Annotated in this window: 59 protein-coding genes (2 of these 59 running past the window's edge); 18 read left to right on the plus strand and 41 right to left on the minus strand. The window is 64.3% G+C overall.

Annotated elements, in window-relative coordinates; genetic code table 11:
* The 6 genes from trpB to purC all read right to left on the minus strand — a co-directional run.
* Window positions 1-186 carry the beginning of a tryptophan synthase subunit beta gene (gene trpB, locus BMI90_RS08035; RefSeq protein WP_078527956.1) on the minus strand. It extends 1047 nt beyond the left edge of the window, so 186 of the gene's 1233 nt are visible here — the first part of the coding sequence; the start codon lies at window positions 184-186; the stop codon falls past the left edge of the window.
* 224 nt (window positions 187-410) lie between these two features.
* On the minus strand, window positions 411-1742 hold the full coding sequence (locus BMI90_RS08040) for a sigma-54 dependent transcriptional regulator (RefSeq protein ID WP_078527958.1): 1332 nt from the start codon (window positions 1740-1742) through the stop codon (window positions 411-413).
* A 3-nt stretch (window positions 1743-1745) separates the two neighbouring features.
* Window positions 1746-3461 carry an ATP-binding protein gene (locus BMI90_RS08045; protein WP_245794992.1) on the minus strand — a complete coding sequence of 572 codons (1716 nt, stop codon included), beginning with the start codon at window positions 3459-3461 and terminating at the stop codon, window positions 1746-1748.
* A 144-nt stretch (window positions 3462-3605) separates the two neighbouring features.
* Window positions 3606-4274 carry a phosphoribosylformylglycinamidine synthase subunit PurQ gene (purQ, locus tag BMI90_RS08050; RefSeq protein WP_078527962.1) on the minus strand — a complete coding sequence of 223 codons (669 nt, stop codon included), beginning with the start codon at window positions 4272-4274 and terminating at the stop codon, window positions 3606-3608.
* Between the two features lie 90 nt (window positions 4275-4364).
* Window positions 4365-4604: a phosphoribosylformylglycinamidine synthase subunit PurS gene (purS, locus tag BMI90_RS08055; RefSeq protein WP_038073125.1), complete on the minus strand. Its 240-nt coding sequence runs from the start codon at window positions 4602-4604 to the stop codon at window positions 4365-4367.
* A 14-nt stretch (window positions 4605-4618) separates the two neighbouring features.
* A complete protein-coding gene (gene purC / locus BMI90_RS08060; protein WP_078527964.1) occupies window positions 4619-5380 on the minus strand; it encodes a phosphoribosylaminoimidazolesuccinocarboxamide synthase in 762 nt (253 codons plus the stop codon).
* A 275-nt stretch (window positions 5381-5655) separates the two neighbouring features.
* Here purC and BMI90_RS08065 point away from each other — a divergent pair, with 275 nt between their 5' ends.
* On the plus strand, window positions 5656-5973 hold the full coding sequence (locus BMI90_RS08065) for a DUF1476 domain-containing protein (RefSeq protein WP_078527966.1): 318 nt from the start codon (window positions 5656-5658) through the stop codon (window positions 5971-5973).
* Between the two features lie 212 nt (window positions 5974-6185).
* Window positions 6186-7196, plus strand: coding sequence for a betaine--homocysteine S-methyltransferase (gene bmt, locus BMI90_RS08070; RefSeq protein ID WP_078528156.1), 1011 nt, complete (start codon window positions 6186-6188; stop codon window positions 7194-7196).
* Window positions 7197-7324: 128 nt separating this feature from the next.
* On the opposite strand, the gene BMI90_RS08075 is transcribed toward bmt, so the two are convergent.
* Complete coding sequence (locus BMI90_RS08075; protein ID WP_078527968.1) at window positions 7325-8419, minus strand: PA0069 family radical SAM protein; 1095 nt, start codon at window positions 8417-8419, stop codon at window positions 7325-7327.
* 158 nt (window positions 8420-8577) lie between these two features.
* Between BMI90_RS08075 and BMI90_RS08080 the strand changes: the two genes are divergently transcribed.
* The 4 genes from BMI90_RS08080 to BMI90_RS08090 all read left to right on the plus strand — a co-directional run bounded on the left by BMI90_RS08080 (window position 8578) and on the right by BMI90_RS08090 (window position 11829).
* Window positions 8578-9279: a B12-binding domain-containing protein gene (locus BMI90_RS08080; protein ID WP_078527970.1), complete on the plus strand. Its 702-nt coding sequence runs from the start codon at window positions 8578-8580 to the stop codon at window positions 9277-9279.
* Between the two features lie 121 nt (window positions 9280-9400).
* Window positions 9401-9559 carry a hypothetical protein gene (locus BMI90_RS18735; protein WP_168172740.1) on the plus strand — a complete coding sequence of 53 codons (159 nt, stop codon included), beginning with the start codon at window positions 9401-9403 and terminating at the stop codon, window positions 9557-9559.
* Window positions 9556-10218 carry a DUF1638 domain-containing protein gene (locus BMI90_RS08085; RefSeq protein WP_078527972.1) on the plus strand — a complete coding sequence of 221 codons (663 nt, stop codon included), beginning with the start codon at window positions 9556-9558 and terminating at the stop codon, window positions 10216-10218. Before BMI90_RS18735 ends, BMI90_RS08085 begins: the two co-directional genes overlap by 4 nt.
* 135 nt (window positions 10219-10353) lie before the next feature.
* Window positions 10354-11829, plus strand: coding sequence for a SulP family inorganic anion transporter (locus tag BMI90_RS08090; protein ID WP_078527974.1), 1476 nt, complete (start codon window positions 10354-10356; stop codon window positions 11827-11829).
* A gap of 90 nt (window positions 11830-11919) precedes the next feature.
* On the opposite strand, the gene BMI90_RS08095 is transcribed toward BMI90_RS08090, so the two are convergent.
* A complete protein-coding gene (locus BMI90_RS08095; RefSeq protein ID WP_078527976.1) occupies window positions 11920-12516 on the minus strand; it encodes a peptidylprolyl isomerase in 597 nt (198 codons plus the stop codon).
* A complete protein-coding gene (locus BMI90_RS08100; RefSeq protein WP_078527978.1) occupies window positions 12509-13015 on the minus strand; it encodes a peptidylprolyl isomerase in 507 nt (168 codons plus the stop codon). Before BMI90_RS08100 ends, BMI90_RS08095 begins: the two co-directional genes overlap by 8 nt.
* Window positions 13016-13192: 177 nt before the next feature.
* Here BMI90_RS08100 and BMI90_RS08105 point away from each other — a divergent pair, with 177 nt between their 5' ends.
* The 7 genes from BMI90_RS08105 (at window position 13193) to BMI90_RS08135 (ending at window position 20684) form a co-directional block, all read left to right on the plus strand.
* Window positions 13193-14386 carry a phosphoglycerate kinase gene (locus tag BMI90_RS08105; protein ID WP_078527980.1) on the plus strand — a complete coding sequence of 398 codons (1194 nt, stop codon included), beginning with the start codon at window positions 13193-13195 and terminating at the stop codon, window positions 14384-14386.
* Between the two features lies 1 nt (window position 14387).
* A complete protein-coding gene (locus BMI90_RS08110; RefSeq protein ID WP_078527982.1) occupies window positions 14388-15188 on the plus strand; it encodes an SDR family oxidoreductase in 801 nt (266 codons plus the stop codon).
* Between the two features lie 98 nt (window positions 15189-15286).
* Window positions 15287-16180, plus strand: a complete 894-nt coding sequence (locus BMI90_RS08115; protein WP_078527984.1) for a fructose bisphosphate aldolase — start codon at window positions 15287-15289, stop codon at window positions 16178-16180.
* Between the two features lie 318 nt (window positions 16181-16498).
* On the plus strand, window positions 16499-16795 hold the full coding sequence (locus BMI90_RS08120; protein WP_078528159.1) for a septum formation initiator family protein: 297 nt from the start codon (window positions 16499-16501) through the stop codon (window positions 16793-16795).
* Between the two features lie 149 nt (window positions 16796-16944).
* Window positions 16945-17970, plus strand: coding sequence for a pyruvate dehydrogenase (acetyl-transferring) E1 component subunit alpha (gene pdhA / locus BMI90_RS08125; protein WP_078527986.1), 1026 nt, complete (start codon window positions 16945-16947; stop codon window positions 17968-17970).
* Window positions 17971-17984: 14 nt separating this feature from the next.
* Window positions 17985-19355 carry a pyruvate dehydrogenase complex E1 component subunit beta gene (locus tag BMI90_RS08130; RefSeq protein WP_078527988.1) on the plus strand — a complete coding sequence of 457 codons (1371 nt, stop codon included), beginning with the start codon at window positions 17985-17987 and terminating at the stop codon, window positions 19353-19355.
* 12 nt (window positions 19356-19367) lie between these two features.
* Window positions 19368-20684, plus strand: a complete 1317-nt coding sequence (locus BMI90_RS08135; protein ID WP_078527990.1) for a pyruvate dehydrogenase complex dihydrolipoamide acetyltransferase — start codon at window positions 19368-19370, stop codon at window positions 20682-20684.
* Between the two features lie 75 nt (window positions 20685-20759).
* Here BMI90_RS08135 and BMI90_RS08140 read toward each other — a convergent pair whose 3' ends face one another.
* A complete protein-coding gene (locus BMI90_RS08140) occupies window positions 20760-21200 on the minus strand; it encodes a DUF4174 domain-containing protein (protein WP_078527992.1) in 441 nt (146 codons plus the stop codon).
* A gap of 187 nt (window positions 21201-21387) precedes the next feature.
* Here BMI90_RS08140 and BMI90_RS08145 point away from each other — a divergent pair, with 187 nt between their 5' ends.
* Window positions 21388-21726, plus strand: coding sequence for a carboxymuconolactone decarboxylase family protein (locus BMI90_RS08145; protein WP_078527994.1), 339 nt, complete (start codon window positions 21388-21390; stop codon window positions 21724-21726).
* 82 nt (window positions 21727-21808) lie between these two features.
* Here the strand turns inward: BMI90_RS08145 and cysE are convergent, their stop codons facing one another.
* The 24 genes from cysE to fabG form a co-directional block, all read right to left on the minus strand.
* Window positions 21809-22615, minus strand: a complete 807-nt coding sequence (cysE, locus tag BMI90_RS08150) for a serine O-acetyltransferase (RefSeq protein WP_078527996.1) — start codon at window positions 22613-22615, stop codon at window positions 21809-21811.
* A gap of 360 nt (window positions 22616-22975) precedes the next feature.
* A complete protein-coding gene (locus BMI90_RS08160) occupies window positions 22976-26938 on the minus strand; it encodes a glycoside hydrolase/phage tail family protein (RefSeq protein ID WP_078528000.1) in 3963 nt (1320 codons plus the stop codon).
* Window positions 26939-27391 carry a peptidase gene (locus BMI90_RS08165; RefSeq protein WP_078528002.1) on the minus strand — a complete coding sequence of 151 codons (453 nt, stop codon included), beginning with the start codon at window positions 27389-27391 and terminating at the stop codon, window positions 26939-26941.
* Complete coding sequence (locus tag BMI90_RS08170; protein WP_078528004.1) at window positions 27388-28278, minus strand: DUF2163 domain-containing protein; 891 nt, start codon at window positions 28276-28278, stop codon at window positions 27388-27390. The genes BMI90_RS08165 and BMI90_RS08170 overlap by 4 nt, the downstream gene beginning before the upstream one ends.
* Window positions 28278-28910, minus strand: a complete 633-nt coding sequence (locus BMI90_RS08175; protein WP_078528006.1) for a DUF2460 domain-containing protein — start codon at window positions 28908-28910, stop codon at window positions 28278-28280. The genes BMI90_RS08170 and BMI90_RS08175 overlap by 1 nt, the downstream gene beginning before the upstream one ends.
* A 10-nt stretch (window positions 28911-28920) precedes the next feature.
* Complete coding sequence (locus BMI90_RS08180; protein ID WP_078528008.1) at window positions 28921-29583, minus strand: phage tail tape measure protein; 663 nt, start codon at window positions 29581-29583, stop codon at window positions 28921-28923.
* Window positions 29580-29795, minus strand: coding sequence for a rcc01693 family protein (locus tag BMI90_RS08185; RefSeq protein WP_078528010.1), 216 nt, complete (start codon window positions 29793-29795; stop codon window positions 29580-29582). Before BMI90_RS08185 ends, BMI90_RS08180 begins: the two co-directional genes overlap by 4 nt.
* Complete coding sequence (locus tag BMI90_RS08190) at window positions 29792-30121, minus strand: gene transfer agent family protein (RefSeq protein WP_078528162.1); 330 nt, start codon at window positions 30119-30121, stop codon at window positions 29792-29794. Before BMI90_RS08190 ends, BMI90_RS08185 begins: the two co-directional genes overlap by 4 nt.
* 8 nt (window positions 30122-30129) lie before the next feature.
* A complete protein-coding gene (locus BMI90_RS08195) occupies window positions 30130-30543 on the minus strand; it encodes a phage major tail protein, TP901-1 family (RefSeq protein ID WP_078528012.1) in 414 nt (137 codons plus the stop codon).
* An 82-nt stretch (window positions 30544-30625) separates the two neighbouring features.
* Window positions 30626-31033 (minus strand): DUF3168 domain-containing protein, encoded by a 408-nt coding sequence (locus BMI90_RS08200; protein WP_078528014.1) that lies wholly within the window; start codon window positions 31031-31033, stop codon window positions 30626-30628.
* Complete coding sequence (locus tag BMI90_RS08205; RefSeq protein ID WP_078528016.1) at window positions 31030-31368, minus strand: head-tail adaptor protein; 339 nt, start codon at window positions 31366-31368, stop codon at window positions 31030-31032. The genes BMI90_RS08200 and BMI90_RS08205 overlap by 4 nt, the downstream gene beginning before the upstream one ends.
* The gene (locus BMI90_RS08210) at window positions 31365-31961 is read right to left on the minus strand and encodes a hypothetical protein (RefSeq protein WP_078528019.1); all 597 of its coding nucleotides are present in this window, start codon (window positions 31959-31961) and stop codon (window positions 31365-31367) included. Before BMI90_RS08210 ends, BMI90_RS08205 begins: the two co-directional genes overlap by 4 nt.
* A gap of 193 nt (window positions 31962-32154) precedes the next feature.
* Entirely contained in the window at window positions 32155-33354 is a 1200-nt protein-coding gene (locus BMI90_RS08215) for a phage major capsid protein (RefSeq protein ID WP_146671242.1), read from the minus strand.
* A gap of 39 nt (window positions 33355-33393) precedes the next feature.
* Window positions 33394-33951, minus strand: a complete 558-nt coding sequence (locus tag BMI90_RS08220; protein ID WP_078528021.1) for an HK97 family phage prohead protease — start codon at window positions 33949-33951, stop codon at window positions 33394-33396.
* 10 nt (window positions 33952-33961) lie between these two features.
* A complete protein-coding gene (locus BMI90_RS08225; protein WP_078528023.1) occupies window positions 33962-34195 on the minus strand; it encodes a hypothetical protein in 234 nt (77 codons plus the stop codon).
* Between the two features lies 1 nt (window position 34196).
* Window positions 34197-35375, minus strand: a complete 1179-nt coding sequence (locus tag BMI90_RS08230) for a phage portal protein (RefSeq protein WP_078528025.1) — start codon at window positions 35373-35375, stop codon at window positions 34197-34199.
* Window positions 35376-35534: 159 nt separating this feature from the next.
* Window positions 35535-36911 (minus strand): terminase family protein, encoded by a 1377-nt coding sequence (locus BMI90_RS08235; protein ID WP_078528027.1) that lies wholly within the window; start codon window positions 36909-36911, stop codon window positions 35535-35537.
* Window positions 36832-37182, minus strand: a complete 351-nt coding sequence (locus BMI90_RS08240; RefSeq protein WP_245794931.1) for a hypothetical protein — start codon at window positions 37180-37182, stop codon at window positions 36832-36834. The genes BMI90_RS08235 and BMI90_RS08240 overlap by 80 nt, the downstream gene beginning before the upstream one ends.
* A 178-nt stretch (window positions 37183-37360) precedes the next feature.
* Window positions 37361-38527: an endolytic transglycosylase MltG gene (gene mltG, locus BMI90_RS08245; RefSeq protein WP_078528029.1), complete on the minus strand. Its 1167-nt coding sequence runs from the start codon at window positions 38525-38527 to the stop codon at window positions 37361-37363.
* Complete coding sequence (gene fabF, locus BMI90_RS08250; protein ID WP_078528031.1) at window positions 38527-39789, minus strand: beta-ketoacyl-ACP synthase II; 1263 nt, start codon at window positions 39787-39789, stop codon at window positions 38527-38529. The genes mltG and fabF overlap by 1 nt, the downstream gene beginning before the upstream one ends.
* Window positions 39790-39922: 133 nt before the next feature.
* Window positions 39923-41182, minus strand: a complete 1260-nt coding sequence (locus tag BMI90_RS08255; protein ID WP_168172741.1) for a GGDEF domain-containing protein — start codon at window positions 41180-41182, stop codon at window positions 39923-39925.
* 271 nt (window positions 41183-41453) lie between these two features.
* Window positions 41454-42011, minus strand: a complete 558-nt coding sequence (gene thpR / locus BMI90_RS08260) for an RNA 2',3'-cyclic phosphodiesterase (protein ID WP_078528035.1) — start codon at window positions 42009-42011, stop codon at window positions 41454-41456.
* Between the two features lie 84 nt (window positions 42012-42095).
* Entirely contained in the window at window positions 42096-42329 is a 234-nt protein-coding gene (locus BMI90_RS08265) for an acyl carrier protein (protein WP_038073067.1), read from the minus strand.
* Window positions 42330-42543: 214 nt separating this feature from the next.
* Complete coding sequence (gene fabG, locus BMI90_RS08270) at window positions 42544-43281, minus strand: 3-oxoacyl-ACP reductase FabG (RefSeq protein ID WP_078528037.1); 738 nt, start codon at window positions 43279-43281, stop codon at window positions 42544-42546.
* Between the two features lie 152 nt (window positions 43282-43433).
* On the opposite strand from fabG, the gene BMI90_RS08275 reads away from it, so the two are divergent.
* Complete coding sequence (locus BMI90_RS08275) at window positions 43434-44168, plus strand: DUF2726 domain-containing protein (protein WP_078528039.1); 735 nt, start codon at window positions 43434-43436, stop codon at window positions 44166-44168.
* Between the two features lie 58 nt (window positions 44169-44226).
* On the opposite strand, the gene fabD is transcribed toward BMI90_RS08275, so the two are convergent.
* From fabD to BMI90_RS08300, 5 genes are all read right to left on the minus strand, one after another.
* On the minus strand, window positions 44227-45156 hold the full coding sequence (fabD, locus tag BMI90_RS08280) for an ACP S-malonyltransferase (RefSeq protein ID WP_078528041.1): 930 nt from the start codon (window positions 45154-45156) through the stop codon (window positions 44227-44229).
* Window positions 45157-45248: 92 nt separating this feature from the next.
* The gene (locus BMI90_RS08285; RefSeq protein WP_078528043.1) at window positions 45249-45806 is read right to left on the minus strand and encodes a sugar O-acetyltransferase; all 558 of its coding nucleotides are present in this window, start codon (window positions 45804-45806) and stop codon (window positions 45249-45251) included.
* 78 nt (window positions 45807-45884) lie between these two features.
* A complete protein-coding gene (locus BMI90_RS08290; protein WP_146642535.1) occupies window positions 45885-46304 on the minus strand; it encodes a glyoxalase superfamily protein in 420 nt (139 codons plus the stop codon).
* Between the two features lie 234 nt (window positions 46305-46538).
* Window positions 46539-47948: a type I glutamate--ammonia ligase gene (gene glnA / locus BMI90_RS08295; protein WP_078528047.1), complete on the minus strand. Its 1410-nt coding sequence runs from the start codon at window positions 47946-47948 to the stop codon at window positions 46539-46541.
* Between the two features lie 69 nt (window positions 47949-48017).
* Window positions 48018-48356 carry a P-II family nitrogen regulator gene (locus BMI90_RS08300; RefSeq protein WP_038073056.1) on the minus strand — a complete coding sequence of 113 codons (339 nt, stop codon included), beginning with the start codon at window positions 48354-48356 and terminating at the stop codon, window positions 48018-48020.
* 185 nt (window positions 48357-48541) lie between these two features.
* On the opposite strand from BMI90_RS08300, the gene BMI90_RS08305 reads away from it, so the two are divergent.
* From BMI90_RS08305 to BMI90_RS08315, 3 genes are all read left to right on the plus strand, one after another.
* The gene (locus BMI90_RS08305; protein ID WP_078528050.1) at window positions 48542-50104 is read left to right on the plus strand and encodes an NAD(P)H-hydrate dehydratase; all 1563 of its coding nucleotides are present in this window, start codon (window positions 48542-48544) and stop codon (window positions 50102-50104) included.
* A 146-nt stretch (window positions 50105-50250) separates the two neighbouring features.
* Window positions 50251-51948: a type I secretion system permease/ATPase gene (locus tag BMI90_RS08310; protein WP_078528171.1), complete on the plus strand. Its 1698-nt coding sequence runs from the start codon at window positions 50251-50253 to the stop codon at window positions 51946-51948.
* Window positions 51945-53249, plus strand: coding sequence for an HlyD family type I secretion periplasmic adaptor subunit (locus BMI90_RS08315; protein ID WP_078528052.1), 1305 nt, complete (start codon window positions 51945-51947; stop codon window positions 53247-53249). Before BMI90_RS08310 ends, BMI90_RS08315 begins: the two co-directional genes overlap by 4 nt.
* Window positions 53250-53348: 99 nt before the next feature.
* Here the strand turns inward: BMI90_RS08315 and BMI90_RS08320 are convergent, their stop codons facing one another.
* Window positions 53349-53933, minus strand: a complete 585-nt coding sequence (locus BMI90_RS08320; protein WP_078528055.1) for a hypothetical protein — start codon at window positions 53931-53933, stop codon at window positions 53349-53351.
* Window positions 53934-53968: 35 nt separating this feature from the next.
* Window positions 53969-55040 carry the 3' end of a hypothetical protein gene (locus BMI90_RS08325; protein WP_078528057.1) on the minus strand. The gene runs 1328 nt beyond the window's last position, so 1072 of the gene's 2400 nt are visible here — the last part of the coding sequence; the start codon falls outside the window, past its right edge; its stop codon occupies window positions 53969-53971.

Genomic DNA, 55040 nt, shown 5'->3' on the forward strand with positions numbered 1-55040 from the left:
GTAATATTTCCACAGATGGTCCATCTCGGCCCAGAACTCCGGGTCGGTCTTGGCCTTCTCGTATTCCTCTTCCAATGCGAGGATCAGCGGCATCAGCGTCTCGGAGACGAACCGCCCGCCGAAAATGCCGAACCGCCCGTTCTCGTCGGGCACGTTCATGAAGGAATTGATCAGGTCGTCGGCCATGGCTCACCTCGCGCGTCTGTTCCGCAAAGCTCTAGCGTCAAAGCGCGGCGAGATAAATCCCCCCGCCCCTTCTTCTTGACCCAAATATCTCGGGGGAGTCTCCGCAGGAGACGGGGGCAGCGCCCCCTTTCTCGCGCATGATTTGTCGCCATCGGCGACGGGCAGAGCCCCCTTCCCGATCGCCAATTATCGCCCCCCGGAGACGGGGGGCGAAGCGCTTTCCGTCACAGATAATCCGCGCGCGCGAGCCCGTATTTCGCCATCTTCTCGTTGAGCGTCCGGCGCGGCAGGCAAAGCTCTTCCATCACCGCCGAGATAGACCCTTTGTGGCGGCGCATCGTATTGTCGATCAGCATCTTTTCGAAGCTCTCGACATATTCCTTGAGCGGCTTGCCCTCGGTGGTGATCGCGGCCGGTCCCGCCTCTTCGTCATCCGCCATCAGGAGCGACGCGATCGAGCCCGAGCCGCGGCGCGATTGCAGAACGGCGCGTTCGGCCACGTTGATGAGCTGGCGGACATTGCCCGGCCAAGGCGCCTGCAACAGCTGCGCGGCCTCCTGCGCAGTCACTTCGGGCACGTCACAGCCGTATTCATCGGCGAATTGCTCGGACATGCGGTTGAAGAGGGTCAGGATATCCTCGCCGCGCGCGCGCAGCGGCGGCAGGGTGATCTTGAGGGCGGCCAGGCGATAATAGAGGTCGGGCCGCAGCGCGTCCTCGACCGTCTTGCCCTCGCCATGGGTGTTGCAGATGGCGACGATCCGGGTTTCGGCGGGCGCGCCCTGATCGTTGATGAATTGCAGAAGACGCGCCTGAAGCGATTGGCTGAGCGCCTCGACGTCCTCGAGACACAGCGTGCCCCCGCGCGCTTCCTCGACGAGCGGCAGACCGCCCTCTTCGACCGGGCCGAAAAGCTTGGCGGCCAGCGCTTCTTCCGTCAGCGCCGCACAGCTCACCACGACGAACTTCTTGCCCGCACGCGGGCCGGTCGCATGCAGCGCATGGGCGACCAGCGTCTTGCCGGTGCCGGTCTCGCCGTCGATCAGCACGTGCCCATCGGCCTGGGAGAGATCGAGAATGTCCTCGCGCAGACGCTCCATCGGCTCGGAGGTGCCGATCAGCTTGCCCATCACCTTCTCGCCCTCGGCGAGATCGCGGCGCAGCGCCCGATTGTCGAGCGTCGTGCGGCGCATCTGCGTCGCGCGCTTGGCCAGTTCCGTCATCCGATCCGGCGAGAACGGCTTCTCCATGAAATCCATCGCGCCGAGCCGCATCGCCTCGACCGCCATCGGCACATCGCCATGGCCGGTGATCATGATCACCGGAAGACCGCTGTCGATCCCCATCAGGCGCTTGAGAAAGGCCATCCCGTCCATGCCCGGCATGCGGATATCCGAGATCACCACCCCCGGCCAGTCCGGTCCGATCTCCTTGAGCGCCTCTTCCGCGCTTGCGAAGGTCGCGGTGTCGAATCCCGACAGCGCCAGCCACTGGCTGACCGACTGCCGCATATCTTCCTCGTCATCGACGATCGCCACTTTCAACGTTCTTGCCATGTCTTACTCCGCGGCCCTGATGGACCTGTTCTTGTCCGATAGCAGCGGCAGCTGGACCTCGAAGACCGCACCCCCGCTCTCGGAATTATGGGCGGTCAGACGACCGCCGAAGTCACTAATGATGGAAGAGGAAATCGCGAGACCCAACCCGGTTCCCTCTCCCGGTTTTTTTGTTGTCCAGAACGGCTCGAACAGCTTGTCGAGATCGGTGATCCCGGGGCCGTTGTCGCGCACGCTCAGCACCGCCGTCTCGCCGCTGGTGAGCAGGATCTCGACCTGCGGCTCTTCCACCGATTTGGTGGCGTCGAGCGCGTTTCGCAACAGGTTGATGATAACCTGCTCGAGCCGGATCCGGTCGGCCATCACCATCACGGCGGCGCGCGGCATCGTTCGGATGATGTGGACCTTGCGGGTCTTGAGCTGCGGCTCCATCATCGAGAGCGCCTCGGAGAGCGCCGAGCGCAGATCGACGGGCTCGAAGGCCTCGCCGCCCTTGCGGGCATAGGATTTGAGCTGGCGCGTGATCGCCCCCATCCGCCCGATCAGATCGTCGATACGCTGGAAAGACGACAGCGCCTCCTCGACGCGGGCGCGCTGCAACAGCAGCTTCGCGCCCGCCAGATAGGTCTTCATCGCGGCCAGCGGCTGGTTGAGCTCGTGGCTTACCGCCGCCGACATCTCGCCCAGGGCCGCCAGTTTCGACGACTGCGCCAGCGTCTGTTCGGCCACGGCGAGATCCTTCTGCGCCTTCTCGCGTTCCGCGATCTCGCGGCTCAGCCGGGCGTTGAGCGCGCGCAACTCTGCCGATTCGGCACGCAGCGCCTGGCTTTGCCGACGCGCGCGCCGCGAGAGGCCATAGAAGACGAAGGCCAGCAGGATCGCGAAGCCCATGATCTGCAAGGCCAGCACCGCATTCACCCGCTCGCGCACGGAATCGTAGCTGGTAAAGGCGATCATCTTCCAGCCACGGAAGGGGATGCGCGCCTCGGTGCGCATCACCGCCTGACCGCGCAGGTAAGCGTCGGGCGCCTCGTTCGCCCAATCGGCCGTCGCCTGAAGCGCGCGCTGGATCGCCGAGGGCGCCGAGCGCGCCGCAAGCGCCTCGGCCATGGTGACGCCGCGCCAGCGCGGCTCGGTCGTCAGGATGATCTTTCCTTCGCTGTCGACCACCGCCAGCGCATCCGAGATCCCCGCCCAGGCCCGCTCGAATTTCGACAGATCCGCCTCGACCACGATCACACCGACGGGACGATTGTCCTGGATCACCGCGCGCGAATAGTCGAATTCCGTGCCGCCCGCCTCGTTCGTATTGACCGAGAAGATCGTCCCCCGCGATCGCGTCGCATCGACGAAAAAGGGCGTGTTGGAGAAATTCATCCCGATCTGGGTGCGATTGGTCGAGGCGACGACGCGACCCTGCATGTCCAGAAGCCGGATCGAGGCCACCGCAACCTCCTTGCGCGCCGTGATCAGCTGCGCCGAGGCGGTGGAATAATCCGTCGTATCGAGCGCCTGGGTCAGCTGCGGATCGCGCGCCAGCAGGAGCGGCACGACGGAAGTCCGCTGCAGTTCGGACATGATGTTGCCGGTGTAAAGCGCCAGACGCAGCTCGGTGCGCACCCGCGTGGTTTCCGTGAAACGCTGGGTAAGCCATTGATTGGTCACCCACATCACCGCCCCCGCGAGCACGAGGATCACCACGACCGCGATGCGCAGCATCCAGCGCGAACGCCGCGTGCGGCCGATCGGGCCGAAACCGCTGTCGCCCTCGGGCAGCGGTTCCTGCAGGATCAGCGGGTCTGGCATCGCTTGCGTCATGCGCGAAGTCTAAGCCAGAGGCAAAGCTGCAACAAGCACGGGCGGTTAGGCGCTCTCGAGCACCGAAGTCAACGCGCGGAAAAGCGCCGCCCCGTCGGCGCCGCCTTGCGCATCCTCGATCACACGTTCGGGATGCGGCATCATGCCCAGCACACGGCGGTTTTCCGACAGCACGCCCGCGATATCGTCGACCGAGCCGTTGGGGTTCTCGACATAGCGGAAAGCCACGCGATCCTCGCCTTGAAGCCGCGCCAGCCCTTCGGCGTCGATCTGGTAATTGCCGTCGTGATGGGCGACCGGGATCACGATCTCCTGCCCCGCCTCGTAGCCGGAGGTAAAGGCGCTGTCGGTGGTCGCGACACGCAGCGACAGGGGCTTGGAGACGAATTTCAGCCCCGCATTGCGCATCAGGGCCCCCGGCAGAAGCTTCATCTCGGTCAGCACCTGAAACCCGTTGCAGATCCCCAGCACATAGCCGCCGCGCCCCGCGAAATCGGCCACCGCGCGGCCGATCGGCGAGCGCGAGGCGATTGCGCCGCAGCGCAGGTAATCGCCGTAGGAGAAACCGCCCGGCACGCCGATGATATCGACACCGGCGGGGATCTCGGTCTCCTTGTGCCAGACCTTGACGACCTCTGCCCCGGCCTGCGCGAAGGCCACGCTCAGATCACGGTCGCAATTCGAACCGGGGAAGGTGATGACGGCGGCTTTCATGGGCGCAAACTCCTAGCCAAAAGTTTCGCGCCCTCGAATTGGCGCAAATATCCCAGGGGGTCCGGGGGAGGATCCCCCGGCGCGGCGCGATCAGGCGATCTCGATCGTGTATTTCTCGATCACGGTATTGGCGAGCAGCTTCTCGCACATATCCTTGACCTCGGCCTCGGCCGCAGCCTTGTCGGTCGCGGCCAGATCGAGCTCGATCACCTTGCCCTGGCGCACGGCCTCGACACCGCCGAAGCCCATATGGCCAAGCGCGTGGCGCACGGCCTCACCTTGCGGGTCGAGCACCCCATCTTTCAGCATCACATGAACGCGGGCTTTCATCCGGGAGGCTCCTTTCAGTTGATCAGCGTCGGTTTGATCGGCTGCGTGTTCGTGGGCAGCACGCCCAGACGCTTGGCCACTTCGGTATAGGCATCGGTCAGCGAGCCGAGATCGCGGCGGAACACGTCCTTGTCGAGCTTCTGGCCCGTCTTGATGTCCCACAGGCGGCAGCTGTCGGGGCTGATCTCGTCGGCCACGATCAGGCGCATGAAATCGCCATCCCAGATCCGGCCGATCTCGATCTTGAAGTCGATCAGCTTGATGCCCACGCCGTAGAAGACGCCGGTGAGGAAGTCGTTCACCCGCAGTGCCAGCGCCACGATATCATCGAGATCCTGCTGGTTGGCCCAGCCGAAGGCGATGATGTATTCCTCGGGCACGAGCGGATCGCCGAGCTCGTCGTTCTTGTAGCTGTATTCGACGATCGGGCGCGGCAGCGGCGTACCCTCCTCGAGACCCAGACGCTTCGCGATGGAGCCCGCCGCGAAATTGCGTACGATCACCTCGAGCGGCACGATCTCGACCTGGCGGATCAGCTGCTCGCGCATGTTGAGCCGCTTGATGAAGTGGTTCGGCACGCCGATATTCGCGAGGCCCGTCATGAAATACTCGGACAGGCGGTTGTTCAGGACACCCTTGCCTTCGATCGTCGCTTTCTTCTGCGCGTTGAAGGCGGTCGCGTCGTCCTTGAAATACTGCACGAGCGTTCCGGGCTCGGGGCCTTCATACAGGATCTTCGCCTTGCCTTCGTAGATCTTCTTGCGCCGGGGTGCCATCGCGTCTCCGTTCTCGCTAGGCGCGGAAAGGTCGGGTCAGAGGCTGCGCGCCGCAGATAGCGCTTCGCCCCCGCGCGCCTTCCGCGAAAGGGTGTTGATCGCCCTATAGGCCAAGCCCGCCCTTGCCGCAAGGCAAAGCGCAAGGGCTTTCACAATGAAACACACCCACGTCAAAGCGCCCGGAAATGAGATTTTCGGGCCCCTTTGCCCTTGCGGGCGGCGGCAGGGGCGTGCATATCCAAGGTAACGGATACTTTACCGGGAGGAAGCAGGCGATGACCACCTTCGACGATCGCGAAAACGCCTATGAAAACAAGTTCGCCCATGATGCCGAACTTCAGTTCAAGGCCGATGCGCGCTGCAACAAGATGCTGGGCCAATGGGCCGCGGGGCTGCTGGGCAAGACCGGCGCCGAGGCAGAGGCCTATGTCGTCAGCGTCGTGAAATCGGATTTCGAGGAAGCCGGGCACGAAGACGTCTTCCGCAAGCTCTCGGCCGATCTGGGCGAGAAGGCCGACGAGGCCACGATCCGGGCGAAAATGGCCGAATGCATGGCCGAGGCGCGCCGCCAGGTGGTCGAAGAGGCAGAGTAATCTCCGCCTGCCCCAATTCCAAAAGGCCGGGTGCGCGAGCACCCGGCCTTTTTCTTTACGGGCTTCTTTACGGACCACCTTCAACCCGCTTCCTCAAATGCCGCTCAAGACCTTCATGAAGGAAAGGAATTTGCCAATTCCGCCCCATCATGGCAGGAGAAGACCCAACCGCCGCGCCCGACGCGGCCCATTTGTATTTTGACGAGGCCCCGATGACTGACGCGCTGAGCCGCCTTCTTGAGACCCGCGACTGGTTGATGACCGATGGCGCGACGGGCACGAACCTGTTCAACATGGGTCTGAGCTCGGGCGATGCGCCGGAGCTGTGGAACGCCGACGAACCGGCAAAGATCGCCAAGCTCTACTCGCTTTCGGTCGATGCGGGCTCGGACCTGTTCCTGACCAACAGCTTCGGCGGCAACGCCTCGCGCCTGAAGCTGCACAATTCGCAACACCGGGTGCGCGAGCTGAACCGGCTGGCCGCCGAGATCGGCCGCGAGGTCGCCGACAAGGCGGGCCGCACCGTGGTCGTGGCGGGCTCGATGGGCCCCACGGGCGAGATCTTCGCGCCGATGGGCACGCTGACCCATGAGCTCGCGGTCGAGATGTTCCATGAACAGGCCGAGGGGCTGAAAGAAGGCGGCGCGGATGTGCTCTGGGTCGAGACGATCTCGGCGCCCGAGGAATACAAGGCCGCGGCCGAAGCCTGCCAGCTTGCGGGCATGCCCTGGTGCGGCACGATGAGCTTCGACACGGCGGGCCGCACGATGATGGGCGTGACTTCGCAGGCGATGGTCAACATGGTCGACAAGCTGGCCTACCCGCCGCTGGCCTTCGGCGCGAATTGCGGCGTGGGCGCCTCGGACCTGCTGCGCACCGTGCTTGGCTTTGCCGCGACCGGCACCGAGCGCCCGATCATCGCCAAGGGCAATGCGGGCATCCCGAAATATGTCGACGGCCACATCTGCTATAACGGCACGCCCGAACTGATGGCCGAATATGCGGTGATGGCGCGCGATTGCGGCGCCACGATCATCGGCGGGTGCTGCGGCACGATGGCAGAGCATCTCGTGGCGATGCGCGAAGCGCTGGAGACCCGCCCGCGCGGCCCGCGCCCGACGCTCGAGGAGATTTCGGCCAAGCTGGGCGGGTTCTCGTCCGAAGATGATGGGCTGGGCGAAGGCGGAGCCAAGCGCGAGCGGCGCGGGCGTCGGCGCGGCTGAGAGCGGTCGGGGTCAGATTGGGGGCGCTGCCCCCCGGCCTGACGGCCTCCCCCCGGGATATTTGAACCAAGAGGAAGAGAGGGTCGGGATTTCCCGGCGGATGGAATATGCGCGCGCTGCAGACGAGATCAGAACAGTTCGAGCTGATCGCCCGGCCGGGGCGGGACGTGGAACTGCGTCACGTCCAGTTCGGGCAGGTGGCGCACGAAGCCGAGCCTTTTGCAGCTGAGCCGGAAGCGTTGCTGCAACAGTTCGGCCATCTCGCCTTCCCCCTTCATCCGCGCGCCGAAGCGCGGATCGTTGAGCCGTCCGCCGCGCATGTCGCGAATCCGGCCCAGAACTTTTTCAGCCTTGCCGGGGTGGTGACGCTCCATCCAGTCGGCGAAGAGCGGCGCCACCTCATGCGGCAGGCGCACCGGCATCATCGCGGCGGCCTTCGCCCCGGCCCTGCGCGCCTCGGTCAGGATCGCCTCCAGCTCGTGATCGGTGAGGCCGGGGATCATCGGCGCGGCCATCACGCGCACGGGGATGCCGGCGCGCGAGAGTTCGCGGATCATGCGGATACGGGTCGGCGGGCTGGGCGCGCGCGGCTCCATCTGGCGGGCCAGTTTCGCATCGAGAGTCGTGACCGAGACCCCCACCTGCGCGAGCCCTGCCTCAGCCATCGGTGCGAGAATGTCGAGATCGCGCAGGATCGTCGAGCCGCGGGTGACGATCGAGACCGGGTGGCGATAGGTCCAGAGCACCTCGAGCACGCGGCGCATGATCTCCATCTTGCGTTCGATCGGCTGGTAGGGATCGGTACTCGTACCGATTGCCAGCACCTGCGGGCGGTAGCTTTTCTTGCGCAGCTCGTCCTCCAGCACCTGCGGCGCCTCGGGCTTCGCGATCAGCCGGGTCTCGAAGTCCAGACCCGCCGAAAGACCGAGATAGCCGTGGCTGGGGCGCGCGAAACAGTAGATGCAGCCATGCTCGCAGCCGCGATAGGGGTTGAGCGAGCGCTCGAAGGGCACATCGGGCGACTGGTTGCGGGTGATCACCGAGCGCGGGCGTTCCACCGAGACCTCGGTGCGGATCAGGCGTTCCTCTTCCGCGATGTCCCAGCCGTCATGCTCGGGCGCGCGGGCATAGGGTTCGAACCGGCCCGCCGGGCGCGAGGCAGCGCCGCGCGCACGCAGGCGCTCGGACGGGTTCGCGGGGTGAAGATCGAAGGGCAGACTCATGCCCGAAATCTAGAACGAAATGAGAACATTTGCCAAGTGGAGTCCCGCCGAACCCGCCTGAGGTCGGACAAAACACCGCGTATGTCGCAATTCGCCAAGACTTGACGGGGCCCCGGCCCCACCACAAAGGTAACACCGGCTCGCAGGAGAACGCACACATGGCCGAAGACGACGACGATATCATCCTCTCCGAACTCGACGATGACGAGCTCACCGCGCAGATGATGGATGACCTCTATGACGGTCTCAAGGAAGAGATCGAGGAGGCCACCCGGATCCTGCTCGATCGCGGCTGGACCCCCTATGACATCCTGACCAAGGCGCTGGTCGCCGGGATGACGATCGTGGGCAACGATTTCCGCGACGGCATTCTGTTCGTGCCCGAAGTCCTGCTGGCCGCGAACGCGATGAAGGGCGGCATGGCCATCCTCAAGCCGCTCCTGGTGGAGACCGGCGCGCCGCGCATGGGCAAGATGGTGATCGGCACGGTGAAGGGCGATATCCACGATATCGGCAAGAACCTTGTCGCGATGATGATGGAAGGCGCGGGTTTCGAGATCGTCGATCTGGGGATCAACAATCCGGTCGAGAACTATCTCGACACGGCCAAGGCCGAAGGCGCGGATATCATCGGCATGTCGGCGCTGCTGACCACCACGATGCCCTACATGAAGGTCGTGATCGACACGATGAAGGAACAGGGCATCCGCGACGATTACATCGTTCTGGTGGGCGGGGCCCCGCTGAATGAGGAATTCGGCAAGGCGATCGGCGCCGATGCCTATTGCCGCGATGCCGCCGTGGCGGTGGAGACCGCGAAGGCCTTCATTTCGCGCAAGCACAATCAGGTCGGCGTCTGATCCCGCGACATCTGAGCGGAATACAGCCCAGCCATGCATCGCAAAGGCCCCGTTTTTTTCAGCGGGGCCTTTTCATATGCCCCCTCGCGCCCCATACTCTAAAAGACGGAGGATACGCGATATGCCGCTGCCACATTTCCTGCTGCTGATCCTGTTCGTGATCGTTCTGGCCGGGGCCACGATCTGGGCCTTTGCCGCCTCGGGCGTGCCGATGGCCACGCTCGGGCTGATGGTCCTGATCGCGGCGGGCGTTGCACGGATGATGGCACGGGTGGAATGACCACCCTTCCCGGTGATGTTACCCTTTCCAAGGACGGTCTGGCGCCCGAAGGCACGGGTCGGCTCTTGCTGATCGCCTGCGGGGCGCTCGCGCGTGAGATCCTGGCGCTCAAGCAGATGAACGGCTGGGATCACATTGACCTGACCTGCCTGCCCGCGAACCTGCACATTTACCCCGAGAAGATCACCGACGCGGTGACCGCAGCGGTCGAGAAATTTCGCGCTGCCTATGACGATATCTTCATCGTCTATGCCGATTGCGGAACGGGCGGGCAGCTGGAGGCGCGCTGTGCCGAGCTTGGCGTCGAGATGATCGCGGGGCCGCATTGCTATTCCTTCTTCGAAGGCAATGCGCTCTTTGCCGAGAAAGCCGAGGATGAAATCACGGCCTTCTACCTCACCGATTTTCTCGTGCGCCAGTTCGACGCTTTCGTCTGGCGCCCGATGGGGTTCGACCGCCATCCCGAGCTGGTGCCGATGATGTTCGGCAATTACGACCGGCTGATCTACCAGGCGCAGACCGACGATCCGGCGCTCGACGCGAAGGCGCGCGAGGCGGCCGATCGGCTCGGCCTGCGTTATGAGCGGCGCTTTACCGGCTATGGCGATCTGGCCACCAGTCTGACCCAATTCGCCGCCAAATCGGGCCGAGCGGTTTAACTCCGTTTGAAATTTCCTTAAACAGCGACCGAAATGCTTGGCTTCGCTGCATCGCGGCGATATTTGCGAAGCAAATCCGAAATTCACGGCCCGCCCCTCCCCGGTCGCGGGCCTTTGCTTTACAGGAAGAGCCTTATGACTCTGTCGCAATGGCGCAGCCAGTGGACTGGCAACACCCGCGCCGACATCCTCTCCGGTCTCGTGGTGGCGCTCGCGCTGATCCCGGAGGCCATCGCCTTCTCGATCATTGCGGGCGTGGACCCGAAAGTCGGCCTCTATGCCTCCTTCATGATCGCCACCGTGACTGCGCTTTTCGGCGGCCGTCCGGGCATGATCTCGGCCGCGACGGCGGCAACGGCGGTGCTGATGGGTACGCTGGTGCGCCAGCACGGGCTCGACTATCTGCTCGCCGCCTCGATCCTCGCCGGGGTGATCCAGATGATCGCGGGCGCGCTGAACCTCGGCACGGTGATGCGCTTCGTGTCGAAATCGGTGATGACCGGCTTCGTGAACGCGCTGGCGATCCTGATCTTCATGGCGCAATGGCCGGAGCTCGATCCCAGCAAGGTGCCGCCGATCACCTATGCGCTGGTGATCGCCGGACTTGCGATCATCTACCTTCTGCCGCGCGTCTTCCGCGCCATCCCCTCGCCGCTGATCGCGATCCTCGTCTTGAGCGCGGTGACCATCGGCCTCGGCCTCGACGAGGTGCATACCGTGGCCGATATGGGCGCCCTGCCCGACCAGCTTCCCTCGCTGTTGATCCCCGACATCCCCTTCACCTTCGAGACCTTGCAGATCATCCTGCCCTATTCGGTCGCGGTGGCGGTGGTCGGGCTTCTCGAAAGCCTGATGACGCAGAACATCGTCGACGAGATGACCGACACGCGCTCGGACCGCAAACAGGAATGCTATGGTCAGGGCATCGCGAATGTCTGCTCGGGCTTCATCGGCGGCATGGCCGGTTGTGCGATGATCGGCCAGTCGGTGATCAACGTGACTTCGGGCGGGCGCACGCGCCTGTCGACCCTGACCGCAGGCGTCGCGCTCCTGATCTTCTGCGTGGTGCTGGGCGAATGGGTCGGCCGCATCCCGATGCCCGCGCTCGTGGCGATCATGATCATGGTCTCGATCGGCACCTTCAGCTGGGCCTCGATCGGCCAGCTGCGCACGATGCCGATGTCGTCGAACGTCGTGATGCTGGCGACCGTGGCTTTCGTCGTCGTCACCCATAACCTCGCGATCGGCGTGCTGGTGGGCGTTCTGCTGTCGGGGATCTTCTTCGCGGGCAAGATCGCACAGATGACCGAGATCACCTCGCGCCTGAACGAGACCCACAACCTGCGCACCTATTACATCAAGGGCCAGGTCTTCTTCGCCACGGTCGAAGAGTTCAACCGCGCCTTCGACTTTCAGGAAAAGCTCGAGCGCGTCGTGATCGACCTCACCCATGCCCATATCTGGGATATCTCCTCGGTCGCGGCGCTGGACCGGGCAGTGGGCAAGTTCCGCCTCGCGGGCACGGAAGTGAAGGTCGTCGGGATGAACCACGCGACCGAGACGATCATCGACAAGCTGTCGAATGGCGGTCAGGTCGCAGCCGGGCACTGAGCCGGCGCACGCCTTCCTGCGAGGGCGTCCGAAACGCAATGAGGGGGCCGAAGCCCCCTCATTCAGACCCGTCAGAGCGGATCGCTCGGATCATTCCTCGACGGTGGCCGAGACGATGTAATCGGGCTCTTCCACGACGCCGTTGCGGCCCGGATCGCCCTTCTTGATCTGGTCGACCACATCCATCCCGCTCACCACGTGACCGACGACGGTATATTGCCCGTCGAGATGGGGCGCGGGGGCGAACATGATGAAGAACTGCGAATTCGCCGAGTTCGGATTGGCCGCGCGCGCCATGCCCACTATGCCGCGCTGGAAGGAGACGTTCGAGAACTCCGCGGGGAGATCCGGCAGGTCCGAACCGCCCATACCCGCCATCGAGGTGTCGCCACCCTTCTTGCCGAACTGAACGTCGCCGGTCTGGGCCATGAAGCCGTCGATCACGCGGTGGAAGACGACGTCGTCGTATTTGCCTTCCTTCGCGAGCGTTTCGAGGCGCTCGACGGCCTTCGGCGCCTTGCCGGGCAGCAGGTCGATCACGACCTTGCCCGAGGTCGAGCCGCCGATCTCGAGGACAAGCTTCGGCCCGCCCGTATCGGGCACGCCCGAGCTGTCTTGCGCGAAGGCCGCGGGCGCTGCGAGCGCGAGCGCTGCGGCCAGGACGGTGCGGCGGGCGATATTACGCATCGGCGGCCACCTTCACCGAGATCATGCGGTCGGGATTGCGCGGCGGCTCGCCGCGCGCGATCTTGTCCACATGCTCCATGCCCGAAATCACGCGGCCATAGACCGTGTATTGACCGTTCAGGAAATGGTTGTCCTTGAAGTTGATGAAGAACTGCGAATTCGCCGAGTTCGGGTTCATCGAACGCGCCGCACCCAGCGTGCCGCGATCATGCGGGAGCTTCGAGAACTCGGCCGGAAGATCGGGATATTGCGACCCGCCGGTGCCTGCGCGTCCGGGGTTGTAATCCTTCTCCATATTGGCGTTCTGCACATCGCCCGTCTGGGCCATGAAGCCCTCGATCACACGGTGGAAGGCCACGTTGTCATAGGCGCCGTCGCGGGCGAGCTGCTTCATGCGCTCGGCGTGCTTGGGGGCCACATCGGAAAGAAGTTCGATCACGACCGGCCCGTCCTTGAGCTCGATGATGATGGTGTTTTCGGGATCCTTGATCTCGGCCATTGGGTCCTCCTTTGAGATTTGGCCGACCATAGGAGCGGGGCCCTTGCGCGGCAAGGACAAAGCGCCGCAGTCTGGCCGCGATCGTTGACGCGACCCATCGCCGCAGGGCAAGAATATCGCAAGCCGCGGGAGCGGGCCGCACGTTCGATGGCCCCCCGCGTCCCAAGGGAGAGAAACATGGCTTGGAAAACCCTCGATGAGGTCGATCTTGCGGGCAAGGTCGCACTGGTGCGTGTCGATATCAACGTGCCGATGGAAAACGGAAAAGTGACCGACGCGACGCGGATCGAGAAGATCGTGCCCACCGTGCGCGACATCCTCGCCAAGGGCGGCAAGCCGGTGCTGCTGGCGCATTTCGGCCGCCCCAAGGGACAGGTCGTCCCCGAGATGAGCCTCGCGCCACTGGTGCCCGCACTGCAAGCCGCGATCGGCGCGCCGGTGAAATTCGCAAGCGACTGCGTCGGCGGTCCGGCGAAGGAAGCCGTGCAGGCGCTTGGCGCGGGCGAGGTGCTATTGCTCGAAAACACGCGCTTCCACGCGGGTGAGGAAAAGAACGACCCGATGCTGGCCGCCGAGATGGGTGCGCTGGGTGAGATCTATGTCAACGACGCCTTCTCGGCCGCGCACCGGGCACATGCCTCGACCGAGGGAATCGCGCGTGTTCTTCCGGCCGTCGCGGGCCGACTGATGGAGGCCGAGCTGAAGGCGCTCAACGCCGCCCTTGGCGATCCCAAGCGCCCGGTCACCGCCGTGGTCGGTGGCGCGAAGGTCTCGACCAAGCTCGACCTGCTGGGCAACCTCGTGAGCAAGGTCGACCACCTGATCATCGGCGGCGGCATGGCCAATACCTTCCTCGTGGCGCAGGGCGTCGACGTCGGCAAATCGCTGGCCGAGCGCGACATGGCCGACACGGCGCGAGAGATCATGGACAAGGCGAAGTCTGCCGGCTGCGCGATCCACCTGCCCGTCGACGTGGTCGTCGCGCGCGAATTCAAGGCGGGCGCCGAGAACGAGACCGTCGCGAACGACGCCTGCCCCGCCGACGCGATGATTCTCGATGCGGGTCCGAAATCTGTGGAACAGATTGCCTCGGTCTTCGAACATTCCAAGACGCTGATCTGGAACGGCCCGCTCGGCGCCTTCGAGATCGCGCCCTTCGATGCCGCCACCAATGCGGCGGCGGCCAAGGCGGCAGAGCTGACCCGCGCGGGCAAGCTGATCTCGGTCGCGGGCGGCGGCGATACGGTGGCGGCCCTCAACAAGGCCGACGCGGCGAAGGACTTCACCTACATCTCCACCGCAGGCGGTGCTTTCCTCGAATGGATGGAAGGCAAGGAGCTGCCCGGCGTGGCCGCCCTCGAGCGGGGCTGAGATGACGGGCCCGCGTGGCTGGGCGCTGGTGACCGGGGCTTCTTCGGGCATCGGTCGGGAGTTGGCGCGCTGCGCGGGGGCCGAGGGCTACAATCTCGTGCTCTCGGGGCGGGACGAGGCGGCGCTGGCCGATCTCGCCCGCCAGATCGAGGCGGCGAGCGGCGTGACCGCTCGTCCCTGCCCTGCGGATCTGTCGAAACCCGGCGCGGCCGGGGATCTGTGGACGCGGGCCTGCGCGCTCGCCGAAGGGCCGATTCATGTGCTGGTGAACAATGCCGGGCTCGGGCGCTATGGCGATTTCGCCTCCGATACGGATGGCGACGCGCGGGAAGACGAGCTGATCACGGTGAATATCGTCGCCGCGACCGAGCTGATGCGGCTCGCCATTCATGCCATGCGCCATCGCGGCGCGGGGCGGGTGCTGAACGTGGCCTCTGCGGCGGGATTCATGCCGGGGCCAAACATGGCCGTCTACCACGCCTCGAAAGCCTACCTGCTGCATCTGAGCGAGGCCGTGGCCGAGGAACTGAAATCCACCTCTATCACCGTCACGGCGTTGTGTCCCGGCGCAACCCGCACCGCGTTTTTCGAGCGCGCCGAGACCGAGACGACCTGGCTGATGAAACTGACACCGATGCCGAGCGCTGAAACTGTCGCGAAAGCGGGCTGGCGGGCCTGCATGGCGGGGCGGCGCGTGGTGGTGACGGGCGCCGACAACAAGCTTTTCACCTTCCTGACCCGGCTCGCCCCTCGGCGGTTGGTGACGATGCTGACCGGCTGGTTTTTGCGCCGCGCGGGCTGAAATTCGCGCCCTTACCGATTGTTAGCGTCACCAGCGTTGCATCGACTCTGCACAAAACCTATCCCTTCGGTGACCCACATCCCGCAGGAGGAATCCCCATGTCGAACGCCCAGCAAACCGAAAAGATGCGCGAAGGCAACGGCTTCATCGCAGCCCTCGACCAGTCCGGGGGCTCCACGCCCAAGGCGCTGCGGCTCTATGGCATCGAGGAAGACGCCTATGACGGCGAAGAGCAGATGTTCGACCTGATCCACGAGATGCGCTCGCGGATCATCAAATCGCCCGCCTTCACCGGCGAGAAGGTCGTGGGCGCGATCCTGTTCGAACAGACGATGGACCGCGAAATCGACGGCATTCCGACCGCCACCTATCTCTGGGAAAAGCGCGGCGTGGTGCCCTTCCTGAAGATCGACAAGGGGCTGGAGGCCGAGGCGAATGGCTGCCAGCTGATGAAGCCGATCCCGGGCCTCGACGAGCTTCTGTCGCGCGCGGTCAAGGCGGGCATCTTCGGCACGAAGGAACGTTCGGTGATCTCGGCGGCCAATCCCGCCGGCATCAAGGCGGTGGTCGATCAGCAGTTCGAGCTGGGCGCGCAGGTGCTGGGCCATGGGCTCATGCCGATCATCGAGCCGGAAGTGACGATCTCGATCGCGGACAAGGCCGAGGCCGAGGAGATCCTCCTGTCCGAGATCCTCACCCATCTCGACGCCCTGCCCGAAGGCAAACAGGTGATGCTGAAGCTCTCGCTGCCCACGAAGGCGAACCTCTACAAGCCGCTGGTCGATCATCCGAAGGTGCTCAAGGTCGTGGCCCTCTCGGGCGGCTATTCGCGCGACGAGGCCAATGCGAAGCTCGCGCAGAACACCGGCATGATCGCGTCGTTCAGCCGTGCGCTGACCGAGGGGCTTTCGGCACAGCAGACGGATGCGGAATTCGACGCGATGCTGGGCGAGGCGATCTCTTCGATCCACGCGGCTTCGGTGGCTGGCTGATCGCGGGCGGCCTTCGCCACTCACCGGCGGCAGACCTTACGGGCCAAGGGGGCGCTGCCCCCTCGCCCGTTCCAGGCTCACTCCCGGAGATATATTCATCCAAGTCGAAGGCAGGAGCGTTTCAGCGCGCTCCTGCCTTTCGCGTTTAAGAAAAGCTGTCTTGCCCGCGCAACAGCACCGCGGAGCCGCGAAATTCTTTGAGAAATCGACCATCTGGGGGATTCCCTTGGCGAATCACTTATGCGATGATTCCCGAAACGGCCCGAGAGAGGCCGGGGCACGCACCGGACAGGCGGCCCCAAGATGCGAGGCAGGATGATGACGTTGAAGCGCCCCACGATCGGGCCCCTGATTTCCGTGACCGTGGCAGTGGTGCTGGGCACCTATTTCGCCTTCTCGGCCGTTCAGGGCGAGTACGGCATCCTGCGTCGCGTCCAGATCGAGGCGGAGATCGAAGCCAAGCGCGCCGAACGTGATGACCTGCGCGTTCAGGTCGACCGGATGGCCAATCTCACCCATCGCCTTTCGGATGATTATCTCGACCTCGATCTTCTCGATGCGCGTGCCCGCGAGGTTCTGGGCGCCATGCGCTCCGACGAGATCGTGATCCGCTAGGGCCTCGGTCGAAACCGCGCCCTTCTGCCCTATTTCAATCGTGATAGCCATTTTCCCCGCGCCATGCCGCGGGGTCATTGCCATTGCCCCGGCTTTGATATATGAAATGGTTTAACGTTGAACTATTCCGGCCAAGGGAGGTCTGACCAATGGCAGTACGGAAAGGCTCGGCGAGCGGCGCCAAAGCGGGCGCGAATGTCTCGGCCGAGGAACTCAAGAAATTCTACAATGACATGCTGCTGATCCGGCGCTTCGAAGAGAAGGCGGGTCAGCTTTACGGCATGGGTCTGATCGGCGGCTTCTGCCACCTCTATATCGGGCAAGAAGCGGTGGTCGTAGGCCTCGAGGCTGCCGCGAAAGAGGGCGACAAGCGCGTGACCTCCTATCGCGATCACGGACATATGCTGGCCTGCGGGATGGACCCGAAAGGCGTGATGGCCGAGCTCACCGGCCGCGAGGGCGGCTACTCGAAAGGCAAGGGCGGCTCGATGCACATGTTCTCGAAAGAGAAGCATTTCTACGGCGGCCACGGCATCGTGGGCGCGCAGGTGCCGATCGGCGCGGGCCTCGCCTTCTCGGACAAGTACAAGGGCAATGACAACGTCACCTTCGCCTATTTCGGTGATGGCGCAGCCAACCAGGGTCAGGTCGCAGAGACCTACAACATGGCCCAGCTCTGGGATCTGCCGGTCGTCTTCGTGATCGAGAACAACCAGTATGCGATGGGTACGAGCGTCAAGCGCGCCACCAAGTCGCCCGATTTCTACGAGCGCGGCATCGCCTACGGGATCGCGGGCGAAGAGGTCGACGGGATGGATGTGCTGGCGGTGAAGGCCGCGGGCGAAAAGGCGGTCGCGCACTGCCGCGCGGGCAAGGGCCCGTATATCCTCGAGATCAAGACCTATCGCTATCGCGGCCACTCGATGTCGGACCCTGCGAAATACCGCACCCGCGAGGAGGTCCAGAAGATCCGCGAAGAGCGTGACGCGATCGAACATGTCCGCCAGCTGCTGCTGACCGGCAAGCATGCGACCGAGGACGAGCTCAAGCAGATCGACAAGGACATCAAGGCGATCGTCAACGAGTCCGCAGATTTCGCCAAGGAAAGCCCCGAGCCCGCGCTCGAGGAGCTCTGGACCGACATTTACGCCGAAACGGCGCCGCAGAACGCCTGAGGGGGGAAGAACAGATGGCAACCAAGATTCTGATGCCCGCGCTCTCGCCCACGATGGAAGAGGGCACGCTGGCGAAATGGCTCAAGAAAGAGGGCGACGCGATTTCGGCCGGTGACATCATCGCCGAGATCGAGACCGACAAGGCGACGATGGAATTCGAAGCGGTCGATGAGGGCACGCTGGGCAAGATCCTCGTGCCGGAAGGCACGAGCGGCGTGAAGGTCAATGACCCGATCGCGGTTCTGCTTGAGGAAGGCGAGGATGCGTCGGCGGCGGACGAGGCCGAAGCGCCCAAGACCGAGGCGGCTCCGGCTCCGGCCAGCGCCCCGGCCCAGGCGAAGGCACCCGAGGCCGAGGACATGCCCAAGCCCGACACCAGCCCGGACTGGCCGGAAGGCACGAAGATGAAGACGCAGACCGTGCGCGAGGCGCTGCGCGATGCGATGGCCGAAGAGATGCGGCGTGACGAGTCCGTCTTCCTGATGGGCGAGGAAGTCGCCGAATATCAGGGCGCCTACAAGGTCAGCCAGGGGCTGCTCGACGAGTTCGGTGCGCGCCGCGTGATCGACACGCCGATCACCGAGCACGGCTTTGCCGGCATCGGCGTCGGGGCGGCGTTCGGTGGACTTCGTCCGATCGTCGAATTCATGACCTTCAACTTCGCGATGCAGGCGATCGACCAGATCATCAACTCGGCGGCGAAGACGCTTTACATGTCCGGTGGCCAAATGGGTGCGCCGATGGTGTTCCGCGGCCCGAACGGCGCGGCCGCTCGCGTGGGCGCCCAGCACAGCCAGGATTACGGCGCGTGGTACGCCCATATTCCGGGCCTGAAAGTGGTGCAGCCCTATTCGGCGGCCGATGCGAAAGGCCTGCTGAAATCGGCGATCCGCGATCCGAACCCGGTGATCTTCCTCGAAAACGAGATCCTTTACGGCCGCTCCTTCGAGGTGCCGGATCTGGAAGATTTCACCATCCCCTTCGGCAAGGCGAAGATCTGGCGCGAGGGTGCAGACGTCACCATCGTCAGCTGGGGCATCGGCATGAGCCACGCGCTGGAAGCGGCTGAAAAGCTTGCGAAAGAGGGGATCGAGGCCGAGGTGATCGACCTGCGCACCCTGCGCCCGGTGGACTATGACACCGTCATCGCGTCGGTGATGAAGACCAACCGCTGCGTGACCGTCGAGGAAGGCTTCCCGGTCGCGAGCTTCGGCAACCACCTGTCGGCCGTGATCATGGAGCGCGCCTTCGATTATCTCGACGCGCCGGTGATCAACTGCACGGGCAAGGACGTTCCGATGCCCTATGCGGCGAACCTCGAGAAACTGGCGCTCGTGACCTCGGACGAGGTCGTCGAGGCGGTCAAAAAAGTCACCTACCGGTAAGGGGATAGCGCAATGGCAACCCAGATTCTGATGCCCGCCCTGTCGCCCACGATGGAGGAAGGCACGCTCGCGAAATGGCTCGTGAAAGAGGGTGATACCGTCTCCTCGGGCGACATTCTCGCGGAGATCGAAACCGACAAGGCCACGATGGAATTCGAGGCCGTGGATGAGGGTGTGATCGGCAAGATCCTCGTGGCCGAGGGCACCTCGGGCGTGAAGGTCAATGACCCGATCGCCGTTCTGCTGGAAGAGGGCGAGGATGCTTCGGCCGCCGAGGCTGCGGAGGCGCCCGCCGCGGCACCTGCGCCCGAAGCCAAGGCAGAGGCTGCCCCGGCAAAAGCGGAGAGCAAACCCGCCGCCCCTGCCCCGGCCGCGCCGCAAGGCTCTGACGGCAAACGCATCTTCGCCTCGCCGCTCGCGCGCCGCATCGCCGCTGACAAAGGCGTCGATCTGGCTTCGATCAGCGGTTCGGGCCCGAAAGGCCGGATCGTGAAGGTCGATGTCGAGGCAGCCCAAGGTGGTGCGGCCGCAGCGCCCGCCGGATCCTCCGCAGCCGCCCCGGCCCAAGCCGCGGCCCCTGCCCCGGCCGCCGCGCCCACTGTCTCCGCCTCGACCATCGCAAAGATGTATGAGGGCCGCGAATACGAGGAGATCGCCCTCGACGGGATGCGCAAGACCATCGCCGCGCGTCTCACCGAGGCCAAGCAGACGATCCCGCATTTCTACCTGCGCCGCTCGGTCAAACTCGACGCGCTGATGAAATTCCGCTCGCAGCTCAACAAGCAGCTCGAAGGTCGCGGCGTGAAACTTTCGGTCAACGATTTCATCATCAAGGCCTGTGCGCTCGCGCTTCAGGCAGTGCCGGATGCGAATGCGGTCTGGGCTGGGGATCGGGTGTTCAAGCTGAAACCCTCGGACGTGGCCGTGGCGGTCGCGATCGACGGCGGGCTGTTCACGCCGGTGCTGAAAGATGCGGAGAGCAAGTCGCTCTCGACCCTATCGGCCGAGATGAAAGACCTCGCCACCCGGGCCCGCGACCGCAAGCTCGCGCCGCATGAATATCAAGGTGGCAGCTTCGCGATCTCCAATCTCGGCATGTTCGGAATCGAGAATTTCGACGCGGTCATCAACCCGCCGCACGGCGCGATCCTCGCCGTGGGCGCGGGCATCAAGCAACCGGTGGTGAACGCCGAGGGCGAGATCGAGGTCGCCACGGTCATGTCGATGACTCTCTCGGTCGATCACCGCGTGATCGACGGTGCGCTTGGCGCCGAGCTTCTCAAGGCGATCTGCGAGAACCTCGAAAACCCTATGCTGATGCTCGCCTGAGCGCGACCGAGACCTGGAAACGACAGAAACGCCCGGACCGATCGGCCCGGGCGTTTCTCTTTTCATATCAGCAATCTAATCTTCACGCATCTCGCGCTGACGCATCGGCATCGCGTCGATTGTGGCAAATAGCACCTCCGCCGGAATTGGCGCGGCACGGTCGATCTTCACCCCGCCATCCTTGCCGATCAGCAGCATCCGGAACCCGTCGACCCCAAGCTGCGCACGCAGCCCGCCTCCCGCGTCCGGCGAGGCATCGACCAGAACGACGATATCGCGTTCGACAAGACCGGCTTTCTGCCCCAGCATCGTCTCGCGCGCAGCAATATAGCGTTGATCATGCGGTGAAGGGGCAAAAATCACGATCAGCCGCTGCCTCCATCGGTAGAGCGAGAGGTCCTCCATCGTCCCGACAAACGCCTGAATTAGCGGTTCACTCGCCAGCGCGGATGACCCGCCCCCACCCACGGCGCAAAACACCGCAGTGGCAAGACCCATCTTGGTTCTCCAGATCATCGCATTCTCCCGTTGGGCGTCTCAGGAAATACGCAAGCGGGGGCAGATCGGCTTGAAATTTCAGCACTTCGATCGGTCAATTAAGGCGATTTCACATTTTTTCGATCCGCGTTGATCTCAGTCACCGACAGGAAAACAGAGTGCGGTAGATTCGGCCTGCTCTCACATCCAGAACAGGAGTTCGACCATGGAATGGAAAAAAGAGATCGCCACCGTAAAGGACAATATGGGCGATTATGGAGCGAAACAGCCGGCCAGCGCACAGGGCTTCGGCGCTCTGCATCAGGCCGCTCTCGCTCCCGGTGCGCTTGGGACGAAAGAAAAGGAACTGATCGCGCTGGCCATCGCGATTGCCAAGCAATGTTCCTATTGCATCGGCTTCCACGTGCAGGCCTGTATCGAAGCGGGCGCCACGCGCGAGGAAGTCGAGGAGACGGTCAATGTGTCGGTCCTCATGGGCGGTGGCCCCGCGATGATGTATGGCATGAAGACACTCGAGTGTTTCGACATTCTCTCGAAGGGATGACCTTCGGGTTCTCCTGATCGCCAAAACAAAAAAAGAGGGCGAGCACCGCAGCGCTCGCCCTCTTCTCAAACTCGATATCCGATCAGCCGTTATGCAGGAGCTGGTCCATTTCGGAAGCCGGACGATCGCAGCCCGCATCGCCCACGATCTTTGCAGGAACTCCTGCGACGGTCTTGCAGCACGGCACTTCCGAGAGAACGACCGACCCGGCCGCGATCCGGGAATTGTCGCCCACCTTGATATTGCCAAGCACCTTCGCGCCTGCCCCGATCAGCACACCATTGCCAATCTTGGGGTGACGATCCTCGTCCTCCTTGCCGGTCCCGCCAAGAGTCACCGAATGGAGCATAGAGACATTGTCACCCACGACGGCGGTTTCGCCGATTACGATCGAATGGGCGTGATCCATCATAATGCCCCGACCGATGCGTGCACCGGGATGGATGTCGACACCGAAGAGTTCCGAGGCCCGCATCTGCACGAAATACGCCATGTCGCGCCGACCGTTGGCATAAAGCCAATGCGCTACCCGATAGGCTTGCAACGCCTGGAACCCCTTGAAGAACAAGAGCGGCTGGAGAAGCCGGTGGCAGGCCGGATCACGCTCGAGCACCGCAACCAGGTCAGCCCGCGCCGCCTGCCCGAGATCGGGATCGGCGCGATAGGCCTCGTCAGCGATTTCGCGCAGGATCTGTTCACTCATCTCGCCCGAGGCGAGCTTCATCGAAAAGCGATAGGCCAGAGCGCGCTCCAGCGACGGATGATGCAGCAAACCAGCATGGATCAACGCACCAAGAAGCGGTTCGTCACGCACCGCCGCGCGTGCCTCGTCGCACAGCCGTGTCCAGACTGGATCGACCGCCGCCACTTTCACCTGTTGTCTCGACATCGGAACTCTCCCTCTTGGCGCGTGAGCCTAACACATAGGCTTTTTGTCGGATAGAGGAAGGGCTCGGCCCGATTATCTCCTCCCAGTGCGCCAAAGCTCGAAAGCCTGACAGACGGCACCCAGCGTCGCGACCGGCAGCGTTCTTTCGTCCAACCCCACGCCAATTCGGCCCAGCGCCGCCGCCATAAGAGTCCCGTCACCCCAAATCGGATGGGGCCGCCCCGGCCGCTTGCTATAGAGATCCGCCGCATGAGCCTCGTCGAAAAGGCGCATCAACCGCCCATGGCGCTCTGCCTCGGGCCACAGCGTTGCGACCCGCGCCGCCGTAAGCAGATCTCCCTCACGCGCTCTCCGCATCACTCAGGCAAGAACCTGCACGCGCTCAGTCAAACCGGGTCCGAAGACATCAGAGAGCTGCGCCACCTCAACCCAGAACGCTCCGGCAATGCCATCCATGGCCTTCTGCGCAGTCGAATAGGTCCATTCCGAATTGGTCAGAACGACCTCGCGCCGGATCGCCTCTCCTTCGAGTATCCGCAGCAGGTAACGCTCGGCCACCTCTCCAAGCGGAACATCCATCGCCTCCCAGTCATCGCCACCAATCCGCGTGCGCCGGACCCAGCTAAGCTTCCAGCCATCGGCTTTCTGCACCACCCGCAGATGGCATGGGGAAAGTGGTCGCAACCCGTTGCCAGCGAATGCCTGTACTGTGTGGATATAGGACGGGTCGTCGTAAGGGCGCGCAGCCGATCCAATCCGGTAGTGCCTTGCCATGTTGCGCGCGGCTGGGGCGAGCGCGATCTGTTGTGCCTGCCCATCCAGAAGCACCACAACCGAGCCTTCCGGCCAGACCGCTGGCATCAGCGCATCGGTCCCGAGCTGCCCCCGGAGCCGCAGACTGAGATCCCAGATCCCCGGTTCGACCGGTTCCGCACGCTGGAACTGCAAGATCTCCCAATTGTCCGAAGACCCATCTCCGATCGCGAGCGCATTGAGCCCCGACAGGACACCCGCTTCCAACGCCGTCTCGAACTCTCCAGAGATCAGCTCAACCCGCAAAGGCTCTCCCCGATCCCACAGGCCGCTTCGTGCCATTCTGAGTGGTGAAAGCGTTGTGCCGATCACCGCTTGGGTCCCGAATTTCGAGTTCAGCTCATAGCCTGCGTCCTGAAGCCCCGAATAGACCGCGACCGCACCCGGCCATGGGCTGGCCGCGACAGCGAGATGCGGCGCATAAGGGTCTTCGGCTCCGGTCATCAGCGGCAGGTCGAGAAAGACCGGCGTCACCGGCACGGGCGGTACATAGGGTGCAAGGCGGGCGCCCTCCTCCTCTTCCTCAGCCGGTTCGTAGATCCCCGGCTCGACGCGCACCGCTTCAACCTGGATCGTCTCCGCGCGCTCGATACAATCGATCCTGTAACGGTCGGTGCTCATATCTGTCTCCAGGTTGACGACATCACCCGGCCCCAGCCATCCAAGTGAAGGCGGCAGCGTGAAACGCGCCCGGTCTTGCGCCACGCGCGCCTCAGAGAGCCACCGATCCACGACACGCATTCCCTCCGAGCGCGTCATCGCCAGTGGCACCTCGCTCGCGGCAGTGGGACCATCTTCCTCATCAGGGAAAATGCTCTCGACCGCGCGGACCTCGAAACAGCCATCCGCCTCGACATAGGACAGCCTCACCCGCCCGGCGATTTCCGCTTCGGGTGCGCGCTGGGTCTCTAGGCCCACATCCTGATCATCAAGTGCAAGCTGCGGCGGCCAAAGCTGCGCATCGACCGAAGCATCACGCATCCGGAAGACCAGCAACCCATCGCGCTCCAGCGCATCGAACCCATATATGATACTGAGCGATTGCAGAGCTCCGCGCGGCGTGATTCCGCCTTGCATGGCAAATCCACGCACGACCCCGTAAAGCGCGCTCACGTCAATATCACGCACGCCTGCCATCTCACAGATTTCGGCCACGACATTCGCCAGCGGTTGCGCGCTCGAGCGCCCCGAAAGCCAATGCCCCCGCGCGTAATTCCTCGCATCGCTCCAGACATCGTCCAGACCGGGAAACTGTGGATAGGGTCGCGCGTCCCAGGCCCATACATGCGCGCGCGACATGTCGACCATTGGTCCACCGTAGATATCGGAAACCGGGTTTACCACCGGATCCGCCCAATAGCTCGTCATCGCGCGCAAATATTGCATCTGGATCGTGTCATCGCGCCGGCCGTCGGAATAATGCGGCAAAGCACTTTCCGAGCTTTTCGGATCGAGAAATTTATTGGGCTCGTTCGTACCCTTGTCGATCGCGGCGCAACCTAGCTCGGTGAACCAGATAGGTTTTGAGCGCGGCACCCAGGCGGTGGGCTCCTCGAGCCTTTCGCCATTGATCCGGTCATGGTGATCATGATCCCACCAGCCACGAATGTCCTTGTAACGCCAAAGCCAGGGCTCATCATGCGCCCCGTCGATGATTGGCGTTCGGATCTGCGCATCGCGATGCTGCGCCGAGGCATAATACCAATCATACCCTTCACCGCCCTCGATATTCGAACGCAGGTAGTCGAGATTGTAGATAGCCCCCCAATGCGCGTCGGCATGATTCTCACCATCACGCCAATCCGACAGCGGCATGTAATTGTCGATTCCGATGAAGTCGATCGCATCATCCGCCCAAAGCGGGTCAAGATGGAAAAAACAATCGCCGTTGCCTGGATGATAACCGAAATACTCGGTCCAGTCCGCAGCATAGCCGATCTTGCAGTCCGGGCCGAGGATCTGTCGCACTTCTCCTGCCAGAACACGCAGCGCTTCCACCGCCGGGAAACTGTTGTTCATGCCGCGGATTTGCGTCAGCGCGCGCATCTCGGAGCCGATGCAAAACGCCTCCACACCGCCCGCGAGTTTGCACAGATGGGCATAGTGCAAAACGAAGCGCCGGAAGGACCACTCCGCTGGACCGGAATAGGTGACCGTCTCTCCCGTCGGCGCAAAGTCACCCATTGCAGCGGTCCCGAAGAAGGTCGCAACCTCGTCTGCAGCGTGACTGGTCCCGTCCGGCGACCCTGGGTGTTCTGGTGCCGCTGATGTCGTGATCCGTCCGCGCCACGGCAGCGCCGGTTGTTCTGCTCCATCGCTCCAGGGGTCGTGCAACCCGTTCCCTTCGAGTTGATCCATGAGAATGAACGGAGAGAAGGTCACCGCCTTACCCGCGTCATGCAGCGCTTTGATCGCGTCTATGACCGCCGCATCCGCGGGCGTCCCGCCATAAACCGAGCGATCATCAAGTTTGGGAACCGCATCAACCGACCCGCGCCCGACACCCGACACCCGCCAGCTCATTTCGCGCCCCTCGACCGACTTCGAAGCAACTTTCGGCTGCACCTTACAGTTGCCGCAGCGTAGATCATTCCCGAACCAGGACACCACGAGCGAAACCGTCCCGCAATTCGGCAGCTCCTCATCTAGCATCCCGAGGCTCATCTCGAAATCCGTCTGCCCGCTCGGCGAATGCTGATTCACTGGATTGACCTCAGCCGTGATCCCCCAGCCATTGAAAAAGAAAAGCGACGAAGTCGCCGGATACTCGAGCGGGGTCGAACGAATGCGCTGTTCGCTCACCGGCCGCGTGGCCAGCGAATACTCTCCGGTCCCCGGAATCAGGGCGACCGCCTTGATCGTCTGGCTCAGATCCGTATCGCTCCGCAGCCCCTCCCCCTGTGCCGCGCGCACCACCTCGAAAGTGAATTGCGGCACGCGATTACCGAAGGGACTGAGCTCGAGGTTTTCGAACACGACATAAGCGATCCCGCGATAGCTCGGCGCTTTCTCCATCCCCTCGACAGCCGCGATCTTCGGGTCGGGCTCTTGGGTTTCGCTCCCACTATAAACACGCATATTCAGATCGCGCGTATCGAGCTCGACACCGTCAGCCCAGACGCGCCCGACCCGCAGAATCTCGCCCTCTCCCAGCGCAACCGCAAGGCTGACCGAGTAGCTATAGCTCACGATCGAGGGTTCGCCCTTACCTCCCCCCGATTTCTTCTTCGCTTCGAAAAACCGCGTGGCCCAGATCACCTGCCCGGCCATCCGCATTCGACCCCAAATGCGTCCGAGACCTTCACCTTCCGAAGCCGTGGTCAACCGCAATCTGTCGACCCGTCCGGTTTCGACTGTGCCGGACCCTCCGCCCAGCAATTGCTGGTCTATTACCCGGCCCAGCGTTGCCCCGACCGCACGTCCGATCACAGCGCCGGAAAGCCCCAGAACCGTCCCGCCAAAAGCCCCGCCGATCGCGGCCCCCGCCGCAGAGAGCAAAATCGTCGCCATTCACCTGGCTCCTTCATGAAATTGAAAACGCGCGACGATCCGGCGCCGCCACGGCGTGCTCAGCGGGCTCTCGACGACCCCGTGGCCGCGATAGGCATGCACGAAACTCGGCTTCTGGCCGACCGAAGCCGCGATCCCGACATGCTTGGCTACCGAACCCGAGCGCATTCGAAACAACAGCACCTCACCGGGCACGGGCACGCCTCGCACTTCGCGCATCTGCGCCCGCAACCCGCGCCAGAGCTGTTCGTCGCGGCTCGGCTCGGACCAATCGGGCGTATAGGCGGGCACCCCATCGGGCTCATGACCGCAATGCTCTCGCCAGATCCCGCGCAACAAACCTAGGCAATCCGATCCGACACCTCGTAGCGAGCCCTGATGCAGGTAAGGCGTACCAATCCAGCTCCGCGCGATCTCGACAACCCGCTCACGCGGTGCCTGCCAATCGCTCATGCGAACAGGCTCCCGCCGTCATTGGTGCCTCCCTGAACTGGATAAGACACCAGCCAATCCTCGCCTGGAATATGCGGAAAGCCGCGAAAATTGACGAAATTGCCAAATTTCCCGCGACAGGTTTCGCCCCGCTTGTCACACCCTGCCTCCAGCCGAACCGTATCCCCTGCTGCGATCTCCGCCCCGATGCGTTGCCAAAGCTCGATCTCGCGCGCGCCGCCCGGAACAACGCGATCCGCCTTGATCACCCCAACAAGCCCTGCTGCAGCTCCCGTCAGCACACGAAACCGCCCCTTTTCGAACCACCGCGGCTCGAATCCGGCCAGAACGTCGAAGCGAAACAGCACCGAATCTTCGACAAGGTTCAGCGGGGCTTCGTGAAAATAGCCCCGCTGGTTCAAATCAAAGCGGCATTTTCCGTCCCCGAGAACCGCCGCACAGCGCGGATGATAGATCCGCCCGCGTTCTAGCCCCAGAGGCTCGCTCAGCCCACGCAACTCAGCATTGAACGCTCCCGCCGATCGGGTGATCTCGCCCAAATGCCCGCGAAACAAGAGAGCGCGCTGCGTGACATCGGCCCAATTTACCACCCAGACCCTAACCTCCGCCCCGTCATAGCGACCGGCGAGGATATCAGCCTCCGAGATCGCTTCGGAATTCAACGCGCCAAAGACCTCGCTATTGTCCACCGCGAGCCCGGTCCCCTGCGCCACCGCCTTGGCTGTCATACCGCTGTCAGGCTCGAAGGCGACCTCTTCGAAATTCAGCCCTCCATCATGATCGGTAAAGCCCAGCGTCAGCCCATCGCGCCGGGTGACCGCCCACGCCCGCGCGATCGTCGTTGCACCCGTCTCGAGATGGGCACGCAGCTCTTCAGGATAGCTCATCAGATCCGCACCTCCACAACCGGCACCTGCGGCATATTCCCGGCCTGAAAACTCTGGACCGAGACCTGGATCGCATCGGTATCAAAGCGCACCGGCACATCGAACTCGAACCCCGCGGTGATTGGCGCACCTTCGGCGGGAGCCGCGAAGAACCGTACCGCGCCGGTCTCAAGATCGACCTCCCAATCCACGGCTTCAGCCTGATAACCGCCTTGAACGCCGAGTTTCACCGTGCCGGCGACCGGCTTGGTAACCGGGCGGCGATATTCCACATCTCCAGAGACATAGGCCTTGGAAAGCTGAAACTTCGTCGTCACCCCATCGCCTTGGCCGATCAGCTGATCCTCGTAATCGACCGCCTGCGAGGGAGCGCAGCTCTTGTAATCCGCCCAGTCCTTCCAGCGAAACGCATGCAGCTGACCGCTGCGCGCCTCGAAAAACGCGAGCATCCGTTCCACATCGTCGAGTGAACGCAAACCCACGCCTGCATCATAGCGTCTGCGTGAATGGGCCCATGGACTGTTGCGCTCTTCGAACCCGTTGGAAAGCGTCACGATTTCCGTGCGCCGCTCCGGCCCGCCCACCGAGCCGAAGCTCAGGTTGGCGGGGAACCTCACCTCGTGAAAGGCCATCTATCCCTCCTCAGCGATTGCGTTCGCCCCGCGCCAGAGCGCGGTTGATCTGTGCGGCGACTTGGCTCGAACTGCGCTGGAAACTCGCCGCGTCGGGTGTCGAAACATTCACCACGACATTGACCGCGCGTCCGCCGCCCTGCGCGACGACCCCGAGCCGCCCGTCGGCACCCCGGGTCAGCGGCATGATCGCTTCTGGTCCCGCCTCGCCCATCAGCCCTGTCGCGCCACGCATCGGAAAGCTCGTCGGACTGCTGACGACGCCGCCTTTTGCGAAGGGCATCACACGACCATGCGAGAAGGCCGCCCCGTCAGCAAAGGGGAAAACCCCGCTCAACAACCCGTTTAGCCCCGACGCCAGTGCTCCGCCAAGCGCTTGCTGTACCGGCTTCATCGCGACGTTATAGACGCTGTCGGCCATGCTCTGCGCGACTTGGCGCAAAGCATCCGAAAGTCGCATCCCGTCGAAAACCACCCCGTCGAACGCACGCCGCAGACCCGAGCCGAAAGAGGTGCTCAGGCTCGTCACCTCTCGACCCGTGAAGACGAGGCTTTCGCGCATCGTCGCCAGTTCCTGGTTAAACACTTCCGTCACAGCGACCGCACCGCCTAGCGAACGCTCCAGCTCGATCGCCTGCTGGCTCAGCCCGTCGATCCCGTCCGAGTCCGTCATCTCTCACTCCTTCGATTGGCCGCCAAGCCATCGGGAAAGCGTTCAATCAGCTCTTCAAGCCGACCACGTCCCATCGGCCGCGCGCCCGTCGCCCCCTCACCCAGCATCAGCGCGAGCTCCGCTGGGGTCAGCGCCCAGAACTCTGCCGGACGCAGACCGAGCCGGTGCAACCCGGCTCGCATAAGCCCCGGCCAGTCGAGCGCCTCGCTCACGTCGCGCCCTCGCCCGGCACCGAGAATGCCCGCGCCAACAGCTGCGCAGCCTTGCGCGCGGCGTCCATCGGCCCGCCACAGATCTCGACCGCGCCGAGATCCCCGACCCGGCCCTGCCAGCCCCCTCCGCGCAAGCCAGCGACGACCACCGCCAGAACGTCGCGGCTCGTGAAGCGCCCCGCCTCGAAGCGCTCGACAAGCGCGATCATGCCGCCACTCTCGCCAATCTCCGTCTCGAGCTCCGCCAATGCGCCCAGCGTCAACTTCGCCACATGTCGCTGCCCGTCGAGCGCGATCTCGACCTCACCTGCCCAAGGATTTGCCATCATGCGCCTCAGATCGCCGTGAAGCTCAGCGCGCCGGCCGACGCCATCGCGATCTCGTAGCTTGCCTCGCCGTCATGCGCCCCTGCGTAGTCGATCGAGGTGATCATGAACGGCCCCTGCACGATGCCGAAATCGGGGATGATCACCTGGAACTGTGGAACCTCACCATCGAAGAAGATCTGGCGCGCGCGTTCATCCGTACCCGCATCCTTGAACACGCCCGAGCCCGAGATCTGCGCCGAACGCACGCCTGCACCACCCAGCAGCTCGCGCCAGCGCCCCTCGCTTTCGAGAGAGGTCACATCGACCGTCTCCGCATTGAAGGTGATCCGCGTGGCGCGCAGCCCCGCGATGGTCTCGAAGGTCTTATCCCCGTTCAGGTCCAGTTTGATCAAAAGATCCTTGCCGTTTTGCGCCGCCATGGCCAATTCTCCGAATTTGGATAGTTTGTTTCCGATCGGGAAATACTCTCCCGACGAAATGTTGAGAAAGTGAAAGCCCCCCTCAGGCTTCAACCCGCGCGCGGAAGGTCAGGTCGAGCCTGCGCGCGGCCCCCTTGTCGACGCGCCGCGCCTTCGCCTTGAGAAACCACAATCCCACAAGACGACCACGCGCCAACGTGAGCGGGCTCGCAAGCAGCGTGTCCGAGATCGCCTCACCCACCTGTTTCGCCAGCTGAAACCCCGCGACATCGCTGACCACCGACACGGTAAAATCATGCACCGCGCCGTCGCCCGTCATATCCGAGGCATCGCGCGCGTCTTCCGGACCGAGGCTGACATATGTGCCGCTCACCGTCCCTGCTGGCGCTGCGTCATAGACCGCGGATCCGACAAGCCCCGTGACACCCGGATCATCCTGCAATCGCGCATAGACCGCCGCCTGCAAAGCAGCTCCGATCGCGTAACTCATGCCACCACCTCCTCACGGGCGAAACAAGTCAGGTAATGCGCGCCCCGATCGGCCTCCGCGACGGCGAGGATACGAAACACTCGTCCGCCTTCGCGGAAGCGCTGCTCCGGGCGCGGTCTGCGCGGCGAGCCCTCGGGAGTTGCCCGCACCGTGATTTTCCAGGGCACCGAAGCCAGCGTCACGAACTCGCCCGCGCGCTCGACCCCGGTCCCCGGCACCATCTGCGCCCAGAGCTCACCGAGCGCAGTCCAGATTTCGGTGAACCCACCCGCGCCATCGGCGACACGCTCGGGCGCCTCAAGGACCAGCTTGCGATTGAGATCCGGGACGCTCATACGCCGCCTCCAAGCATCCGCACCGTACGCCAACGCTCGATCAGCGCCGTCACGCCGAAGGGCATCCCGCCACCCTCACCCGCCGCCTCATGGCGGAGCTCGAAATACTGCGCCGAGAGCAGCATCACCGCCTGTGCCAGATCCGCCGGCAGATCCGACCACTGGGAACCAAAACCTGCAGTAAAGCGGATCTCGACCACACCACCCGAAGGCACCGCCGGCAAAACCGTCCCCTGCGCCGCAACGCGCGGGCGCTGCAAATCCTCGATCAGCCGATAGCTTTCCTCGGGGAGCACCGCGAACACCCCCGCCGCATCAACCAGCCGGATCTCCGATACGGCACGCACCGGCGCGACCGGCAACGGATGTTCCACCGCTCCGCGCCAGGCCGTGAGCGTCAACACGAAATCCCGTGCCAGCAGCACCTTGGCCGTGCGCGCCTCGATCGCCGCGATCGCGGCCCGCAGGTAAGCCTCCAGCGCTGCGTCCTCCGCGCCCACATCCGCGAACCCTGTCCCGAGCCGCAAGTGATCGCGTAACGCCGCAACCGGCAGTGCGCCCGAGGCGACCGCCGTCTCTTCTTTCAACATCATGGGAACTCTCCGAAAGTCACGAGACAGCACCCCGGCTCCTCGGGGTGCCATCTGTCATATCGGGCGCGGGCCCCGCCGCCGCTCGAACGGAGGGAGCAACTAGGCGACGGCCGACAGCCCCGCGCCCGCCTCGGAACCGGTTACCCGGCCCAAGGACCGGAAGGCCCCCGCCCCCCGATCCGGCTCACGCGCCTCAGGCGATCGCGAATTTCAGCAGCTTGATCGCCGCGAAATCGCTCACATCGCCACCAACGCGCTTTGACGCATAGAACAGGACATGCGGCTTGGCCGAGAAGGGATCACGCAGCACGCGCAGGTCCGGGCGCTCGGCGACGGTGTAGCCCGCGTCGAAATCGCCGTAAGCGATCGCGAAGCTGTCCGAAGCGATATCGGGCATGTCCTCGGCAATCAGCACCGGATAGCCCATCAGGCGCGGCGGCTCGCCCGCGGCCAGACCGTCGGTCCACAGGAACCGGCCATCGGCATCCTTCATCTTGCGCACGGCGCCGGCGGTCTTCGAATTCATCACGAAGCTCGCATTGGCGCGGTATTCGGCGTCGAGTGCATAGACCAGATCGACCACCGCATCGGCCGGGTTCGCCCCCAGGAAATCGCCATCGGCACCGGTTGCGACATAGCCGAGCGAGCCCCAATCCCAGGCGTCATTGGCCAGTTTCGGATGGGTCAGGAAGCCGGTCGGCTTGTCGATACCGTCACCCGAGATGAAGGCCGCGGCCTCGGCACGGGCGAATTTCTCCGCGATGCGCTGCGCAAGCCAGCCCTCGACGTCGAAGGCGCTGTCGTCGAGCAGGCGCTGCGACGCTTTCGGCATCGCCGAAAGCTCATGCAGCGGGATCGAGATTCGGTCGATCATCGGCGTCGCGGTCTCGGTCAGAGCTGCGGTCTCGGTCGCCCAGCCGGTGCCGACATCGGTGCGGTCGACCAGGACGTCGTAGGAGGTCGCCTCGACATTCACGACATTGGCGATCTGGCGGATCGACGCGGTCGCTTTGAGCACCGACCGGATCGATTCCGAGGTCTGCGGATCGACGAGATAGCCACCCTCGGCCGCCACGGCCGTATTCAGCGCCTTGCCCTCAAGCGAGAGCCCACGCAAAGCGTCGTCGTCACCCGAACGCAGATAAGCGGCAAAGGCCTTCAGATGCGGCGCCTCCTCGGAAGCAGCGGCGGAAAGGGCGGGACGCCCGGCGGTCATGGTCTTGGTCTGCAGCATCGTCAAACGCTCACTTTGTTGTTGCATCTTCACTTCAACTTCGTTGCGGAAGTTTTTGACTTCCTTCACGAACCCGGCCAGCGCTGTCTTCACGTCAGCCGCCGGATCCGGGCCTTCGGACATACCCGTCCCGGCCCGAGCCTTGGTCTCGGTCTTCATCGTCGCTCCATCTCCAATGGGGTCAGAGGCCGGGCCGCGTCAGCGGTCAGCCAGTTCCGCCGCGGCGCCGTTCAGCGCCTCGGCCAGATCACGCAGGCTGTTCTCCAGGCTTTCTCCCTTCGCCGCGACCCGCGCTTCGCGAAGCATCGGAAAGGTCACCAGCGAGACCTCCCAAAGCTCCAGTTCCGCAAGTAGCCGCTGGCCTTTTGCGTCCTTCTCGGCGGCAACCGTGCGATAGCCGATCGACAGCCCGTCGATCGCCCCCGCCGCGATCAGCGCCGCCGCTTCCTTCGCACGCGCCACATCGGGCAGCAGCCTGCCCTTGACGTAGAGCCCGCGCGTATCCTCAAAGATTTCGTCCCAGATCCCGATCGGTTGGGCCGGGTCGTGCTGCCAGAGCATCTTGACGTTGCCGCCCCGCGCCGCGAGTCGTTCCAGCCCTTTCGCATAGGCCCCCTTGCGCACGATATCGCCGCCCTGATCGGGCAGACCGAAGAGGCTCGCATAGCCTTCGATGATCGTCCCATCAGTGACGCGCACCGGCTGCGCCTCGGCGGAACAGAACTTCAATTCCAGACCGTAATAATCTGTTTTCATGACATATCCCCTATTTCGGACCGACCTCGATCAGGCTCAGAACTGCCTGCGTGAGGATCACTGCGACCACGCCGTAAACCGCCATCCAGAGTCGCCGCTCCAGCCGTTCGATCATGTTCTCGATCTTGCCGAGCCTCTGTTCGACCTGCGAAAACTGCAGGTCCATGATCTTCTCGGTCGCCTGCATCCGCTCCTCGTGTGCGGCGAAGGGCTCCTTGAGATAGCGCGAACCGGAAGCCGTCATCTCACTCCTCCGCCAGCGGCGGCAGCCCCAGAAGCCCGCGCTTCTCCGCATCGCTCAGAAAACTCACCTCGCCGATGCGCTTCCATTGCTGGTCGCGCTCGATCGCGAGCGCCGGGATCTGATCGAGATCGGGCTTGAGGTTCACGCGCTCGCCCGCCCAGGTCGACAGCCACCACGCGATATCAGCCGCCACTTTGGTTGCGAGCGGCAGCACCGTCAGCCGGTAGAAAGCGCGATGCGCCTCGGCGTAATTCGCATAGGTCGCATCGCCGGGGATACCGAGCAGCATCGGCGGTACGCCGAAGGCCACCGCGATCTCGCGCGCCGCGGCGATCTTGGTTTCGTGGAACTCCATATCCGACGGGCTGAACCCCATCGGCTTCCAGTCGAGCCCCCCTTCGAGCAGCATCGGCCGCCCCGCATTGCGCGCGCCCTGATGATGTGTCTCCATCTCGAACACGAGCCGGTCATATTGATCGGGCGATAGCGTGCCCTGCCCGTCCGTGCCCTTGTAGACGATCGCCCCCGATGGCCGCGCGGCATTGTCCAGCAATGCCTTCGACCAGGCCGAAGCCGCGTTATGCACGTCGAGCGCCACCGCCGCCGCCTGCAACGGGCTCAGGCCGTAATGGTCGTCCTGCGGGTGGAAGCTTTTCAGATGACAGATCGGCTCGGGGCCGCCCGTCATATCGAACCGATGCTTGCGCCCGGCAACCGTGTAATCATAAGCGACCGGCCAGCCATCCGCTCCCGGCACGATGCTCATCCGGTCCGAGCGCAGCACATGCAACTCGCGCGGCAGGCCAGGCTCCATCGCGACCGCCTCGAGGTAGCCATTGCCCGAGAGAAGCATCTGCCCGTAAAGCGCCTCGAAGAACTCGCCCTTGCCCTGCGCCGCATTGGGCCGCGCGATCAGGTCGAGCATCGGGTGGATATCGTAACGCCGCTCCGCATCTTGGCACACCAGCGGCAGCGCGGCGGCGGCTTCCGCGATCAGCTTCACGCAACGAAATCCGATCGGGTTGCCAGTGAAGCCCTGCCGCGTCAGGGAGCCTACGTCGCGTGGCGACCAGACGACGCGCCCCGATCCGCTCGCCATCGCGACGATCCGCCCCGTCGCCGAGGCCTTCACTTCCGGCGGGCCCGCGCCTTCGGATTTGCGAAAGATGTTCCAACCCATTCCCGTCTCCTTCTCGCGGCCCCAGATCGAGACCGGCTGGCAAAGAAAAAGGGCCGGAGGTTCGACCTCGGCCCTTGCTCTTGAATTCATCTGTCCCGTGCCGGGGGTGCTGCCCCCGGACCCCCGGGATATTTCGACCAAGAGGAAGAAGGTTTCCTCTCAGAGACCCCGCATCTGCGGTCGGCGCCAATGTGCGGCGGGCTCCAGGATCAGCTCTGCGATCGCCCAGACCAACGCATCCACACGGTCGGGCGAGCCCTTGCCCTGATAGCCTTGCAGTCCCATTCGGCACATCTGATCTTCCAGAAGCCCCAGATCCGCGGATTTGAGATGCGTCACCCGGCCCTGTTCGTAGAGCGCCGCCACCGGTTCAGCGCGCGCAGATTTGCCTCGGCTCGCCCTCAGCGCCTTGAACGGGATCAGCGGGTCGATCTGGCGCAGCATCGTCTCGATCAGATCGCCGCCCTGATTGACCTCCGCCACCAGCTTCTCCGCGCCCCAGCGCTCCATCGCCGCGATGCCCGCGCGCGCCCAGTCGATCGGCTTGCCGCGCGAGCTCGCATCTTCCAGCACCACCGCGCGCCAGTCCTGCACCGGGCCTTGGGTCTTCGCGCCGACCACCACGATCCCGCATTCGTCCGACACCGCCTTGCCGCTGACCGAAGGGTCCAGCGCCACGACGATCCGGTCCAGATCGCCCGCAGTCCCGACCCGCGCCGCCTCCAGCATCCGCGTCGTCCAGAGCGCACCTTCGACATCGTCAAGCAGCACGCCATCCAACTCCTGCCGCCCCAGCCGCGTGCCTGCATAGCGCGCCCGGACCTCTTCGAGGAAACTCTCGGCCAGATACGCCCGGTTCGCCTCGGTCGGGGCATGGGTCAAGACAGTCGAGGGGGTGTTCAGGATCGTCTTCAGCACCCCCACATTGCGTGGCGTCGTGGTGATCACCTGCTGCGGATGATCGCCCAGCCGCAGCGCGAATTGCAGCATGTCCCAGACCTCCTCGGCCTTTTTCCATTTCGCCAGCTCATCGACCCAGGCGGCATCGAATTGCGGGCCGCGAAGCGCCTCTGGCTCATGGGCCGAGAATGCCTGCGCGGTCGCCCCGTTCGGCCAGACCAGTCGTTTGCGTCCCGCCTCCCACGTTGGGCGGCGGTCGGGCGGAGAGCAGGACAGGATCCCGCTCTCCCCCATCACCATCACGTCGCGCACCTGGTCGAAGGTTTCTCCGACCAGGGCCACCCGCCTTGCCCGGCCGGGGTCGAGCGGTCTGGCGCCTTCCACCATGGAACGCACCCACTCGGCCCCGGACCGCGTCTTGCCGGCCCCGCGGCCGCCCATGATCACCCAGCTTTTCCAGGCACCTGCGGGCGGCAGCTGATGCGGCAAGGCCCAGAATTCGAAAATCCAGGGCAAGGCCAGCAACGCGTTTTCCTCGAGCCCGTCAAGGAAGGCGTCAACATCCTCCTGCGTTGCGGAGGCGAGCCAGGCGGCGCCCGATTTCAGCTCGGGCGGCGTCGAAATCGAGCGCGACATCGCGCCCGGCGGCAACGCCCGCCAGCTGTCTGCGGAGTTTCTCGACACGAGAGCGCTCCTCCATCACCAAATGAAAAGCGGTGCGGAGGTCCTTGACCGCCTGCACCGCTGCTTTCGCCTCGGAAATCTGGCCGCGCCGCACCCCCTGCAACGCTTGCGCCAATTCCTCGGCCACGTCTCGATAGAGCGTCTCGGTGATCTCCAGAAGATCGACCGAAGCGCCCGCCTCACCCACCTTGTCCCTTAGCATGTAGTCGAACCCACCCTTCAAAGTTGGTCCGTTCGAGAGAAACAAAAAAGCGCCGTCGGGTTTCCCCGCGGCGCCTGCCCACTTCTCCTAGCATGCCACATATCTACTTTAGAGCGTTCGCAGAGTCAAGCGCTAAATCTCCGGTTGTTATCCCGAGGCAAAGAAAAACCCCGGCGCAAACCGGGGTTTTTCTTTCAAATCAATTGCCTGAGGCGGAATCTTGTCGTTGCTTTTCGATCTCGCGCCACTTCGCGACGTTCTTGTTATGCTCGTCGATCGTGGTCGCGAAGGCATGCCCGCCCGACCCGTCAGCCACAAAGAACAGATACGGCGTCGAATCGGGATGCATCGCCGCCTCGATGGCAGCCTTGCCGGGATTCGCGATCGGCGTGGGCGGCAGCCCGTCGATGACATAGGTGTTGTAGGGCGTGGCCTTGCGCAGTTCCGACTGGCGCAGCCCGCGGCCCAGAATGCCCTTGCCCTCGGTCACCCCGTAGATCACCGTCGGGTCGGTCTGCAACTTCATCCCCTTCTCGAGACGGTTGATGAAGACGCTCGCGACCTGCGCGCGCTCGTTCGGCACGCCGGTTTCCTTCTCCACGATCGAGGCCATGATCAACGCCTGTTCGGGGCTTTCATAGGGCAGCCCTTCGGCACGTCCTGCCCAGGCATCGGCGAGGATCTTCGCCTGACGGTCCTTCATCAGATCGACCAGAGCCTGCCGGTCGGCCCCGCGCTTGACCTCGTAGCTGTCGGGCGCAAGCGTCCCTTCGGCCGGAACGCCGTCAATCGCACCGGCAAGGAAGTTCGCCTCCTTGAGGCCCTGCACGATCTGCCAGCTGGTCACGCCATCGACGACCGTCACACGGGCGCGCACATCTGCGGCTTCGGCTTTCGTCTCAAAGCCCTCGGGCGGCTTCTCGGTCTCGGGGTTGTACTCCGCGACCTTCTCGTAATTGCCGGTTTTCGGGTCCAGTTCTCGCAGCAGAACCTCGTTGCCGCCCACGCCGATGCGGAACACCAGCTCGGTGCCGCAGGTGGAGGGGCCGCCGGCCGTGATCTGATCAACGATCTGCTGCATCGAGCTGTTCGGCTCGATCAGGTAGGAGCCGAATTTCAGCTTGCCCGCCTTCTCTTCATATTGCGCGCCGGTGCGGAAGATGTAGGCCGAAGTGACGGCGCCATGATCCACGAGATCCCCCGAGACACCCCGGATGCTCGCCCCAGGCGCCACGCGCAGGCACATCGGCTGCGCCAGCGGGCCGGGCTCGGTGTATTGGCGCTTCGCCCATGCGACGAGCCCGCCAAGCGCGACCAGGATCACGATCAGCAGAGTGAGGAAATTCGAGACGATGTTACGCCACATCAGTCCTGCACCTTGCCCAGCACGAGGCTCGCATTGGTTCCGCCAAAGCCGAAGCTGTTCGACAGGGCCACGTCGATCTTGCGCTTGACCGCCGTCTTCGGCGCAAGGTCGATCACGGCTTCTTCGGGCGGAGTGTCGAGATTGAGCGTCGGCGGCGCGATCTGGTCGCGGATCGCGAGCACGCAGAAGATCGCCTCTACCGCACCCGCCGCGCCGAGAAGGTGGCCGACCGAGGATTTGGTCGAGCTCATCGTCGCCGTTTTCACCGCATCACCGAGCAGACGCTGAACCGCGCCCAGTTCGATCACATCGGCCATCGTGGAGGTGCCATGCGCGTTGATGTAGTCGATCTTGTCGGGCGTCAGCCCGGCGCGCGCGAGGGCCGCCTTCATCGCGCGGAAGCCACCATCCCCATCTTCCGAGGGCGCCGTGATGTGATAGGCATCGCCCGAAAGGCCATACCCCAGAACCTCGGCATAGATCTTCGCGCCACGCGCCTTGGCGTGCTCGTATTCCTCCAGCACGACGCAGCCTGCGCCCTCGCCCATCACGAACCCGTCGCGATCGGCGTCCCAGGGGCGGCTCGCGCTCTCGGGCTCGTTGCCGCGTTTCGTGGACAAGGCCTTGCAGGCGTTGAAGCCCGCGATCCCGATCTCCGAGATCGGGCTTTCCGCGCCACCCGCGACCATCACGTCGGCATCGCCGAGCATGATCAGACGCGCCGCATCACCGATCGCATGTGCGCCGGTCGAACAAGCGGTGACGACGGCGTGGTTCGGCCCCTTGAAGCCGAAACGGATCGAGACCTGCCCAGAGACGAGGTTGATCAGCGCACCCGGAATGAAGAACGGGCTCACACGGCGTGCACCCTTTTCCTTGAGGATGATGGCGGTCTCAGCGATCGAGGTCAGACCGCCGATCCCCGAACCGATCATCACGCCGGTGCGCAGACGGCTTTCTTCGTCCTCGGGCGTCCAGCCCGCATCCTTTACCGCCTGCTCGGCGGCGGCCATGCCATAGAGGATGAAATCGTCGACCTTGCGGCGCTCTTTGGGCTCCATCCAGTCATCGGGATTGAACGTGCCGTCCGAGCCATCGCCGAAAGGGATCTCGCAGGCATATTTCGTCGTCACGCCCGACGCGTCGAAGCGCGAGATCGCTCCGGCACCCGATTGTCCTGCGATCAGCCGCGACCAGGTCTCCTCGACCCCGCAAGCCAGCGGCGTAACCATCCCAAGACCCGTGACAACAACCCGGCGCATGCCCGACCTCTTTCGCTGCTAATTCTCAGGAAGACCTGATACACGCGGCAGCGCATCGGCGCAATCACAACACTTTACGCATTGGCAGCCGCGCGCCGCCGAGCCGTCGCTCGCGCGCCAACGCGCGGGGAACTCAGCTCTCTGCGTCGCCCGCTTTCGACCCGGACGAAGAGCCACCCGCGCTCGGCGCGAATTCCGAGAGATCGACCTGCACCGCTCCCTCGCCGTCGGCGATCATCACCCGATTGCGCCCCTTGGCCTTGGCGCGGTAGAGCGCGTGATCGGTACGTACATAGATGTGCTGAAAACTCTCGCCGGGACACCATTGCGCCACGCCGACCGAAGCCGTCACCGGCACCCGATGGCCTTTCAGAGTGGCAAGGTGCGCCCCCGCGATCGACTGGCGCAGCCGCTCCGCTACCTCGAACGCCGCTTCAAGATCCGCCCCGGGAAGCAGGACGGCAAATTCTTCGCCACCGATCCGCGCAAGCGTGTCGTCATGACGCAAGGCCCCGAGCATCACCTTCGCCGCGCGGCGCAGCACCGTATCGCCGAAATCATGCCCGCCAAGGTCATTGATGCGTTTGAAAAAATCGAGATCCAGCATCAGGAACGCAAAGGGCACCCCGTGCTTGTTGCCCTGCACCACAGCCCGGGAAAACCTCCGCTCGAGCATCGCGCGGTTGAACAACCCCGTGAGCCCGTCCTCCAATGCCTGCTGCGCCATCTGCCGCTCAAGCTCGCGCCGGGCATAATCGGTCCGCTCGAAAGACATCGCCATCAGAGAGATCAGACCGATATTGAACCCGGCAATGGTCACGACCAGCAGCAGCACTTCGGCGTGAACCGTGCGCTCCTGATCCACGAGAATGTAGAAGAAGCCGAAAATCAGCGGGCCGGCCACGCCGAGCAGGATCTGCATGCGCGCCTGACGGCCCGAGGCATGGGTATTGAGCAGCACCCGCATCACCCCGCGATTGGCCCGCCCAAGCATCCCCCCAATGGCAAGCAGCAAGAGCATCACCGCCGTGGCCAGCGACATCGCCCCGATTACATCGCGCATCTGGAACAGGTTCGCGGCGATCTGGACGATCCCGCTGCCAAGCGCCACGTAGAACAGTCCGGCACCCAACAGGAATGCGCCACGCTCTTGCGCGAGGATCGCGGCCGCGACCAGCCCAAGGCTGATCGCCGAGTGACGTGCCACCGAGTAAGGGCTCTGCACGCCATAGAATCTTTCGAGCTCCGGCACGAACCGTCCCAAGGACAGCATCAGAACAGCGAACGCCAGCGCCACCACGATGCGCGAGACGGTTTCGCGCGGCGCACGCGGTCCGCGCAGCCCGATCGCAAGCGCCAGAGCCAACCCTGCCACCGATGTCAGTTCATGCATTCCGTAGCTGCTGGGAAAGACGCGAAACATCCAGCCCTGCCGCGCCAGGTGCCCAACCAACGCCCACAGCGCCAGCGCCCCGGCCGCGAAAGCGAGGGGCCGGATCAGCAGAGATGCGGCGCGAAATAACGACATACCTAACCCGATTGCCCCGCAGAGCCGTGATGACAGAACCGTCATCCTCCCGGGAACTTCCCGGGATACTACCCCAAAACTCGGGACGAAGCTGCACCTAACTGGCAAAAAACCGCTTCCGAAGGGCAGTTTTCGCTCAAATCCGCACATCCGGGCCGTATTGCGCCAGAACCTCGTGGCGTGGCGCGCCCTGCCCAAGCGTCGATCGCACCATCGCCAGCCGATCCGCATGAAAGGGAGAAAGCGCCACATCGCCCTGCGCACTCAGGAACTGCCCCAGCCGCGCGAGCTCCCCCGGCCCCGCCCCCTTGCGAAACCGCGCCAGCGTCACATGCGGTCGGAACCGCCGCCGCGCAAGCACAAGCCCCACTCCGCGCGCAGCCCCCAGCACCGCATTGTGCCAGCGCGTCAGCTCTCGATCCGGGCGCACGCCCAGCACCAGCGCCTCGGGGCGCTCGGCCGACCCGAAGATCTCGAGCCCCGCCAGCGCCACCTGCGGCCCCGGGCCCCAGTCGACCCCCTCCAATGCCTCGTGAAGCTGCTCGGCTTCGAAGGGTTCGAGCTCGCCCAGAAAAGCCAGCGTGAGATGCAGATTGTCGGGCTGCACGATGCGCCCCACCCCCAACTGGGCCTGCAAGACCGCGATCGCCTCGCAGATCGCCTCGGGCAACTCGATCGCGACGAAAATCCGCATCCGCCCCTCCCTGCCAACAGCCAGAAAAGCAAAACGGCGCCCCGGTTTCCCGAAGCGCCGTCCGCTAACTCGTTCTCGAAAGGCTTACGCGGCTTCCGAGATGAATTTCACCGCATCGCCGACGGTCTGGATGTTCTCGGCGGCGTCATCGGGGATCTCGATGCCGAATTCTTCTTCGAAGGCCATGACCAGCTCGACGGTGTCGAGGCTGTCGGCGCCCAGGTCGTCGATGAACGAAGCGCTCTCGGTCACTTTGTCCTCTTCCACGCCGAGATGCTCCACGACGATCTTCTTCACGCGATCAGCGATGTCGCTCATGTCAATTCCTCAAAGTTTATAGGGCAAATGGCCCGTTCCTGCTTGCTCGTTCGAGCGTCTCAACCCGCGCGCCCGGGTGCAACCCCAAGACCGCAATCGGAACCGTGGCGCATGCGCCCGGCCCGTCTGCAGCGCTCATAGCGACTGCCGTGACGCATGGCAAGCCGTTTCTCTTGCATAACAAAGCGGAACCTGCCGTGGCGTCACAACTGCGTCAGACCATCGTCATGCCGCCATTGACATGCAGCACCGCCCCGGTCACGTAGCCCGCCTCTGGGCTCGCGAGATAACGTACCGCCGCAGCGATCTCCTCGGGCGTGCCCATGCGTCCGACCGGGATATTGCCCATCAGGGCCGCTTTCTGGTCGTCCGAGAGCTTGTCGGTCATCGCGGTCTGAATGAAACCGGGCGCGACGCAGTTCACCGTCACGCCCCGGCTCGCCACTTCCTGCGCGAGCGATTTCGACGCGCCCACGAGACCTGCCTTCGCCGCGGCATAGTTCACCTGGCCCGGGTTGCCCGTCTGACCGACGATCGAGGTGATATTGATGATCCGCCCCCAACGCGCCTTCATCATCGGACGCATAACGCCGCGCATCAGGCGGAACGCGGCGGTGAGGTTCACGTCGATCACCGTCTGCCAATCCTCGTCCGACATCCGCATCATCAGCTGGTCGCGCGTGATGCCCGCGTTGTTCACGAGGATATCCAGACCGCCCATCGCCGCCAGCGCCGCTTTCGGCAGCGCCTCGACCGAATCCGGATCGCTCAGGTTCGCAGGACAGACATGCGCCCCCTCGCCAAGCTCGGCGGCCAGCGCCTCGAGCGGCTCGACCCGCGTGCCCGAAAGCGCCACGACCGCGCCTCCCGCATGCAGTGCCCGCGCGATCTCCGCCCCGATGCCTCCCGACGCTCCGGTCACCAGCGCACATTTCCCCGACAGTTTAAACATCATCTTCCCTCACCAGCTATCCGGGCGACTACTTAGCAGCGAAATCCGTGCGAGGCCACCTCCCGTCACGTCGGATCCGACTCGCCATAATCTCGCCCGGCACCCCTGCCAAGATAGCTTTTTCGCCCGAGTTTTCTGAGAGAGATCCGCATATGTCGTTCATTTCCGCCCCAAGCAACTCGGCCCCTTCCGCCATCGGCCCGGTCGCAGCTTTCCTCGAAGGGCTCGGATTTTCCGCCGAAGCCTCGCGCACACTCATTCCACTCGCCCTCGCGCTTCTCGTCATCGCGGGGTCGGAGATTCTTCGACGCGCAAAGCACAGGCGCCGCCGCTCGAATGGCTTTGCGGGCCGCTCTGCGCAACGCGACACCGGCCCCCGCCTCGTCCATGGCGACGATCACATGCGTCTCGTTGCCGGCGCGGAGTTCGAACGCACGCCGCTGTTGAACAGATCAGAGGCGCGGATCCTGCCGATCCTCGAAGGGATCGCCCGCGAAGTCGGGCGCGGCTACCGGGTGATGGCGCAGGTCTCGATGGGCGAAATCCTGTGCGCGAAAGGTTCGAATGGCAGCCGCGATCACCGCGCCGAAGCGAACCGTGCGATCAACGCCAAACGGCTCGATTTCGCGATTTTCGACCCGCGCGGCCTTATCGTCGCCGCGATCGAATATCAGGGAAGCGGCCATCATCTCGGCTCGGAGACGTTCATGCGCGACGCGGTCAAACGCGAAGCGCTTCGCAAGGCCGGCATCAATCTCGTCGAGCTCCGGCCCGACGCGGATGCCGCCTCGATCCGGATGCTGCTGCAAGAACTGACCGACTTGCCACTGCGCAAGCCGCGCCCGGATGCGCCGAGGGCGCAAGCCTCGCGCGCCCCTTCTGCTTGATCCAAATATCTCAGGGGGTCCGGGGGAGGATCCCCCGGCCCGCCCCGCCCGCGCGCGCTCAGCCCTTGAGCGCGGCGATATCCTCAGGCGTGCCCACCGCGCGGCAGGTCACGTCCTTGGCGATCCGGCGGATCATGCCCGAAAGCGCCTTGCCCGCGCCGATCTCCCAGATCTCGTCGACGCCCTGACCGGCCATCCAGGCGACGCTCTCGCGCCAGCGCACCGAGCCAGTGACCTGCTCGACCAGCAGCTTGCGGATCTCTTCGGGATCGCTCACCGCTTCGGCGCGCACATTGGCCACGACCGGAACGGCAGGTGCGTTGATCTGCGTGGCGGCGAGCGCCTCGGCCATCGCATCGGCGGCAGGCTGCATCAGCGCGCAATGGAAGGGCGCCGAGACCGGCAGCATCACCGCGCGCTTGGCGCCGGCTTCCTTGGCGAGAACGGTCGCGCGCTCTACCGCATCCTTGTGCCCCGAGATCACGACCTGGCTCGGATCGTTGTCATTGGCGGCCTGGCAAACTTCACCCTGCGCCGCCTCGGCGGCAACCTTTGCCGCCGTCTCGAAATCGAGCCCGAGCAGCGCGGCCATAGCGCCCACGCCCACCGGCACCGCCTCCTGCATCGACTTGCCCCGCAGGCGCAACAGCTTTGCGGTATCGGCCAGGCTCAGCGCGCCCGCCGCACACAGGGCGGAATACTCGCCAAGGCTGTGACCGGCGACGAAAGCCGCGTCAGAGATCGCGTAGCCCTCGGCCTCGAGCGCGCGCATCGCCGCGATGGAGGTCGCCATCAGCGCGGGCTGGGCATTGGCGGTGAGGGTCAGCTCTTCGATCTCGCCCTCCCAGATCAGCGCGGAAAGCGTCTCGCCCAGGGCTTCATCGACTTCGGCGAAGACCGCTGCAGCGGCCGGATAGGCCTCGGCCAGCGCCTTGCCCATCCCGATGACCTGCGCGCCCTGACCGGGGAATACGAATGCTCGGCTCATGACATGCCCTCCTCATAAATCGTTGCGCGTTCATTACCGCGCCCCCGCCGCTGGGGCAAGTTATGCAAATGCGACGCAGCCGCAGGCCGCGCTCACCCCTGTGGCGCGACTGCGCGCGCCGGTTTGCCGACGACCGTCGCGCCTGCGGCGACATCGCGCGTGACCACCGCACCGGCGCCGATGATCGCATCATCGCCGATCGTCACCCCCGGCAGGATGATCGCCCCACCCCCGATCCAGACATTGTCCCCGATCCGAACCGGACGTCCGAATTCCAGCCCCTCGCGGCGCTGCGCCGGGTCCCGCGGATGATCGGCAGTCAGGATCTGAACGCCGGGGCCGATCTGCGTCCCCGCCCCGATCGTGACCTCGACCACATCGAGCACGACACAGCCGAAATTCAGAAACGCCCCCGCGCCGAGACGGATATTGCTGCCGTAATCACAGTGAAAGGGCGGACGGATCCGCGCACCGTCACCCACTTCGGCGAAGATTTCGCTCAGGAGCGCATGGCCTTCCTCGGCGCTCATCGCAACCGAGGCATTGAAACGATCCATCCAGGCGCTCGCCCGGGCGGCGTCCGCCGCGATCTCCGGGCCGGTCGCCACATAAAGCTCGCCCGCGAGCATCTTCTCTTTTTCGCTGCGCATCCTTTTCTCCCTTGCCTGCCCGCATCCTGCCCGGCCTGCGCGCAAAGCAAAAGGGGCGCTCGAAAGCGCCCCTTTCCCTCAGTCCAGTTCGAGATGCGCAACCCCGTCCGACCGCCGCCCGATCGAGCGCCCATCCGCCCCGATGGTTGCGCGCACACGCCGCCTGAGCGATGAAAATGCTGCGCTTTCAACGACATCGACAGGCTCATCAAGCGCGATCTCGATATCGACATGCGCCTCGCCCTTGCGCCGCAGCGCATGGATCCGGCCGCTCACCGGATGGCCCAGATAACGCCCGCGCACCGTGTCCCCCAAGGCCAAACCCTGCGCCTCGGGACGCTTGAGCGCCGCGACCATCGTGTTCCAGTCGGCGTAACCCGCCGCCTGTGCATTGAGCTCATAGGCCTTCGACAGCGCCACGGGAGTGCCCGCGCGCGCCATGGCGTCAGCCAGACGTTTCGCCTGCGCCTTCGCCTCTTTTACCGTTTTCACAGTCATCTTTCTGGTCTCCACGGGGATCATCCACCGCTTCGGGGCCCGCATTGCCGAAGAGCCCCCGAAAATGGAGAGCCGTCGCGATCCGGATTTCACCATGGGTCTCCCCGCGGGCGGCTGGCATCCGGCAGCCAAGGCCGACAGATGGGCGGTCGCGCCCTCTGTGTCAAGAGCGCGCCCTGCACGCAAAAGGGGCGCCCCGAGAGGCGCCCCTTTCCGAAACTCGTTCCGCTGCGATCAGCAGGAGTAGTACATCTGGTACTCGACCGGGTGCGGCGTGTGCTCGTAGGCGTAGACTTCGTCCCACTTGAGCGCCATGTAGCCCTCGATCTGGTCCTTGGTGAACACGTCGCCGGCCAGCAGGAAGTCGTGATCCTTCTCGAGGCTCTCGAGCGCTTCACGCAGCGAGCCGCAGACGGTCGGGATCGCGGCCAGTTCTTCCGGCGGCAGATCATAGAGGTCCTTGTCCGAGGACGGGCCCGGGTCGATCTTGTTCTTGATGCCGTCGAGGCCAGCCATCAGCAGGGCCGCGAAGCACAGGTAGGGGTTCGCCGACGGATCGGGGAAACGGGCTTCCACACGCTTGGCCTTGGGCGACTCGGCCCACGGAATACGGACACAACCCGAACGGTTGCGAGCCGAGTAGGCGCGCAGAACCGGGGCTTCGAAGCCCGGGATGAGACGCTTGTAGGAGTTGGTCGACGGGTTGGTGAAGGCGTTGAGCGTCTTCGCGTGCTTCAGGATGCCGCCGATGAAGTACAGCGCTTCCTGCGACAGGTCAGCATATTTGTCGCCCGCGAAGAGCGGCTTGCCGTCTTTCCAGACCGACATGTTCACGTGCATGCCCGAACCGTTGTCGCCCTTGATGGGCTTGGGCATGAAAGTCACGGTCTTGCCGTAGGCGGCCGCGACGTTGTGGATCACGTATTTGTACTTCTGGAGGTTGTCGGCCTGCTCGACGAGCGTGCCGAAGATCATGCCCAGCTCGTGCTGACAGGTCGCCACTTCGTGGTGGTGCTTGTCGACCTTCATGCCGATGCGCTTCATCGTCGAGAGCATTTCCGAACGGATGTCCTGGCCCTCGTCCGACGGGTTCACCGGGAAGTAGCCGCCCTTGTAGCCCGGACGGTGAGCGAGGTTGCCCATTTCCATCGGGGTGTCGGTGTTCCACGCCGCGTTCTCGGCGTCGACCTGATAGGAGACCTTCTCGGGGGTGACCGCGTAGCGGACGTCGTCGAAGATGAAGAATTCGGCTTCGGGGCCGAAATAGGCGGTGTCACCGATACCCGAGGCCTTGAGATAGGCTTCGGCCTTCACGGCGGTGCCGCGCGGATCGCGGGCATAGGGCTCGCCGGTGTCGGGCTCGACAACCGTGCAGTGCACGCACATCGTCTTTTCCGCGTAGAAGGGGTCGATATAGACCGACGCCGCATCCGGGATCAGTTTCATGTCGGACTGGTCGATCGACTTCCAGCCGGCGATCGAGGAGCCGTCGAACATGAAGCCTTCTTCGAAGAAGTCCTCATCGACCTCGGTCGACATCAGCGTCACGTGCTGAAGCTTGCCACGCGGATCGGTAAAGCGGACGTCGACGTATTCGACCTCCTCGTCCTTCATCAGTTTGACAGCGTCCTTGATGCTGCTCATGTCACGATACCCTTTCGTTGAACATGGATTGTGCCCGAACCCCGCCGGCCCGGACGTGAAGTTGTACGATTACAGCGCGTCGTCGCCGCTTTCGCCGGTGCGGATACGGATCGCCTGCTCCATCGGAGAGACGAAAATCTTGCCGTCGCCGATCTTCTCGGTGCGCGCGGCACTGGTGATCGCCTCGATGGCGGCATCGACCATATCGTCGGGCAGCACCATCTCGATCTTAACCTTGGGAAGGAAATCCACGACATACTCGGCGCCGCGATAAAGCTCGGTATGGCCCTTCTGGCGACCGAACCCTTTCACCTCGATCACCGAGAGGCCCTGAATGCCGACCTCCTGAAGCGCCTCCTTCACCTCGTCGAGTTTGAAGGGCTTGATGATCGCCTCCACCTTCTTCATGCCGCCGACTCCTCCGTCGTTCTTAGTTCCGCCCCCCTCAGACCACTTTCCCAAAGCCCCCGCAATCGGCTAGGCTGGACGGGTGCGGAAAGGGGGTCGGAAATCCGAAACCCGCGCCCATCAATCGGGCGTCTAGCACAAAAAAAGAGCAGTTTGAAAACATTTCACTTCGAGGCCCTGCGAGAATGCGTGAAATCCTGACCGCCGAGCAGATGCGCGCCCATGAGCGCGCAGCGATCGAAGGCGGTGCCGTGACCGGGCTGGAGCTGATGGAGCGTGCGGGCGCGGGGGTGGTCGAGGCGATTTTCGCCCGCTGGCCCGATCTCGCCACCACCGGGGCCGTCATTCTCTGCGGGCCGGGCAACAATGGCGGCGACGGGTACGTGATCGCGCGTTTGCTGTCGGCGCGGGGCTGGAATGTGAGCTGCTTCGCCTATGGCGATCCCGCGCGGCTCCCCCCCGATGCGAAGGCCAATCACGACCGATGGGCTGCAACCGGGGCGGTACTGCGCTGGGACGATGCCGCGATCGAGGACCGGATCGACACTCTGCAAGACGGGCTGGTGATTGACGCGCTCTTCGGCACCGGCCTGACCCGCGCGATGCCCGAGGACACGGCGAAGACCTGGCGCGCGATCTATCCGCGCCGCTTCTCCAATCCGTCGGGGCCGCGCCCGCGCTTTGTCGCCGTCGACATCCCGAGCGGGATCTCTTCCGATAGCGGGCGCAATCTCGACGGTGCCTTTCCCGCCGATCTTACCGTCTCCTTTCACCGCGCGAAATGCGGCCACTATCTCGACCCCGACATGGGCCCCGACCGCCCCGGCGGCGGCGCGACGATGAGCGGTGAGGTGGTCGTGGCGGATATCGGCCTGCCGCAAACGGGGGTGAAAGACGCGGCACAACTGATCGAACGTCCGTCGAATTTCCTCATGAAACGTACGGGGCACAAATACAGCCACGGTCACGCGCTGGTGCTTGCGGGCGGCACCGGCAAGGGCGGCGCTGCGCGGCTCGCGGCGCGGGCAGCCCTGCGGATCGGCGCGGGTCTGGTGACGCTGGCCTGCCCGCAATCGGCGCTCGCCGAGAATGCGGCCCAGTTGACGGCGGTGATGCTCACCCCCCTGCCCGATGGCTACAGCTTGCGCGGGATGCTGGCCGATGCCCGTCTCAACGCGCTCTGCCTCGGCCCCGGGCTGGGGCAGGCCCGCGCGCAGGAGATGGTGCCCGCCGCGCTTTGGGGCAAACGCGCCACCGTTCTCGATGCCGACGCGCTCACCGCTTTTCGCGATGACCCAGAGACGCTGTTCGCCCAACTGCACGAGAGCTGTGTGATTACCCCGCATCCGGGTGAATTCCGCGCCCTCTTCCCCGATCTCGCCGACCCCCTCGTCGATCCCGCGCGGCCAGCCTATTCCAAGCTCGACGCCACCCGCGAGGCCGCCGCGCGTACTGGCTGCACGGTGCTGCTCAAGGGGCCCGACACCGTAATCGCCACGCCCGAAGGACGCGCGGCGCTTCATTCCGCCACCGGCGCGCATGCCGCACCCTGGCTTGCGACGGCCGGCGCGGGCGATGTGCTCGCGGGATTGATCGCAGGATTGCTGGCGCGCGGATTTGCCCCGTTCGACGCGGCATGCTCCGCCGCATGGCTTCACGCCGCAGCCGCCCGCAGCTTCGGTCCCGGCCTCATAGCCGAAGATCTCCCCGAGGAACTGCCCAAGATCCTGCGCGCTCTCGATTTGTGACCGCCCCGGGGTCGCCCTCCTCGGTTTCATTGACATGCATCAATGCTTTTGCCGCCCCGGGCGTGATGATCGGGACCGGGATGGAACTTTCATGGGGTGACTTCGTGGGCAATCACACCACGCCGTCGCAGCCTTCCGGGGCCGCGATGAAAAATGTATTCAAGGGCATGCGCGGGCTGATCGGCTCGGCTTTTCTGTTCAGCCTTTTCACGAACCTTCTGCTGCTCACCGGGCCGCTCTTCATGTTGCAGGTCTATGACCGGGTGATCGGGTCGCGTTCGGAAGAGACGCTGGTCGCGCTCTTCGGGCTCGTGGTCTTTCTCTACCTCTTCTACACGATCCTCGAATTCGTCCGCGCGCGCGTGATGGCGCGGGTCGGCGCACGCATCCATGCGCAGCTCAACGAACGGGTGTTCGACGCGATGCTCGAACGCTCGGCGCTGCGCAAGACCAACAAGGGCGCGAGCGCGCTCCAGGATCTCGATGCGGTGCGCACGGTCTTCGCCTCGCCGGTGCTGCTGTCGTTGATGGACATCCCATGGACCCCGGTCTTCGCCGCCGCGATCTTCATCTTCCATCCGCTGCTGGGCTGGCTTGCGATCGCGGGCGGAGCGCTTCTGATCGCGACCTCTCTGGCGAACCACTGGCTGACCAAACGCCGGCTGAACGAGGCGCAATCGGTCGGTTTCGCAAGCAACCAGATCGCGCGGCAGAGCGAGGACGGCGCGGATTATCTCTGGGCGCAGGGCATGGGTCCGGTGATGCGCCGCCGCTGGCTGAGCAAACAGGAAGAGGCGCAGGGCAAGACACTTGCGGCGGCCGACTGGACGGGCGCGTTCGGCTCCTTCTCGAAAGGGTTCCGGATGCTTCTGCAATCGGCGGTGCTTGCGGTCGGCGCCTGGCTGGTGCTGCGCCACGAGATGACCGCAGGCGCGATCATCGCGGGCTCGGTGCTGCTGGGTCGCGCGCTTGCCCCGGTCGAACAGGTTCTGGGCCAATGGAGCCTGCTGCATCGCGCCCGCACCGGCTGGCGCGGGCTTGCGGAATTCCTCGACGAGATCCCCGAACGCCCCGAACCGACCCGCCTGCCCGCCCCTGACGCCCAGCTGAGCGTGCGCGGCCTCTCGCTCTCGCTTCGTCGCGGCGAGAAACCGATCCTCTATAATATCGGCTTTGACGTCTCCCCCGGCGAGGCCGTGGGCGTGATCGGCAAGAGCGGCTCGGGCAAGACCACGCTCGCCCGCGCGCTCGTGGGCCTCGTCACCCCCACAGCGGGCGAAGTCCGGCTGGCAGGGGCGAAGCTCGACCAATACAGCCCAGAGCGCCTCGGCCAGTTCATCGGCTACCTGCCGCAGGTGGTGAAGACCTTTGATGGCACGATCGCCGAGAACATCGCGCAGATGGCGCTCGAACCCGATCCCGACCGGATCGTGGCCGCCGCGCAGAAAGCGCAGATCCACGACATCATCCTCAAGCTGCCGAAAGGCTACGACACGCGCCTGAGCGGCAGCGATTCCGTCCTGTCGGGCGGCCAGCGCCAGCGTCTGGGCCTTGCCCGCGCGCTTTATAACGACCCCGTGCTGCTGGTGCTCGACGAGCCGAACTCGGCGCTCGACGCCGATGGCTCGGAGGCGCTCAACGAGGTGGTGCGCGTGATGACCGAAGAGGGCAAGGCGGTGGTGCTGATGACCCACCGCACCAACGCGATCAAGGGCTGCACGCGGCTCATCATCCTCGAGAACGGACAGGTCTCGGCGCAAGGCCCGCGCGACGAGATCATCCGCTCGATGATCAAGAACGCGCAGGATGTGAAACGGGTGCTGTCGATGAGGGCGGATTCATGAGCAAGACATCGGAATTCAAGAGCACGCGGCTTCTGCTCGCAGCGGGCTTTGGCTCTATCGCGATCCTCGTGGGCGGGATGGGCGCCTGGAGCGTCCGGACGAACATCTCCGGCGCGGTGGTCGCGCGCGGCACCGTCAAGGTCGAGAGCGACCGTCAGGTGATCCAGCATCCCGATGGCGGGGTCGTGGGCGAGATCCTCGCGCGCAACGGCGATCATGTGAAGGCGGGCGACGTGCTGGTGCGCCTCGACGATACCTTCCTGAAATCCGAGCTTGCGATCGTGCAAAGCCAGCTGATGGAGATCGCCGCGCGGCGGATTCGGCTCGAGACGGAACGCGACGGGCGCGACACACTCGATTTCTCCGCCCAGCCGACCTATTCGCTGCTGAACCCGAAACAGGTGGCCGACCAGATCGAGGGGCAGCGCAACCTCTTCGCGGCGCGGCGCAGTTCGCTGGCGCAGAAGACCGGGCAGCTGCGTGAACAGCAACAGCAGATCCGCAAGCAGGTCGAGGGGATCGAAGCGCAGCTCGCCTCGCTCAACGCCCAGCTCGAGCTGATCGCGCAGGAGCTGGCCGACAAGCAGTCGCTTCTCAAACGCAAGCTGATGGAGGCGTCGCGCGTGTTGCAGGTCCAGCGCGAACATGCGCGGCTGACCGGCGAAATCGGGCGGCTCAATTCGGCCATCGCGGAATCGCGGGTGAAGATCTCGGGCATCGAGATCGAAATCCTCGGCCTCGCCGAACAGCATCGCGAATCCGCGATCACCCAGCTGCGCGACCTGCAATATAACGAGATTTCGCTGCTCGAACGCGAAACGACTCTGCGCGAAAAGCTCGCCCGTCTCGACGTGCGCGCACCGGTGGAAGGGGTCGTGTTCGGCTCGCATGTCTTCGCCCTGCATTCGGTCGTTCAGGCCGCGCAGCCGATGATGTATCTCGTGCCGAGCGATCAGCCGCTGGAGGTCTCGGTCCGCGTCGATCCGACCAATATCGACCAAGTCTATGCCGGCCAGGAAGTCTCGCTGCAATTCTCGACCTTCAACCGCCGCACGACGCCTGCGGTCGCGGGCGAGGTGGTCCGCGTCTCGCCCGACGTTCAGACCGACGAGGCCACCCGCGAGACTTATTACGAGGCGACGGTCGAGCCCGATGCACAGGTGCTGGCCTCGCTGGAGGACGTGAAGCTGATGCCGGGCATGCCGGTCGAGGCCTTCCTGAAAACCGACGCCCGCACGCCGCTGTCTTATCTGACCCACCCGCTGACGGTCTATTTCAACCGCGCTTTCCGGGGCGATTGAGGAGGCGTCGGGGGCGAGCGCAGCCCTCGTCAACCGCTGCGGGGGAAACACAAAAAGGCCCGGCAATCGCCGGGCCTTTTCTTTTGTGGGGTCGTCGCCTCAGGGCGTCTGGGTCGCGATGAAGAGGCCGGGGTTCGGAAGGCCGCCATCGATGGAGATCGAAGCATCGCCCGCAACGGTGTTCGTGCCGTTGCCGTCGTAGAAGTTGCCGGTCAGGTTGATATCCGTGGCATAATCCGTTCCGCCATTCGTAAGCGTCCCCGTGAGGTTCCCTGAGAACTCATCGGGATCAGTGTTTTGAATGGTCGTCGTCGGCATAGTCAGCGTGCCGGTATAGGCGCCATCGACCTCATGCTGGAAATTCGTCGCAGAACCGCTGATCTCGGTCCGCGAAAGCGCGACCTCGAGGGTAAGATCACCGATGAGCCCCGCCCCGTTGGCATCCCCCTCGACATAGCCCTTGTAGGTGCCCGACCCATCAGCCGGCACATCTGCGAGCGCCGTGCCGACGATCGTGCCACTGCCGCTATCGATGACACCGGTGGCATCCCCCATCGCCTGCGCCTTGGCGAGCATGCTGTCATAGGTTTCACCGGTCGAAAGCGTAGTTCCGCCGCCTCCACCACAGCCGGCCAGAGCCGCCACCGTGCCCGCCAGCACGAGATATTTCATTTGATGTTTCATCTTCTTGGTCCTTTCAAATTCGTCAGCAGGCAGGGTCAAACGGTCAGAGTGGTATCGGGAATGAAGTCAGCCGGATCGATCTGGGAGGAGTCGACGCCCCGCAGGATCATGTAGTCATTCCCCGCGGTCAGAAGCGTGCCGATCGAGCCATAATCGGAGACGGCAACTTCGCTCGCATCGAAGCCGGACAGCTGGATGGAATCCACGCCCACTTCGAAGTCGAAGACCATGTCCACGTTCGTCCCGTCCGCGAAAACGAAGGTATCCGCGCCGAGCCCGCCATAGAGCAAGTCGAAACCGGCGCCACCGTCGATCGTATCGTCGCCCGAGAGGCCATAGATCGTGTCGTTCCCGCCGAGGCCAAGAATCGTGTCATCGCCCAGCGTCCCGTTGATCAGTTCGGCGGCATCGGTTCCGACGATCGGTTCATCCGGGCTCGGCGCAACGCCCGCGCCGGGATTGGCGAGCAGGAAATCGGCCTCCATGTCGAGCTTCCCGCTCGGACCGAGATCGCCCGCCACGCCCGTCAGCGTCGCAAGCAGAACCGGGTCGGCATCAGTCCCTTCCCCGTCACTGTCGAGCCAGATCTCGAGATCATCGCCGTTGAGCGCCTGGAAGACCTTGTGATCGAAATCGCTGACACCGTTCTCGTCGAGCACATCGCTCACCCCGAGCCCGATCAGGCCGATCGCATCCTTTCCTACCTCGAAATCGGTGATCGTGTTGGCGGTCAGCGGCACGCCCTCGACCGAAGAGCCGTAGCTGAGCACGAAGAGATCCGCGCCCGCGCCGCCGGTGAAGTTGTTCGACCCGATCCCGACGAGGAAGTCATCGCCATCCGTGCCATTCACCTCGGCATCAGCGGCGAAGGGCGTGATGCGCTCATAGCTCATCACCAGCTCGGCGCTGTAGACCGTCGCGGGCTTGATGTCGCCCTTGATATAGACCGCCACGTCGAAGCCGTCGGTATAGTTCATCCCGTTGATCGAGACCTCGCCGGGCTTGTCCTGCCAGCCCGCGCTGATCGCGAGCGGCTGGGCCGGCATGCCCCAGTCGAGCAGGTTCAGAACGGTCTGCGTCTCTGCACCGACCTCGTATTTCACCTCG

The organism is Thioclava sp. L04-15 (assembly GCF_002020275.1).
Classification (GTDB): domain Bacteria; phylum Pseudomonadota; class Alphaproteobacteria; order Rhodobacterales; family Rhodobacteraceae; genus Thioclava; species Thioclava marina.

Bases quoted from the DNA above. Each gene is read 5' to 3' on its own strand.
- BMI90_RS08040 (WP_078527958.1), bottom strand. From the start codon at position 1,742: ATGGCAAGAACGTTGAAAGTGGCGATCGTCGATGACGAGGAAGATATG.
- BMI90_RS08045 (WP_245794992.1), bottom strand. From the start codon at position 3,461: ATGCTGCGCATCGCGGTCGTGGTGATCCTCGTGCTCGCGGGGGCGGTG.
- purQ (WP_078527962.1), bottom strand. From the start codon at position 4,274: ATGAAAGCCGCCGTCATCACCTTCCCCGGTTCGAATTGCGACCGTGAT.
- purS (WP_038073125.1), bottom strand. From the start codon at position 4,604: ATGAAAGCCCGCGTTCATGTGATGCTGAAAGATGGGGTGCTCGACCCG.
- purC (WP_078527964.1), bottom strand. From the start codon at position 5,380: ATGGCACCCCGGCGCAAGAAGATCTACGAAGGCAAGGCGAAGATCCTG.
- BMI90_RS08065 (WP_078527966.1), top strand. From the start codon at position 5,656: ATGACCACCTTCGACGATCGCGAAAACGCCTATGAAAACAAGTTCGCC.
- bmt (WP_078528156.1), top strand. From the start codon at position 6,186: ATGACTGACGCGCTGAGCCGCCTTCTTGAGACCCGCGACTGGTTGATG.
- BMI90_RS08075 (WP_078527968.1), bottom strand. From the start codon at position 8,419: ATGAGTCTGCCCTTCGATCTTCACCCCGCGAACCCGTCCGAGCGCCTG.
- BMI90_RS08080 (WP_078527970.1), top strand. From the start codon at position 8,578: ATGGCCGAAGACGACGACGATATCATCCTCTCCGAACTCGACGATGAC.
- BMI90_RS18735 (WP_168172740.1), top strand. From the start codon at position 9,401: ATGCCGCTGCCACATTTCCTGCTGCTGATCCTGTTCGTGATCGTTCTG.
- BMI90_RS08085 (WP_078527972.1), top strand. From the start codon at position 9,556: ATGACCACCCTTCCCGGTGATGTTACCCTTTCCAAGGACGGTCTGGCG.
- BMI90_RS08090 (WP_078527974.1), top strand. From the start codon at position 10,354: ATGACTCTGTCGCAATGGCGCAGCCAGTGGACTGGCAACACCCGCGCC.
- BMI90_RS08095 (WP_078527976.1), bottom strand. From the start codon at position 12,516: ATGCGTAATATCGCCCGCCGCACCGTCCTGGCCGCAGCGCTCGCGCTC.
- BMI90_RS08100 (WP_078527978.1), bottom strand. From the start codon at position 13,015: ATGGCCGAGATCAAGGATCCCGAAAACACCATCATCATCGAGCTCAAG.
- BMI90_RS08105 (WP_078527980.1), top strand. From the start codon at position 13,193: ATGGCTTGGAAAACCCTCGATGAGGTCGATCTTGCGGGCAAGGTCGCA.
- BMI90_RS08110 (WP_078527982.1), top strand. From the start codon at position 14,388: ATGACGGGCCCGCGTGGCTGGGCGCTGGTGACCGGGGCTTCTTCGGGC.
- BMI90_RS08115 (WP_078527984.1), top strand. From the start codon at position 15,287: ATGTCGAACGCCCAGCAAACCGAAAAGATGCGCGAAGGCAACGGCTTC.
- BMI90_RS08120 (WP_078528159.1), top strand. From the start codon at position 16,499: ATGACGTTGAAGCGCCCCACGATCGGGCCCCTGATTTCCGTGACCGTG.
- pdhA (WP_078527986.1), top strand. From the start codon at position 16,945: ATGGCAGTACGGAAAGGCTCGGCGAGCGGCGCCAAAGCGGGCGCGAAT.
- BMI90_RS08130 (WP_078527988.1), top strand. From the start codon at position 17,985: ATGGCAACCAAGATTCTGATGCCCGCGCTCTCGCCCACGATGGAAGAG.
- BMI90_RS08135 (WP_078527990.1), top strand. From the start codon at position 19,368: ATGGCAACCCAGATTCTGATGCCCGCCCTGTCGCCCACGATGGAGGAA.
- BMI90_RS08140 (WP_078527992.1), bottom strand. From the start codon at position 21,200: ATGATCTGGAGAACCAAGATGGGTCTTGCCACTGCGGTGTTTTGCGCC.
- BMI90_RS08145 (WP_078527994.1), top strand. From the start codon at position 21,388: ATGGAATGGAAAAAAGAGATCGCCACCGTAAAGGACAATATGGGCGAT.
- cysE (WP_078527996.1), bottom strand. From the start codon at position 22,615: ATGTCGAGACAACAGGTGAAAGTGGCGGCGGTCGATCCAGTCTGGACA.
- BMI90_RS08160 (WP_078528000.1), bottom strand. From the start codon at position 26,938: ATGGCGACGATTTTGCTCTCTGCGGCGGGGGCCGCGATCGGCGGGGCT.
- BMI90_RS08165 (WP_078528002.1), bottom strand. From the start codon at position 27,391: ATGAGCGATTGGCAGGCACCGCGTGAGCGGGTTGTCGAGATCGCGCGG.
- BMI90_RS08170 (WP_078528004.1), bottom strand. From the start codon at position 28,278: ATGAGCTATCCTGAAGAGCTGCGTGCCCATCTCGAGACGGGTGCAACG.
- BMI90_RS08175 (WP_078528006.1), bottom strand. From the start codon at position 28,910: ATGGCCTTTCACGAGGTGAGGTTCCCCGCCAACCTGAGCTTCGGCTCG.
- BMI90_RS08180 (WP_078528008.1), bottom strand. From the start codon at position 29,583: ATGACGGACTCGGACGGGATCGACGGGCTGAGCCAGCAGGCGATCGAG.
- BMI90_RS08190 (WP_078528162.1), bottom strand. From the start codon at position 30,121: ATGGCAAATCCTTGGGCAGGTGAGGTCGAGATCGCGCTCGACGGGCAG.
- BMI90_RS08195 (WP_078528012.1), bottom strand. From the start codon at position 30,543: ATGGCGGCGCAAAACGGCAAGGATCTTTTGATCAAACTGGACCTGAAC.
- BMI90_RS08200 (WP_078528014.1), bottom strand. From the start codon at position 31,033: ATGAGTTACGCGATCGGAGCTGCTTTGCAGGCGGCGGTCTATGCGCGA.
- BMI90_RS08205 (WP_078528016.1), bottom strand. From the start codon at position 31,368: ATGAGCGTCCCGGATCTCAATCGCAAGCTGGTCCTTGAGGCGCCCGAG.
- BMI90_RS08210 (WP_078528019.1), bottom strand. From the start codon at position 31,961: ATGATGTTGAAAGAAGAGACGGCGGTCGCCTCGGGCGCACTGCCGGTT.
- BMI90_RS08215 (WP_146671242.1), bottom strand. From the start codon at position 33,354: ATGAAGACCGAGACCAAGGCTCGGGCCGGGACGGGTATGTCCGAAGGC.
- BMI90_RS08220 (WP_078528021.1), bottom strand. From the start codon at position 33,951: ATGAAAACAGATTATTACGGTCTGGAATTGAAGTTCTGTTCCGCCGAG.
- BMI90_RS08225 (WP_078528023.1), bottom strand. From the start codon at position 34,195: ATGACGGCTTCCGGTTCGCGCTATCTCAAGGAGCCCTTCGCCGCACAC.
- BMI90_RS08230 (WP_078528025.1), bottom strand. From the start codon at position 35,375: ATGGGTTGGAACATCTTTCGCAAATCCGAAGGCGCGGGCCCGCCGGAA.
- BMI90_RS08235 (WP_078528027.1), bottom strand. From the start codon at position 36,911: ATGTCGCGCTCGATTTCGACGCCGCCCGAGCTGAAATCGGGCGCCGCC.
- mltG (WP_078528029.1), bottom strand. From the start codon at position 38,527: ATGTGGCGTAACATCGTCTCGAATTTCCTCACTCTGCTGATCGTGATC.
- fabF (WP_078528031.1), bottom strand. From the start codon at position 39,789: ATGCGCCGGGTTGTTGTCACGGGTCTTGGGATGGTTACGCCGCTGGCT.
- BMI90_RS08255 (WP_168172741.1), bottom strand. From the start codon at position 41,182: ATGCATGAACTGACATCGGTGGCAGGGTTGGCTCTGGCGCTTGCGATC.
- thpR (WP_078528035.1), bottom strand. From the start codon at position 42,011: ATGCGGATTTTCGTCGCGATCGAGTTGCCCGAGGCGATCTGCGAGGCG.
- BMI90_RS08265 (WP_038073067.1), bottom strand. From the start codon at position 42,329: ATGAGCGACATCGCTGATCGCGTGAAGAAGATCGTCGTGGAGCATCTC.
- fabG (WP_078528037.1), bottom strand. From the start codon at position 43,281: ATGTTTAAACTGTCGGGGAAATGTGCGCTGGTGACCGGAGCGTCGGGA.
- BMI90_RS08275 (WP_078528039.1), top strand. From the start codon at position 43,434: ATGTCGTTCATTTCCGCCCCAAGCAACTCGGCCCCTTCCGCCATCGGC.
- fabD (WP_078528041.1), bottom strand. From the start codon at position 45,156: ATGAGCCGAGCATTCGTATTCCCCGGTCAGGGCGCGCAGGTCATCGGG.
- BMI90_RS08285 (WP_078528043.1), bottom strand. From the start codon at position 45,806: ATGCGCAGCGAAAAAGAGAAGATGCTCGCGGGCGAGCTTTATGTGGCG.
- BMI90_RS08290 (WP_146642535.1), bottom strand. From the start codon at position 46,304: ATGACTGTGAAAACGGTAAAAGAGGCGAAGGCGCAGGCGAAACGTCTG.
- glnA (WP_078528047.1), bottom strand. From the start codon at position 47,948: ATGAGCAGCATCAAGGACGCTGTCAAACTGATGAAGGACGAGGAGGTC.
- BMI90_RS08300 (WP_038073056.1), bottom strand. From the start codon at position 48,356: ATGAAGAAGGTGGAGGCGATCATCAAGCCCTTCAAACTCGACGAGGTG.
- BMI90_RS08305 (WP_078528050.1), top strand. From the start codon at position 48,542: ATGCGTGAAATCCTGACCGCCGAGCAGATGCGCGCCCATGAGCGCGCA.
- BMI90_RS08310 (WP_078528171.1), top strand. From the start codon at position 50,251: ATGAAAAATGTATTCAAGGGCATGCGCGGGCTGATCGGCTCGGCTTTT.
- BMI90_RS08315 (WP_078528052.1), top strand. From the start codon at position 51,945: ATGAGCAAGACATCGGAATTCAAGAGCACGCGGCTTCTGCTCGCAGCG.
- BMI90_RS08320 (WP_078528055.1), bottom strand. From the start codon at position 53,933: ATGAAACATCAAATGAAATATCTCGTGCTGGCGGGCACGGTGGCGGCT.